Source organism: Rudaea sp. (genome assembly GCF_047601565.1).
Taxonomy (GTDB): Bacteria; Pseudomonadota; Gammaproteobacteria; order Xanthomonadales; family Rhodanobacteraceae; genus Rudaea.
This window is the reverse complement of record NZ_JASGIY010000001.1, coordinates 1,605,017-1,662,687: the sequence shown is the minus strand read 5'-3', so window position 1 is coordinate 1,662,687 and position 57,671 is coordinate 1,605,017. Positions and strand designations below refer to the sequence as shown.

48 protein-coding genes and 1 pseudogene (2 of these 49 running past the window's edge) are annotated in these 57,671 nt (G+C 65.8%); 24 read left to right on the top strand and 25 right to left on the bottom strand.

Annotated elements, in window-relative coordinates:
• On the bottom strand, positions 1–119 hold the start of the coding sequence (locus QM741_RS07185; protein ID WP_415207037.1) for a LuxR C-terminal-related transcriptional regulator. 520 nt of this gene lie to the left of the window's left edge; only the first 119 of its 639 coding nucleotides appear in the window; it begins with the start codon at positions 117–119; the stop codon falls past the left edge of the window.
• Positions 120–315: 196 nt separating this feature from the next.
• Positions 316–1,665 carry a putative porin gene (locus QM741_RS07180; protein ID WP_415207036.1) on the bottom strand — a complete coding sequence of 450 codons (1,350 nt, stop codon included), beginning with the start codon at positions 1,663–1,665 and terminating at the stop codon, positions 316–318.
• A 343-nt stretch (positions 1,666–2,008) separates the two neighbouring features.
• Here QM741_RS07180 and QM741_RS07175 point away from each other — a divergent pair, with 343 nt between their 5' ends.
• The 4 genes from QM741_RS07175 to QM741_RS07160 are packed head-to-tail and all read left to right on the top strand — an operon-like array spanning position 2,009 to position 7,751.
• Complete coding sequence (locus QM741_RS07175; protein WP_415207035.1) at positions 2,009–4,309, top strand: TonB-dependent siderophore receptor; 2,301 nt, start codon at positions 2,009–2,011, stop codon at positions 4,307–4,309.
• On the top strand, positions 4,306–5,517 hold the full coding sequence (locus QM741_RS07170) for a PstS family phosphate ABC transporter substrate-binding protein (RefSeq protein WP_415207034.1): 1,212 nt from the start codon (positions 4,306–4,308) through the stop codon (positions 5,515–5,517). Before QM741_RS07175 ends, QM741_RS07170 begins: the two co-directional genes overlap by 4 nt.
• A 44-nt stretch (positions 5,518–5,561) precedes the next feature.
• Positions 5,562–6,653: a PstS family phosphate ABC transporter substrate-binding protein gene (locus QM741_RS07165; RefSeq protein WP_415207033.1), complete on the top strand. Its 1,092-nt coding sequence runs from the start codon at positions 5,562–5,564 to the stop codon at positions 6,651–6,653.
• Positions 6,654–6,689: 36 nt separating this feature from the next.
• Complete coding sequence (locus QM741_RS07160; RefSeq protein ID WP_415207032.1) at positions 6,690–7,751, top strand: PstS family phosphate ABC transporter substrate-binding protein; 1,062 nt, start codon at positions 6,690–6,692, stop codon at positions 7,749–7,751.
• On the opposite strand, the gene QM741_RS07155 is transcribed toward QM741_RS07160, so the two are convergent.
• From QM741_RS07155 to QM741_RS07135, 5 genes are all read right to left on the bottom strand, one after another.
• On the bottom strand, positions 7,687–8,700 hold the full coding sequence (locus QM741_RS07155) for a hypothetical protein (RefSeq protein WP_415207031.1): 1,014 nt from the start codon (positions 8,698–8,700) through the stop codon (positions 7,687–7,689). The two genes, QM741_RS07160 and QM741_RS07155, sit on opposite strands and share 65 nt — an antisense overlap.
• A 175-nt stretch (positions 8,701–8,875) precedes the next feature.
• A complete protein-coding gene (locus tag QM741_RS07150; RefSeq protein ID WP_415207030.1) occupies positions 8,876–9,694 on the bottom strand; it encodes a class I SAM-dependent methyltransferase in 819 nt (272 codons plus the stop codon).
• A gap of 43 nt (positions 9,695–9,737) precedes the next feature.
• Positions 9,738–11,081 (bottom strand): 2-hydroxycarboxylate transporter family protein, encoded by a 1,344-nt coding sequence (locus tag QM741_RS07145; protein ID WP_415207029.1) that lies wholly within the window; start codon positions 11,079–11,081, stop codon positions 9,738–9,740.
• Positions 11,082–11,147: 66 nt separating this feature from the next.
• Positions 11,148–12,197, bottom strand: a complete 1,050-nt coding sequence (locus tag QM741_RS07140) for a YncE family protein (RefSeq protein WP_415207028.1) — start codon at positions 12,195–12,197, stop codon at positions 11,148–11,150.
• Between the two features lie 69 nt (positions 12,198–12,266).
• On the bottom strand, positions 12,267–13,322 hold the full coding sequence (locus QM741_RS07135) for a YncE family protein (RefSeq protein ID WP_415207027.1): 1,056 nt from the start codon (positions 13,320–13,322) through the stop codon (positions 12,267–12,269).
• A gap of 195 nt (positions 13,323–13,517) precedes the next feature.
• Here QM741_RS07135 and QM741_RS07130 point away from each other — a divergent pair, with 195 nt between their 5' ends.
• The 3 genes from QM741_RS07130 (at position 13,518) to rpoH (ending at position 16,748) form a co-directional block, all read left to right on the top strand.
• A complete protein-coding gene (locus QM741_RS07130; RefSeq protein ID WP_415207026.1) occupies positions 13,518–14,183 on the top strand; it encodes a response regulator transcription factor in 666 nt (221 codons plus the stop codon).
• Positions 14,184–15,542, top strand: coding sequence for an ATP-binding protein (locus tag QM741_RS07125; protein ID WP_415207025.1), 1,359 nt, complete (start codon positions 14,184–14,186; stop codon positions 15,540–15,542).
• Between the two features lie 342 nt (positions 15,543–15,884).
• Positions 15,885–16,748 carry an RNA polymerase sigma factor RpoH gene (rpoH, locus tag QM741_RS07120; protein ID WP_415207024.1) on the top strand — a complete coding sequence of 288 codons (864 nt, stop codon included), beginning with the start codon at positions 15,885–15,887 and terminating at the stop codon, positions 16,746–16,748.
• 136 nt (positions 16,749–16,884) lie between these two features.
• Here rpoH and QM741_RS07115 read toward each other — a convergent pair whose 3' ends face one another.
• The 4 genes from QM741_RS07115 to QM741_RS07100 all read right to left on the bottom strand — a co-directional run bounded on the left by QM741_RS07115 (position 16,885) and on the right by QM741_RS07100 (position 22,047).
• Positions 16,885–18,111, bottom strand: coding sequence for a type II toxin-antitoxin system HipA family toxin (locus QM741_RS07115; protein WP_415207023.1), 1,227 nt, complete (start codon positions 18,109–18,111; stop codon positions 16,885–16,887).
• A gap of 9 nt (positions 18,112–18,120) precedes the next feature.
• Entirely contained in the window at positions 18,121–18,378 is a 258-nt protein-coding gene (locus QM741_RS07110; protein ID WP_415207022.1) for a helix-turn-helix domain-containing protein, read from the bottom strand.
• Between the two features lie 142 nt (positions 18,379–18,520).
• On the bottom strand, positions 18,521–19,807 hold the full coding sequence (locus QM741_RS07105; protein WP_415207021.1) for an NAD(P)/FAD-dependent oxidoreductase: 1,287 nt from the start codon (positions 19,805–19,807) through the stop codon (positions 18,521–18,523).
• Positions 19,808–19,863: 56 nt separating this feature from the next.
• A complete protein-coding gene (locus QM741_RS07100; protein ID WP_415207020.1) occupies positions 19,864–22,047 on the bottom strand; it encodes a primosomal protein N' in 2,184 nt (727 codons plus the stop codon).
• Positions 22,048–22,528: 481 nt separating this feature from the next.
• Here QM741_RS07100 and QM741_RS07095 point away from each other — a divergent pair, with 481 nt between their 5' ends.
• The 4 genes from QM741_RS07095 (at position 22,529) to QM741_RS07080 (ending at position 25,926) form a co-directional block, all read left to right on the top strand.
• The gene (locus tag QM741_RS07095; protein ID WP_415207019.1) at positions 22,529–23,080 is read left to right on the top strand and encodes an RNA polymerase sigma factor; all 552 of its coding nucleotides are present in this window, start codon (positions 22,529–22,531) and stop codon (positions 23,078–23,080) included.
• Positions 23,077–23,454 (top strand): hypothetical protein, encoded by a 378-nt coding sequence (locus tag QM741_RS07090; RefSeq protein WP_415207018.1) that lies wholly within the window; start codon positions 23,077–23,079, stop codon positions 23,452–23,454. Before QM741_RS07095 ends, QM741_RS07090 begins: the two co-directional genes overlap by 4 nt.
• Positions 23,451–24,164, top strand: a complete 714-nt coding sequence (locus tag QM741_RS07085) for a DUF3106 domain-containing protein (protein WP_415207017.1) — start codon at positions 23,451–23,453, stop codon at positions 24,162–24,164. Before QM741_RS07090 ends, QM741_RS07085 begins: the two co-directional genes overlap by 4 nt.
• 70 nt (positions 24,165–24,234) lie before the next feature.
• On the top strand, positions 24,235–25,926 hold the full coding sequence (locus QM741_RS07080; protein ID WP_415207016.1) for a hypothetical protein: 1,692 nt from the start codon (positions 24,235–24,237) through the stop codon (positions 25,924–25,926).
• 68 nt (positions 25,927–25,994) lie between these two features.
• On the opposite strand, the gene QM741_RS07075 is transcribed toward QM741_RS07080, so the two are convergent.
• Positions 25,995–27,245, bottom strand: a complete 1,251-nt coding sequence (locus QM741_RS07075; RefSeq protein WP_415207015.1) for a DUF3667 domain-containing protein — start codon at positions 27,243–27,245, stop codon at positions 25,995–25,997.
• 110 nt (positions 27,246–27,355) lie between these two features.
• On the opposite strand from QM741_RS07075, the gene QM741_RS07070 reads away from it, so the two are divergent.
• On the top strand, positions 27,356–28,723 hold the full coding sequence (locus QM741_RS07070) for an MATE family efflux transporter (protein ID WP_415207014.1): 1,368 nt from the start codon (positions 27,356–27,358) through the stop codon (positions 28,721–28,723).
• A gap of 30 nt (positions 28,724–28,753) precedes the next feature.
• Here QM741_RS07070 and QM741_RS07065 read toward each other — a convergent pair whose 3' ends face one another.
• Positions 28,754–29,449: a hypothetical protein gene (locus tag QM741_RS07065; RefSeq protein WP_415207013.1), complete on the bottom strand. Its 696-nt coding sequence runs from the start codon at positions 29,447–29,449 to the stop codon at positions 28,754–28,756.
• Between the two features lie 187 nt (positions 29,450–29,636).
• Between QM741_RS07065 and QM741_RS07060 the strand changes: the two genes are divergently transcribed.
• The 3 genes and pseudogenes from QM741_RS07060 (at position 29,637) to sppA (ending at position 33,563) form a co-directional block, all read left to right on the top strand.
• Positions 29,637–30,842 carry an IS256 family transposase gene (locus QM741_RS07060; RefSeq protein ID WP_415209089.1) on the top strand — a complete coding sequence of 402 codons (1,206 nt, stop codon included), beginning with the start codon at positions 29,637–29,639 and terminating at the stop codon, positions 30,840–30,842.
• Between the two features lie 38 nt (positions 30,843–30,880).
• Positions 30,881–31,141, top strand: a pseudogene (locus QM741_RS07055) (transposase); the annotation flags it as partial.
• A 574-nt stretch (positions 31,142–31,715) separates the two neighbouring features.
• On the top strand, positions 31,716–33,563 hold the full coding sequence (gene sppA, locus QM741_RS07050) for a signal peptide peptidase SppA (protein ID WP_415207012.1): 1,848 nt from the start codon (positions 31,716–31,718) through the stop codon (positions 33,561–33,563).
• A gap of 138 nt (positions 33,564–33,701) precedes the next feature.
• Here the strand turns inward: sppA and QM741_RS07045 are convergent, their stop codons facing one another.
• Complete coding sequence (locus QM741_RS07045; protein WP_415207011.1) at positions 33,702–33,914, bottom strand: hypothetical protein; 213 nt, start codon at positions 33,912–33,914, stop codon at positions 33,702–33,704.
• 101 nt (positions 33,915–34,015) lie between these two features.
• Between QM741_RS07045 and QM741_RS07040 the strand changes: the two genes are divergently transcribed.
• From QM741_RS07040 to QM741_RS07030, 3 genes are all read left to right on the top strand, one after another.
• Positions 34,016–34,798, top strand: coding sequence for an SDR family oxidoreductase (locus QM741_RS07040; protein ID WP_415207010.1), 783 nt, complete (start codon positions 34,016–34,018; stop codon positions 34,796–34,798).
• Positions 34,799–34,801: 3 nt separating this feature from the next.
• A complete protein-coding gene (locus tag QM741_RS07035) occupies positions 34,802–35,671 on the top strand; it encodes an AlkA N-terminal domain-containing protein (protein WP_415207009.1) in 870 nt (289 codons plus the stop codon).
• Between the two features lie 93 nt (positions 35,672–35,764).
• Positions 35,765–36,265: a DUF962 domain-containing protein gene (locus QM741_RS07030; protein ID WP_415207008.1), complete on the top strand. Its 501-nt coding sequence runs from the start codon at positions 35,765–35,767 to the stop codon at positions 36,263–36,265.
• A gap of 115 nt (positions 36,266–36,380) precedes the next feature.
• Here QM741_RS07030 and QM741_RS07025 read toward each other — a convergent pair whose 3' ends face one another.
• The 3 genes from QM741_RS07025 to QM741_RS07015 all read right to left on the bottom strand — a co-directional run bounded on the left by QM741_RS07025 (position 36,381) and on the right by QM741_RS07015 (position 41,057).
• A complete protein-coding gene (locus tag QM741_RS07025) occupies positions 36,381–37,724 on the bottom strand; it encodes an OmpP1/FadL family transporter (protein WP_415207007.1) in 1,344 nt (447 codons plus the stop codon).
• Positions 37,725–37,751: 27 nt separating this feature from the next.
• Positions 37,752–39,965, bottom strand: a complete 2,214-nt coding sequence (locus tag QM741_RS07020) for a hypothetical protein (protein WP_415207006.1) — start codon at positions 39,963–39,965, stop codon at positions 37,752–37,754.
• A 231-nt stretch (positions 39,966–40,196) separates the two neighbouring features.
• Complete coding sequence (locus QM741_RS07015; RefSeq protein WP_415207005.1) at positions 40,197–41,057, bottom strand: SDR family oxidoreductase; 861 nt, start codon at positions 41,055–41,057, stop codon at positions 40,197–40,199.
• A 106-nt stretch (positions 41,058–41,163) separates the two neighbouring features.
• Between QM741_RS07015 and QM741_RS07010 the strand changes: the two genes are divergently transcribed.
• Together QM741_RS07010 and QM741_RS07005 are read left to right on the top strand one after the other, a co-directional pair.
• Complete coding sequence (locus QM741_RS07010; RefSeq protein WP_415207004.1) at positions 41,164–42,594, top strand: DNA polymerase Y family protein; 1,431 nt, start codon at positions 41,164–41,166, stop codon at positions 42,592–42,594.
• A complete protein-coding gene (locus QM741_RS07005) occupies positions 42,591–42,956 on the top strand; it encodes a hypothetical protein (RefSeq protein ID WP_415207003.1) in 366 nt (121 codons plus the stop codon). Before QM741_RS07010 ends, QM741_RS07005 begins: the two co-directional genes overlap by 4 nt.
• 7 nt (positions 42,957–42,963) lie before the next feature.
• On the opposite strand, the gene QM741_RS07000 is transcribed toward QM741_RS07005, so the two are convergent.
• From QM741_RS07000 to aceF, 3 genes are all read right to left on the bottom strand, one after another.
• Complete coding sequence (locus QM741_RS07000) at positions 42,964–43,569, bottom strand: hypothetical protein (RefSeq protein ID WP_415207002.1); 606 nt, start codon at positions 43,567–43,569, stop codon at positions 42,964–42,966.
• Between the two features lie 2 nt (positions 43,570–43,571).
• The gene (gene lpdA, locus QM741_RS06995) at positions 43,572–45,335 is read right to left on the bottom strand and encodes a dihydrolipoyl dehydrogenase (protein ID WP_415207001.1); all 1,764 of its coding nucleotides are present in this window, start codon (positions 45,333–45,335) and stop codon (positions 43,572–43,574) included.
• Positions 45,336–45,489: 154 nt separating this feature from the next.
• A complete protein-coding gene (aceF, locus tag QM741_RS06990) occupies positions 45,490–47,157 on the bottom strand; it encodes a dihydrolipoyllysine-residue acetyltransferase (protein WP_415207000.1) in 1,668 nt (555 codons plus the stop codon).
• Between the two features lie 253 nt (positions 47,158–47,410).
• Between aceF and QM741_RS06985 the strand changes: the two genes are divergently transcribed.
• Both QM741_RS06985 and QM741_RS06980 read left to right on the top strand, forming a co-directional pair.
• Positions 47,411–48,301 carry an ABC transporter ATP-binding protein gene (locus QM741_RS06985; RefSeq protein ID WP_415206999.1) on the top strand — a complete coding sequence of 297 codons (891 nt, stop codon included), beginning with the start codon at positions 47,411–47,413 and terminating at the stop codon, positions 48,299–48,301.
• 13 nt (positions 48,302–48,314) lie between these two features.
• Positions 48,315–51,917, top strand: coding sequence for an ABC transporter permease/M1 family aminopeptidase (locus tag QM741_RS06980; RefSeq protein WP_415206998.1), 3,603 nt, complete (start codon positions 48,315–48,317; stop codon positions 51,915–51,917).
• 24 nt (positions 51,918–51,941) lie between these two features.
• Here QM741_RS06980 and QM741_RS06975 read toward each other — a convergent pair whose 3' ends face one another.
• Positions 51,942–52,190, bottom strand: coding sequence for a hypothetical protein (locus QM741_RS06975; RefSeq protein ID WP_415206997.1), 249 nt, complete (start codon positions 52,188–52,190; stop codon positions 51,942–51,944).
• Between the two features lie 57 nt (positions 52,191–52,247).
• Here QM741_RS06975 and QM741_RS06970 point away from each other — a divergent pair, with 57 nt between their 5' ends.
• The gene (locus tag QM741_RS06970; protein WP_415206996.1) at positions 52,248–53,771 is read left to right on the top strand and encodes a DUF1800 domain-containing protein; all 1,524 of its coding nucleotides are present in this window, start codon (positions 52,248–52,250) and stop codon (positions 53,769–53,771) included.
• Between the two features lie 163 nt (positions 53,772–53,934).
• Positions 53,935–55,134, top strand: a complete 1,200-nt coding sequence (locus tag QM741_RS06965; protein ID WP_415206995.1) for a DUF1501 domain-containing protein — start codon at positions 53,935–53,937, stop codon at positions 55,132–55,134.
• A gap of 7 nt (positions 55,135–55,141) precedes the next feature.
• On the opposite strand, the gene QM741_RS06960 is transcribed toward QM741_RS06965, so the two are convergent.
• From QM741_RS06960 to QM741_RS06945, 4 genes are all read right to left on the bottom strand, one after another.
• Positions 55,142–56,497, bottom strand: a complete 1,356-nt coding sequence (locus tag QM741_RS06960) for a M48 family metallopeptidase (RefSeq protein ID WP_415206994.1) — start codon at positions 56,495–56,497, stop codon at positions 55,142–55,144.
• 122 nt (positions 56,498–56,619) lie between these two features.
• Entirely contained in the window at positions 56,620–56,799 is a 180-nt protein-coding gene (locus QM741_RS06955) for a hypothetical protein (protein ID WP_415206993.1), read from the bottom strand.
• Entirely contained in the window at positions 56,796–57,038 is a 243-nt protein-coding gene (locus QM741_RS06950) for a hypothetical protein (protein WP_415206992.1), read from the bottom strand. Before QM741_RS06950 ends, QM741_RS06955 begins: the two co-directional genes overlap by 4 nt.
• An 89-nt stretch (positions 57,039–57,127) precedes the next feature.
• Positions 57,128–57,671 carry the 3' portion of a hypothetical protein gene (locus QM741_RS06945; RefSeq protein WP_415206991.1) on the bottom strand. It continues 125 nt past the right edge of the window, so 544 of the gene's 669 nt are visible here — the last part of the coding sequence; its start codon lies off the right edge, out of view; its stop codon occupies positions 57,128–57,130.

Genomic DNA, 57,671 nt, shown 5'->3' with positions numbered 1-57,671 from the left:
GTGGCGGCGCTCGACGCCTCGAGCACCGTCACCTGCCGCAGCGCGTTGCGCAACGCGTGCAGCACCGCGGCGCGAAACAGGGGATGGTCGTCGGCAACGAGGATGATGGGTGCCGTCATTGGACCAGTCTGACACTTTGAAAGCGGTTTTCCTCTAGCTCTTTCGTAGTATTCCGCATTTCCATCGGGCATCCTTTCGCATCGTCTGGAACCGGGTCCGTGACCCGACTTCCGCCAGCCGCGTTCGTCCGGTTTCTCCCGCCCGGAAGCGGGCGGGAGTTCTTGCGGACGGCGGCGAATGTCTGCGCTTCAGGGGTCAGAACGTGACAAGCAGCGCGAGGCGGAAACGGTCGAGCCAGTCGCGCGAGTCGAACGACGGCGTGTCGTAGGCGTTGTTCGGCTTGTAGTGCGCCCACGTCGCGTTGAGCGAGGTTCCCGGGAACAGGACGTAGTCGGCGCTGAGCATGTGCTGGCGGTAGTTCGTCGCGAGGCTCGTATTGTCCTGCGAGAACGCGGAGAACACCGCGTCGGTCTCGGCGACGGCATAGCCGTAGCCGACGCGCCAGTCGCCGACCTTGCTCGCGCGGCCGAGCAGGACATCGATGCCGTAGCCCGTGTCCGCGTCGGTCGCCGCGCCGAAATTGCGCACGTAGTCGCCGACGATGCGCAGCGGCCAGCGCTCGCCGAAGCCGGTGTAGGTCGCGCCGGCGATCACGTCGCCGAGATGGAATTCCGAGAGGTAGGTGCCGTTCGCCTTGCGCAGGTTGGTGCGATAGTCGCCCGCGTCCGCGCCCGCCAGGCTGCCGAGCGAGTAGTGGTAGTACGCGGCGGCGGCATCGAATTTCCACGCACCCAGCGCCGGCGATTCGTAGACGAACTGGGCGCCGGCCATCGTGCTTTCGGACCCGGCCGCCTGTTCGTCGATCACGTAGTAGAGCGCGTTCGCCTTGAACGCGCCGCCGCCGGCCAGCGCCAGCTTGTAGTTCGCGCCGATGCCCTGCGGGGTGACGTCGCCGTCCCACACCAGTTCGGTACGCACGAACGGCTGCGGGATCCTGCCGCCGTAGAACTGTGTGCTGCCGTAGTCGAGCTTCGCGTAGGCGAGGTCGAGGCTGGTCTGGAACTTGTTGCCGAAGTTCGAAAGCTGCACGTCGACGCTGTTCGGATCGTTGTAGTCGCCGGTGACCATGCGCCCGCCGACGCTGACCACGTCGTTGACCGCATAGGTGATGCCCAGTCGGCCGCGCACCTGCCCGCTGTGGCGGTCCGACGCATGGTCGTTGGAACTGTCGCGCTGCGTGCGCAGGCGCAGGTCGCCCGCAACGGCGAGCCGCGGCGCCGAGGCGCTCTGTGGTGCCGGAACCGGCGGCGGCGCGGCGCTCGCCGCATCGCGCGCGATCGGGTTGGTATCCTTCACCGGATCGGGGCCGGGGCCGCTTGCCGGCGGCGGCGCGATGCCGACGGAAGCCTCGAGCGCGCGGATGCTCGCCTCGGTCCGCACCTGCAGCTCGGCGATGCGCGCCTGTTCCGCGCGCAGGGCCTCGATCTGCCGGCGCACCTCGGTGACGTCGACCGGCGGCGCTTCCGCCGCGGCGGCACCGCAGGCGGCCAGCGCCAGGATCGACATGGCCGCGCGCGGCGCCGAGGCGCAATTGGATCGGCGCACGCGGTCCGGCCCGGTTCCTTCAGATGAAGTTGTATACATGTATATTTCTCCCGTTGTACATTCGTTCGACCCCGTGGCGCGGGAACGGATCGGCCGCCTTCGCAAAGGGCCGCTGCCGAAGCCCGCGCGGCGGACACCATGGCGGCGCGGCGCTGACATCCGACTGACGCCGCGCCGGGCGCAGGGATTTGCTCCCTGAATTTCTTTTCAGAAACGCTTAAGACTGGCGTCAGCTTGCGGGCCTAGATTCGCCGCCAACGGACGCTTCGATCCGGCGCAGAAGCGCAATCACCAAAAACACAACGACCAGGCCCGCATACGCAGGCCGCCCCCGGGAGGACACATGTTCGTCAGATCGAGTTTGGCCTCGGCCATCGCCGCCGGCCTTTCATTGCTCCTTTCGCAAGCCGTTCTCGCGCACGACGCGGGCACCGACTCCACCGCCGCGACGGACGTCGCCGCGGCCACCGGCGACGCCAACGCCGCCGACAAGGACGACAAGAAAGAACAGCAGGAACTCGAAGCCGTGCAGGTCACCGGGCGCTTCATTTCCAAGGGCGCGCGCAGCGCGATGAAGCAGGACCTCGACGTGCGCGACACGCCCTATTCCGTCGCCGACTACTCGCAGTCGTTCATGAAGGCGATCGAGACGGCGAACCTGACCGACCTCTACAGCTACATGACCGGCGTCTCGCGCGGCGGCGTCACCGGATACGACATCTCGATCCGCGGCTTCAAGACGACGCAGGCCGACGAGGGCGCGATCCTCGTCGACGGCCTGCCCGGCCTGTCGGGCCGCTTCGGCTCGCCGCCGACGGTGATGGCCGAGCGCGTCGAAGTGGTCAAGGGACCGGCCTCGGTGCTCTACGGCGAGGCGCAGCCCGGCGGCTTCGTCAACATCATCACCAAGAAACCGCAGGACAAGGCCTCCGGCGTGATCGACATCCTTTCCACGACGTACAGCGGCGCCGGCCTCTCGTTCGGCGACACCGCCGGTTTCACCGGCGATCTCGACCTGACCGGCCCGATCGACAAGGACCGCCGCTTCCTCTATCGCGTCGTCGCCGAGAGCAGCGACCGCGACACGTTCCGAGGCGGCTGGGAGCGCGCGTTCTATTTCGCGCCGAGCGTGACCTGGCAGATGAACGACAGCACTTCGCTGCGCCTGTCCGCCGAATACCGCAAGCGCACCAACGCCTACGACAACCTGCTCGTCGCGCCGGCCAAGAACGCGGCGCTGATCGCGCCGATCACGACGCGCTACCAGGAACCGAACGACGTGCAGCAGGAAAAGGGACGCTCGGTCACCGCCGCGCTCGAGCACAGCTTCGACAACGAAGGCGTGTGGAACCTCGCCGTGCGCAGCGTGCGCGGCTCGGACACCGCCACCGGCTACGACAACGTCGCCGTGCTCGCCGACCTGACCACGCTGCAGCGGCGTGCGCGCGGGCAGATCAACCACCGCAGCTACGACTACGTCGACACGAACTACAGCCAGGCTTTCAAGACCGGCTTCATCGAGCACAAGCTGCTCGTCGGCCTCGGCGGCGGCACCAACCGCACCGACTTCAACCGCCTGCAGTTCTACAACGGCGCGACCACGGGCGCGCTCGCGAAGCCCGGTCCGAAATCGCTCAACATCGACATCTACGATCCGATATTCGGCGTATCGCCGCCGCTGTCGTCGTTCCCGATCGGCACGGTCAACGACCGCGTGACGACCGAGAGCAACGCCGGCGCCTACCTTTCCGACGTGATGACGCTGTCGGAGCACTGGAAGGCCAGCTTCGGCCTGCGCTACACGCGCGACGAGCAGAACGGCAAGGAAATCAAGACGCCGCCGCTGACCAGCAGCAGCAAGGCCGACTCCGACGTCATGCCGACCGCCGGCATCCTCTACCAGCCCAGCGAACACTGGACCTACTACTACAGCTACGCGACCTCGTTCGTCGCCGCCTCGCCGACCGCGCAGGACGCCGCCGGCAACAACCCGTTCAAGCCGACCACGGCCAAGCAGAACGAGGTCGGCGTCAAGGCCGACCTGCTCGACAACCGCGTGACCACGACGCTGGCGCTGTTCGACATCCAGAAGACCAACACGCTGGCCGTCGCCACCTGCAACGTGGGCGTGCCCGGCACCTGCTCGCAGCAGGTCGGCGGCGAGCGTTCGAAAGGCTACGAGTGGGAAATCGAGGCGCATCCGCTCGAAAACTGGCAGGTCCTGTTCGGCTTCGCCCACACCAACGCGAAGGTGGCCAAGTCGAACGGGGCGAAAACCTCGCCGCTCGTCGATTCGCGCCTGACCAACGCGCCGCTCAACAGCGCGCACGTGTGGTCGCGCTACGATTTCGCCGAGGGCGCGCTGAAGAACTTCGGCGTCGGCGTCGGCGTCACCTATGTCTCCGAAGTCGCCGGTTCGCAGCCGAGCCTGTCCGATCTGCGCGTGCTGACCTTGCCGGGCCACGTGGTCACCGACCTCGTCTTCTACTACCAGCTGCTCGACAAATACACGGTCACGCTCAAGTTCGGCAATCTGTTCGACAAGACCTACTTCGAGGGCGTCAACTCGACGACGAACGAAATCGGCGTCGTGCCGGGCGCGCCGCGCAACGTGCAATTGGCCGTAAAGGTGCCCTTCCTGTGAAACGTTCCCGACATTCTTTCCCGCGCGGTCTCGCCCGCTGCGCCCTCACCGCTACACTGACCGCCTGCGGCATCGGCGCGGCAACCGCAGCCGACGCCCCGGCCGCCGCCGGCCACGCCGCGCTGGTGCCGCCGACGCCGACGCAGTACGTCGAATGGCTGGACCAGATGCCGGCGACGACGAAACCGCAAACCGAGGCGCAAGTCGAGGCCGGCAAGCAGCAGGGCCGCGCGTTGCCCGAGCCCGAGCTGCTGCAACCGACGCTCGATCCGGCCCTGCCGCCGTACAAGCCGCGCCGCGACATCAAGCTCGCCGGCACGTTCAAGGGCGCCGCCTCGGACGTGCTGCCCGGCCTCGCCAATGCCTGGTTCGCGGCGTTCCGGAAGATCTATCCGAACGTGCACCTCAGCGTCGCGCCGCCCTACGCGGGCAGCCTCGGCGCGAAGGAACTGGTCAAGCAGACTCTCGACTTCGTCTTCGTCTCGCGCGAGCTCAAGCCCGACGACGTGACCGAGTTCAAGGCCAAGTTCGGCTATCTGCCGACGAGCGTGCCGATCAGCGGCGGCAGCTACCGCCACTTCGGTTTTCTCGACGCGGTCGGCTTCTTCGTCAGCCGCGACAACCCGCTCGACAGGATCAGCTACGCGCAGATCGACGCGATCTTCTCGAGCACGCACTACCGCGGCGGCCAGCCGATCACGACCTGGGGCCAGCTCGGCCTGACCGGCGAATGGGCGGACAAGCCGATCCACGCCTACGCGCTCAAACCGTGGAACGGCTTCGAGGAGTTCGTGCGCCAGCGCGTGCTCAGCGTCGACGGCAAGCGCGGCGAGTGGAGCGACGGCAACCACTACGACAAGCTCGTCTTCCCGATGGCCAAGCACGCGGCCGAGGATCGTTACGCGATCGGCTACACCGGCGTCGCCTATCTCGATGCACCGGTGAAGATGCTCGCGATCGGCGAAAACGACGCCGGTCCGTTCTACTCGCCGACCTACGAGAACGTCGCGCGCGCGACCTACCCGCTGTCGCGCCTGATCTTCTTCAACTTCAACAAGGCGCCCGACAAGCCGATCGATCCCGCGCTCGCCGAATTCCTCAAGTTCGTGCTGAGCAAAGAGGGCCAGCAGATCGTGCGCGACCAGGCGCTGTACATGCCGCTGCGCGCCGGCCAGGTCGCCGCGGCGCGTGCGCTGATCGAAAAATGAGTTCCGCCGCCTCAACCACTCGTTCAACCGGAGGTCCCCGTTCCATGAATACGAAATTCGTCGCGCGTCGCGCCAAGGTGCTGGCTCTTGCCGCCGCCTGCACCGCCGCGCTCGCCACCGCCTTCGCTCCGTCCGCCTTCGCGCTGAAGTACGCCGCGGTCGAGCACCACCTGAAGGTCGATCCGTCCATGCCGACCTGGACACCCGGCAAAGTGGACACCGTGCCCGAAGAAGAACTCGCGCTCGTCGGCGCCGACGTGATGGACGAAATGTGCCTCGGCTGGGCGAAGATCTTCCGCAAGGCCTACCCGCACCTGTCGGTCGTGCTCAACCTGCCCGCCTCCGGCGCCGGCGTAAAAGGGCTGCTCGCCGGCGCGAAGGCGCCCGATTCCGTCATCGCGCCGGTCGGCCGCGAGATGCTTCCGGCCGAGGAAAAGGCGTTCGTCGACAAGTTCGGCTACGAGCCGTTCCGCATCAAGGTCGCCACCGGCAGCCTCGGTTCGCTCGGCAAGACCGCGACGTCGATTTTCATGGTCGACAAGGACAACCCGATCAAGGGCCTCTCGCTGCCGCAGCTCGACGCGATGTACTCGACCACGCGCAAGCTCGGCCACGCCGACGTGAACACCTGGGGCGACGTCGGCCTGACCGGCAAGTGGGCTTCGCTGCCGATCCACAAGTACGGCCTGAAGTCGCCGAACGGCATCGAGTGGTTCATTAAGATCAACGTCCTCGACATGGGCGACTACAAGAACGACATCGAGTTCGTCAAAGGCCGCGGCTTCACCCACGCCTTCAACGTCGCCGCCGAGGACATGGCGAAGAACCCGGGCGGCATCACCTACGCGCTGCTCGCGAACGTGCAGCCGAACGTCAAGGTCGTGCCGCTCTCGGTCAAGGACGGCGGCCCGTACATCGCGCCGACGCTGCAGACCGTGTACGACCACAGCTATCCGCTGAGCCGCTACGTCTACATCTACGTCAACCGCAAGCCGGGCACGCCGCTCGAGCCGAAGGTCAAGGAATTCCTCAAGATGGTGCTGAGCAAGCAGGGCCAGCAGGCGGTGGCGGAGGAAGGCGTCTACATCCCGCTGCAGCCCTCGGTCGTGAAGGAAGAGCTGGCCAAGCTCGACTAAGCTGCCTCGGCGGCGCGAGATTCGATTCGATCCGACATGCAAGACGCAACCCGGATCTCGCGCCGCGTTTTTCTTTCCGCCTGCGCGGGTACGCTGCTCCCCGTGCGTGCCCGCGCAGGCGATTTCGGTTCCGCCCTGCCCCGCTACGCGCCGAAGGCGAGATTCGCCGGCACGCTGCGCGTCAGCGGCGCGGATACGATGCGCGACCTCGTCGCCGCCTGGGCGCGCGAGTTCCGCGCATTCCAGCCCGACGTCAAGATCGACAACGCCGCGACGAAACTCTCGGCCGACGGCGTCGACGCGCTGCTCGCCGGACGCGCCGACGTCGTCACCTACGTACGCGAGCCGTTCGCCGCCGAGGTCGATGCGATCGCGCGCCGCTTCGGCCATGCGCCGGGCCTGGTCAACGTCGCCGGCGGCAGCTACGCGACGAAGAGCGGCACGCATGCGCTCGCGATCTTCGTCAACGCGGCCAATCCGATCACGCACATCAGCCTCGACGAACTCGACGCGATCTATTCGAAGGATCGCCGCCGCGGCCGCGCGGCGATCACGACCTGGGGTCAGCTCGGCCTGACCGGCGACTGGGCGGACAAGCCGATCCGCGCCTACGGCATGCTGCACCAGCGCGAAACCGGCAACCCGCCCGGCATCGTCAACTATTTCCGCGAGCGCGTGCTGCGCGGCGGCGAGATCCGCGACGGCATCGACGAGCAGGTCGACCGCCCCGGCGAGACCGCGCTCGATGCGATCGTGCATCGCGTCGCCGAAGATCCGGCCGGCATCGGCTACAGCGGCTTCGCCTACGCCGCGCCCGGAACGAAAACGCTGCGGCTCGCCGAAACGCCGCGCGGCCCGTACTACGCCGGCACGCCCGACGAAGTCGCGCGCCGCGTCTATCCGCTGTCGCGGCAGATCTATCTCGGCTTCCGCGCATCGCCCGACGCGGCGCTGGCGCCCGCGCTGCGCGAGTTCCTCGCGTTCGTGCTGAGCCGGCAAGGACAGAAGATCGTCGCCGAAGATCGCATGCGCTTCATTGCGCTGACGCCGGCGCAGGCCGAGGCATCGCGTCGCGCCTTGCGTCGGGCGATTCCATGATCCGCCCTGCGCTTCGCGCCGCGTAGCAGCCGCTGGCGTGGCTGCCCCGGCCGCCACCGAGGCCGCGAGCGGTTGAAGGCAGCGCGTCGAAAGCGCTCACCGAAAACACAAAGCCCGCCATCCGCTGCGGAACGACGGGCCTTGCGATTCGATGCGGTCGGATTTTCAGCGCAGGATTCTGGAAACCCAGGTAGTACGCGAACTTCTGCTGCTCGTCGTTGCGGTCGCCGAACTGGCGACCGGCCGACACCATCAGGTTCAAACGTTCGTTGATCGCATACGTGAAGCCGAGGTTCACCAGCGTCTGGGTATTGCCGCCGCCCCAGTACTGGTGGATTTCGCCCATGCACTCGAACTTCTCCGATATGCATTCGCGCATGACGTAGACGCCGGCCTCCCACTCGTCCTGTTCGTGCTGGGTGAAGTTGCGGCCGAATTCCGTGCCGACCTCGAAACCGCCGGCCGCGAAGTTCAACAGCACCGGCATCAGGAACGACGTGTGTTGCGGCGCCAGCCCCTTTCGCGTGGAACGGCTGGACCAGGAGGAAGTCACCTGCGGATAGATGGCAAGGGCATAACCGCCGCCCGGCTCGCCTCCTTCGCCTTCTTCGCGGTCGTGGAAACGCCACTTCCAGCCGCCGCCGACTTCGCCGAGACCCGTGCTCGCCGGACCGCCCGTCTCCTTGGCGTAGCTCCACGGAATTTCGAACGTGAGCTGGCCGTGCTCGCCGACGCCGAAGTTGACGTCGGCGGCGAACATGTCGACGTTCCACGCATGCGCGGTTTTTTCGCCGGTCGTTCCGAGGTTGATTTCCCATTTGCCCGGCCCCGGCGTGTCGACGTCGTCGGTGACGAGCGGCGGCGCCTGGGCAATCGCCCATCCGGACAGCATCAACATGGCGAGCGCAGCGAGGAGGCGCAGGACGTTCGTTCGATTGGACTGGATCATTGAATGGTTTTCCCTCTGGCTGTGTTGCGCATTTCCCCTTGGCGGCATGCCGCGACGGGTGCTCGCCACTTTGACCGGCCGCCGCTGATATCCGGCTGACGTTTCGCCTGAATTTTTCTTCAGCCTTCGCTATGAAGAAATCTGCGCGGCTTGCGCCGGCATCGAAGCCGGCGTTTCAGCCGGCGTTCGGCCGGCCGACGAACGCCACCGTGCGATACGACACGCTGACCTGGCCATCACGCGCATGGCGGGCGAACAACCGGGACAGCTTCTGCACGGCACGTTCGCCTTGCGGCGTGTCGCGGTCGGGCATCGCCGAGCGCGACAGCGCCAGGCTGATCAGGCCGTCATGGTCGAGCTGCTGCATGTTGGCGAATTCGAGGCGCTCGAACGATTCCGCGGCGAAGAACGCCGGCACGTAGGACAAGTCCTGGCGGCGGTCGAGCACGGCCTGCTTGTCGCCGCCGAACTCGCCGAGCAGGTCGTCGAGCGCCTTGTGCAGCGGATCGCTGAGCGGGCGCGTGTTCCAGACGAGGACGACGCGTCCGTCCGGCTTGAGCACGCGCAGCCACTCGCGCCGCACGGCCTCGACGTCGAACCAGTGGAAGGCCTGTGCGGCGGTGATCACGTCGACCGCGGCGTCGGCGAGCGTGGTCGCCTCGGCGCTGGCGGCGATGCTGCGGTACTTGCGGTACTTGGCGAGCGTCGCGACGGCGACGGCGAGCATCGCCGCGTTCGGCTCGACCGCGGTGACGTTGTAGCCGCGGTAGAGCAGCTGCCCGGTGAACAGCCCCGTACCCGCGGCGATGTCGGCGACCTGAGCCGCGGGATACAGCGTGCGGTTCGCGCGCAGACGCTCGAACAGCGCGGCCGGGTAGCGCGGCCGCGCGGCGGCATAGTCGGCCGCCTTGGTCGAAAAGGCGCCGCCCACGCCGCCGCGCTCGGAAAACAGCGCCGGGAGCGAAGGCGCGTCGGGCGCCGGCGATGCGCTCATGTCCCGCGCCCCCGAAGCCGTGGCGTGCGTGCGCGCATCGCGCTCAGCCGAGCTGCTTGAGCGCGATCAGCGACAGCGTCACCGTGATCGCGCCGCCGATGCGCGTGGCGATCTGCGCGAACGGCATCAGCACCATGCGGTTCGACGCGGTGAGGATGGCGATGTCGCCGGTGCCGCCCTGGCCGCTGTGGCAGGCGTTCACGATCGCGGTTTCGATCGGATACATCTTGATCCAGCGCCCGACGTAGTAGCCCGTGGCCATCAGCGAGAGCACGGTGGCGACGATGGTGATCAGGTTGGCGATGTGGAAGGCCGCCATGAGCTTGTCCCACGGCGTCATCGCCACGCCGACCGCGAACAGCAGCGGATAGGTCACGCCGACCGAGAAGAACTTGTAGACCGCGTACGCGCCCTGGCGCAACTGCGGCGAAATCATGTGCGCGAGCTTGGCGGCGACCGCGACGAACAGCATCGTGACCGGCGCCGGGAAGCCGAACAGCTTGTAGGCCATGAGGCCGATCATGTAGAGCGTGATCGCGGTCAGCGCGGCGGCGGCGATGTGGGTCACGTCGACGTGCTGGCCGACTTCCTCCTCGCTGGCCTCCATCTCGTCGTGCTCGCCGGGCTGCAGGCGGCCTTCGCCGGTCAGATGCGGGTACTTCCTGCCGAGCGCGTTGAGCGCGCCAGAGGCGAGGATCGCGGTCAGGCTGCCGAGCATGACGATCGGCAGCACCTCGGCGAACAGGTCGCCCTGCTTCTGGCCGAGGATGTCGGCGTAGCCCATCGACAGCGGGATCGCGCCCTCGCCGACGCCGCCGGCCATGATCGGCACGACGATGAAGAAGAACGAGTGCTTGGCGCCGAGGCCGAGCAGCGTGCCGACCAGCGTGCCGACGATCGCCGCGACCACCGATCCGGCCGCGAGCGGCACGAAGATCTTGAGGAAGCCCTTGACGAGCACGCCGCGGTCCATGCTCATGATGCTGCCGACGATGATCGCGGCGATGAACAGGTAGAGGAAGTTCGTCGACTTGGTGAAATCGGTGACGTTCTTGACCACGACGTCCGGCAGGACTTTGTAGAACACCAGCGCCGACGGAATGAAGGTCGCGAAGATCGCCGCCGCGCCGATGTTCCTGATCACCGGGATGCGCTTGCCGACTTCGGCGCAGGCGAAACCGCCGACCGCGAGGATGGCGATGCTGACGTTGATCTCGGCGGGCAGCGCGTTGAGGTAGACGAATCCCGCGATCAGGGCGAGAAGCACGAGGAAGACCGGCACCGGAACCACGCCGATGCGCAGCTCCATGAGCCGCCACCAGGCGTTGGGCCAGAACGGCTCCGCGCCCGCGGCGGCGGATTTGTCGAGGGGGGAAACGTTGGACATGGTCGGGCCTTTCTTCGGAAGACTGGTGATTGCGGTCGCTGCGGCGACCCGGAACCGGAACGGAAATCAGCGCGTGTAGGTGAGCACGGTGAACGTATCGTCGTAGTAGGTGTTCGGATAGAACGTGGTCACCGCCGTATTGATCTTCTTCGACGGATCGGCCACGCCCTCGGCGGTCACCGAGTAGACCTTCTTGGTCTTCGGGTCGAGCGCCATCGTGCGCGCGTACGGCCGCGTCGTCGTCGCCTCGACGAGCTTGTAGCTGTCGGGCGTTTCCTGCGCGTAGATGACGAGGTTCGCGTCGACGCCGTTGCTGGTATAGACCTGCTTCGTCGCCGCGTCGAACACGACGCCGTCGACGCCGTGGCCGATCGGCAGCGTGGCCACGACCTTGCCGCTGGTCCCGTCGAGCACGTCGAGCACGGGCTTCTCGCTGCGGCAGCCGACGAAGATGCGCTTGCTCGCCGCGTCGTAGTCGAGCCCGGTCGGCTGCACGCAACCGTCGGTCGGATATTCGGCCAGCAGCTTGCGCTGGGCGACGTCGACCTTGATGACCTTGTTCTTGTCGCGCAGGGCCACGAACATGTTGCCCGCGCCGTCCGCGGCCGAGCCGTCGAGCTTGCCGCTGTCCACCGGCAGCGTGCCGGTGACGGCGCCGGTCTTCGCATCCATGAACGCGAGCGCGTGGCTGTCGCCCATCGTGAACACGAGCTGCTTGGACTTCGGATCGTAGAACACGGAATCGGAGTCCTTGCCGAACGGCACGCGCTTGATCGTCTTCAGCGTCGACAGCTTGAACATCGTCGAGGTGCCGTCCTCGTTCGCGGTGTAGCCGAGATCGAATTCGGGCACGAGGCGTATGGCGCCGGCGCCTTCGGAGTCCTCGAGCGTCTTCACCACCTGCTTCTTGGCGAGATCGAAGACGGCCGCGCCGTCGCCGCGCCGGCCGATGAAAAGAATCGGCCGCGTCGCGTCGAGCGCCACGTAGTCCCAGTCGGGCGACTTGCCCTCGAGTGTCGTCGCCGACTCGAGATGGTAGAACGACTGCGCCAATGCAGCGGTCGAGGACAAGGCCAGCAATGCGGGGATGACGGCAACGGCAAGAAGCGGTCTCATCTTTTTTACTCCAGGTCGGAAGAAACGATTGGGGTTGCGCAGGCGGGGATGCGAACGGCCATCCATGGCCTACTTGAGAACATTGAAACTCAGCAGCGCCGCGGTGCGGCCGGAACTGCCGGGCGAAGCGGCGACATACAGCCTTTGCAGTTGCGGTATCAGGATGCCGGTCTTCGCTCCCGGCGCCGAAGCGACCAGCGGCAACTCTTCGTAATGATCGCGATCCTTTTCGGCGAACACGCCGATATAGCCCTCGCTTCCGAGCGCATAGACGCGGTGATTGATCCTGTCGAACAGCACCTGATCGCAGCCCACGGGAGCCTTGAAGCTGGTGACGGTCGCGCCGGTGTCGGCATCGAGCACGAGCAGACGGCTCGGCGCGCGCGTGGCGACGAACAGGCGGCGGGTCGCCTCGTCGAATGCGAGCGGTATGTTCCTCTGCGCTTCCGCGATCGGCCAGGTGGCGATGATGCTGCGCGTATTCTTGTCGACCACGGCCATTTCGTTCATGCCGGTCACATTGACGTAGAGCTTGTTGCCGTGTTTCTCGAGCACCAGCGCACCGACGTGATCGGCGGCGAATTTCAGCTCGCCGTAGTTCCTGCCGGTATACGGGTCGATCTCGACCAGCCAGGAATTGGGCTGGTGCATGTTATGGCCGCCGGCGACGGCGTACAGACGCTTGCGTATCGCGTCGTAGCCCATCGACTCGGCGCCACCGGTATGCCGGAACGAACCGACGATCTGGTACGTCGCCCCGTCGATTACCTTGGTCTCGCCGTCCGCGCCGGTCTGGGTGACGATGAGCCTGTCCACGTCCGCCAGATAGAGCAGGTCGTGCGGCGCACCGATCCCAGCGATGCTGCGAAGGTGCTTGCCCGATCGGAGGTCGAATGCTTCGAGCGTATCGTGGCCCTCGGCCGCCAGGAACAGGCGGTTGCCCTTGAGGTCGGCCGCGAAATGCTCGAAGTTGCCCGTATAGCCCGGCAACTCGATCCGGCCCAGAGCCTCGAGCGCAGGCGCTGGCTCCGCCGCTGCTGCGGGCGCCGCTTTGGCAAGCAACTGCCCAGCCACGGCACCGGCCACGATGGCGAGCAAGGATAGCAATGGCAGACGCTTCGACATGATTCCCGTTTCTTATCGTCCTGGAGCCGCCTTCCCTCTTCCCGCGGCGCAGTGTAGGCACACCCTAACCAGACAACCTTTCGCCGCCCTGAAGCAATTCTTAAAGCGAATTCAGACTGGTGTTGCAGTGCAGATAGCGTTTGCCGATTCAGTTTGAGTAATTTGTACACCCTCAGTCTTCCAGCGACGCGCCCCATGAAGATCCTGATCGTCGAAGATCAACAACGCCTCGGAGAATTCCTCAAACAGGGGCTAGCCGAACGCGCCTACACGGTGAACTGGGTGCGCAATTGCAAGGATGCGCACGACGCGCTTTGCGAAACCAACTACGACGTCATCGTGCTCGACCTCGGCCTGCCCGACGGCGACGGCCTCACCCTGCTGCGCGAGTGGCGGCAAAGCGGATTCGCCGAGCCGGTCCTGATCCTGAGCGCGCGCGACACGGTCGACGACCGCATCGCCGGCCTCGATCACGGTGCCGACGACTACCTGCAGAAGCCCTTCAGCTTCGAGGAGCTTCTCGCACGCGTGCGCGCGCTGATTCGGCGCCAGAACGCGGTCAAGCAGACGATGCTCGAACACCGTGGCATCCAGCTCGACCTGCTCAGCCACACGGTGCGCGTCAATGCCAATTCGGTCGACCTCACCAGCCGCGAATTCGCCCTGCTCGAAATCTTCATGCACAACCCGGGGCGCACCCTGACGCGCACGTTGATCTCGGAAAAAATCTGGGCCTCGCACTACGACATCGACACCAACCTGCTCGACGTCTACATGAGCCGCCTGCGCGGCAAGCTCGAACCGGCCTTCGACAAGCCGCTGTTCAAGACCGTGCGCGGAGTCGGCTACCAGATGACCTGAATGCGCTCCTTCCATTCGCTCGGCACGCGCCTCGCGGCGTGGTACGCCTTCGCCGCGACGCTCACGCTGGCCTGCCTGTTCGTCATCGGCTACGAACTGCTGTACACGCGGCTGATGCACGGCCTCGACCTGCTCAACAACTCGGAGGCGCACCAGCTCAGAACGCGCCTCGGCCCCGATTACGCCTCGCTCGACCTCGAAGCGATCGACCAGCGCATCCGCGAAGCGACGGAATCCGCCTCGGTGTTGTTCTACATCAACGTGCACAACACCGCGAACAACATCATGTTCTATTCGCACAACCTCAACGGCGTGATGATTCCCGACGTGAAGGGCGAACATCGCTACGATGCCAAGTTGCCCGGCATAGGGCCGGTACGCGTCGGCGAGTACGTGCACGAAGGACTCGACATCGTCGTCGCCACGCCGTCGGCCCAGGTCGACGCCAACATGCGCGACTACGTCTACGTCTGCGCCGCGCTGCTCGTGGTGATGCTGCTGGTGAGCAGCGCCATCGGCTACGGCCTGAGCAGGTTCGCACTGCGGCCCGTGCGCATGATCGCGGAGACCGCGCGCCGCATCGGCCTGGACAACCTCGGCGAGCGCATGCCCGAATCCGAAGTGCGCGACGAAATTGCCGATCTCGCCCGCCTCCTCAACGAGATGTTCGACCGTCTCGAGACCTCGTTCAACCAGATCCGGCGCTTCACCGCCGAAGCCTCGCACGAACTGAAGACGCCGCTGTCGCTCGTGCGCCTGCACGCCGAGAAGCTACTCGTCGATGGCAAGTTCGTGCCCGCGCAGGAAGAGGCGCTGCTCATCCTGCTCGAAGAGATAGGCCATCTCGACAAGATCATCGACCAGTTGCTCTTCCTCTCCCGCGTCGACGCGAAGGTGACGCGGCTCGAGCTCATCGCCCAGGATCCAGGCTCGTTCCTGCGCGGCTTCGCGCCCGATGCGACCGCGCTGATCGAGCATCGCGGCATGCGCCTGCGCTTCGCGCACGAAGGTGAAAGCGCGGTCCACTTCGACAGGAAATGGATCCGTCTGGTCCTGCTCAACCTAATCAGCAACGCGATCAAGGCCTCGCCCGAGCACGGCGAAATCCGCCTCGATTCGAAAGTCGGCGATGGCGTCTGGCGCGTCGCCGTCACGGACGCAGGCCGCGGCCTGCCCGAAGGCGAACTCAAGCGCATCTTCGAGCGCTTCGTGCGCGTCCAGGGCACCGGCTACGACGACAAGGGCAGCGGCCTCGGCCTGAGCATCTGCCGCAGCATCCTCGACATGCACCAAGGCCATATATATGCGGAGAACGCGGTCGGTGTCGGGCTCCGGGTCGTCTTTGCGATTCCCGCCTGACCACTTCAATCGCAACGCGTTGCCACGTGCAGGTATCTTTGGGATTGCCGGACGAGTTCGAATCCCAGTCTTCCAATCGGGCTTCCAAGACGGTTCCAGAAAGTCGCCACATCAGCCAATCCCGCATTCCAACGGGGGTTTTTCTACCCATGCGAGCGAAGGCGTCGTCCGCTTGCGTGCGCGGATTCCTGGGGGGAAGGTGAACTAATTTTAACGTGCACCCCAGCTCATTCGTGTACTATGCGGTCCAGAAAAAAGGGTTACCGTTCGGTCACGGAACTTTTCGCCCGCTTTAGCACTCTCATGTCGCGAGTGCTAGACTGCACTCCTGAAGGAGACCCCATGTCCGCCGCCACCGCTTTGGTCACGAACAGCCTGCCGATCCCGAACGCACTCGGCAGCCTGGATTCCTACATCACCGCCGTGCATCGTTTCCCGGTGCTCAGCGTCGAGGAGGAACAATCCCTTGCCCGCGATTACCGCGCGAACGACGATCTCGATGCGGCGAAAACGCTGGTCATGTCGCACCTGCGCTTCGTCGTCCACGTCGCCCGCGGCTATTCCGGCTACGGCCTGCAGATCGGCGATTTGATCCAGGAAGGCAACATCGGCCTGATGAAGGCGGTCAAGCGCTTCGATCCGGACATGGGCGTGCGCCTGGTCTCGTTCGCGGTGCACTGGATCCGCGCCGAGATGCACGAGTTCATCCTGCGCAACTGGCGCATCGTCAAGGTCGCCACGACCAAGGCGCAGCGCAAGCTGTTCTTCAACCTGCGCAAGTCGAAGAAGCGCCTCGGCTGGATGAACAACGCCGAAGTGCAGGCCGTGGCCAAGGACCTCGGCGTGTCGACCGCCGACGTACTCGAAATGGAAGCACGCCTGTCCGGCCACGACATGGCCTTCGACGCGCCGACGGACGCCGACGAGGACGCCAAGCCCGCGCCGGTCGCCTACCTCGTCGACGACAACGCCGATCCGTACCATGCGCTCGAGAGCGAGAGCCAGGAAGAGTCCGACCTCGACACGCTCAAGAACGGCATGGCCAAGCTCGACGCGCGCTCACGCGACATCATCCAGCGCCGTTGGCTCAAGGACGGCGACAAGGCGACACTGCAGGAGCTGGCCGACGAATACAAGGTCTCGGCCGAGCGCATTCGCCAGATCGAAGTCAACGCGATGAAGAAGATGCGCGCGTTGTTCGCGTGATTTCTTGCGCTCGCCCCTGATCGCGAGCGTCGAAAAGCGGCCATTCTCTGCCGCACTTTTCAATCGAACGGCCCGGGCAAACCGGGCCGTTCGTTTTTCCGGCGCCATTCGGTAGTTGATGCCCGCTGACGTGCTTTCAGCCGCGGACAAGATCGTTGTCCACCTTGGGTAGACCTCGATCGAAGCGCTCAAGGCTTCGATCAAGGGCTTTGCCGACATCTGGCGCCATGGACAACAAATCTTCGTGCTCGCGCATGACACGCACAGCCACGTCTACGAAGCCGCGCAACCGCTCGCGGGGCTCCTCGACGCCACACCGTTCGGCGAATTCTTGCAAGTGCACGAGCGAGGCATGCAGGCTCTTGCTGCCACCCAAGGTCAACGCCAACGCATCTTCGGGAATGTATGCCGTGGTGTTGACGAGATCGTAGATCGGGGCCAGACGAACGTCGTCGTGGCTTGGATCGCTGTAGAGCACGCCGAAGTTCTTCAGATGCGCATCCCCGTTTCCGAGCAAACATGACAGGGCAATCTGATCGAACAACTGCCGCTTGGCGTCAGCGCGATTCTCTGCCGACACGAACAAGTCGCTTGCGCGAACGAGTTGTTCGTAACTGCCCTCGTACTTTTGGCTCGCGCCCTTTCCCATCAGCACCGCAAAATCCTCGAAACCCAGCGCGGCGCCGGCGACGCGATCGAAGCGGCGAACGACGAACAACTCGCGGTTCGAGGACAAGTAGAAGTCAGGCGTCGGCAGCCCGGCTTCCCGGGCCACGGTCATGCAGACGAATTCGTTGACGGCCAAGCCGGGGTAGTCGTTGCCGCCGCTCTTGACGATCAGGTCGGCCGTCACCACCGAGGCCTTGCCGGATTCGGCGGTTCTCTCGGGCACGAGCAGCTTGGGCTGGACGCCGGAGATCGCCGAACGCAATAGGTATCGGTCGGCCAACAGCGCGAACAGGTCTTCGGCCCCATCCCATGCGAGGATGTCGTCGAGGCGTTCCCCGCCGGCGCCGACGGTGGGCGCTCCAACCGCCGCAGCGAGGCCTGCGGCCGCGCTGAAACGCAACCGCCCGATCGGCTGATCGCCGCCGGTCATCGCCAGCAGTGTCATCGAGTCCAAGCGACTTGCCTTGGCGAATCGGTTCCTGATCTGCTCCAAGACGTACCCCTCGGGGAGATTCATCTGGAAGATGGGCAAGAGATGCGGGCTCGAATACGGCTCAGCCCGCACGGGCATGGTCAAGCTGACCTCCACGGCAGGCTGGGCTTCGCCGTCGTAGGAAAAGAAGTACCGCTCACCCGGCTCTGCGGCGAGGGCGCCACTGACGCCTTGGGGGGTGAGCACACGCAGACGATTCATGGCTGCGCCTCACGGGCCGAAAAGCTGCCGTGCCTCGTCCAACGTCGGCCGACGCGCCGGCTGGACGGCGAATTCGGCATTCAACGCGGCGAGGATACGTGCCAGCGTCCCGACCGCCATGCCTTCCTTGCCCTGCTCGGCGTGCAGCACGCTCAAACGCGGGACACCCGCTCGCTGCGCCAGCACCGATTGCGTCAGGCCGCGCTGTCGGCGCAGTTCGCGAATGGACTTCGCGAGTCGAAGGATGGGGGTAGACGAAGTAGACATGTATGTAATATAGAACATATCCTAGGTAATATCTACTATTTAATACTTTATGCGCCTTGACGAGCAAGGCCTGTCGGCCGAAACCCCAGCATCAAGGGGCATCAAGCTACCGAATGGCGTTTTCCGGGTCCGCGCGTTCGCTTCAGCGCGCTTCGGTTTCGGTTGCGCGATCGATCGGGCCTTTGTGGCCGATGATGATCCGCGCGGAACGCTGATAGCTCCAATACGCAATGGCCCAGTTGATCAGCACCGAAAGGCGGTTGCGAAAGCCGATCAGGAAGAACACGTGCGCCGCGAGCCAGAACCACCAGGCGAGCGCGCCGGACAGTTTCACGCCGTGCACGTCGACGATCGCGGCCATGCGCCCGATCGTGGCGAGGTTGCCGTAGTCTTGATAGCGGAACGACGGCGGCGGCGGGCGCCCGGCCAGACGGTCGCGTATCACCCGCGCCACATAGTTGCCCATCTGCTTCGCGCCGGGCGCAACGCCGGGCACGGGCTTGCCGTCCTGGACGACGGTGGCGAGATCGCCGGCGACGAAAATCTCCGGGTACCCCGGCACGGTCAAGTCGGGCAGCACGCGCACGCGCCCGGCGCGGTCGAGTTCGACCCCGAGCGAACGCGCCAACGGCGAGGCGGCGACGCCCGCAGCCCAGACCACGGTCCGCGCCGGTACGAAGACGCCGCCCGATCGATAGCCTTGCGCATCGATCGCCTCGACCGGCGAACCCGTGATCACTTCGACGCCGAGGCGTTCGAGCTGCTTGCGTGCCTTGGCCGAAAGCGATTCCGGAAAACTCGACAGGATGCGCAGGCCGGCCTCGATCAGGCGCACGCGCGCCGACGCGGGATCGATGTGGCGAAACTCGCGCTTGAGCGTATGCCGCGCGATCTCGGCCAGCGTGCCGGCGAGTTCCACGCCGGTCGGGCCGCCGCCGACGATGGCGAAGCTCAGCCATGCCTCGCGCTTGGCCGGATCGGTTTCCGCCTCGGCATGCTCGAACGCGAGCAGCAGGCGCCGGCGCAGCCGCAGCGCATCGTCGAGCGTCTTCAGGCCCGGGGCGAACGGCGCCCAGTCGTCGTGACCGAAGTAGGCATGGGTCGCACCGCTCGCGAGCAGCAAGGTGTCGTATTCGACCACGCTGCCATCGTCGAGGTTTACGCGCCGTACATCGGGTTCGATGCGTTCGACGGTCGCCAGACGCACCTCGACGTTCTTCTGCCCGCGCAGAATGTGGCGCAACGGTGCGGCGATGTCGGGCGAGGACAGGCCTGCCGTGGCGACCTGGTAAAGCAGCGGCTGGAACAGATGATGGTTGGCGCGATCGATCAGCAGGATCGACACCGGCGCGGCGCGCAGCGCGCGCGTGGCCCAGAGTCCGGCGAAGCCGCCGCCGACGATGACGATGCGCTGAGAGGACGTTGCCATGCATTGATCGTATCGCGTCGATGCACGGCACGAAAGAACGTCGGAGCGTCCGGCTTTCAGTACAAATCGACCGGGTCCACGTCCAGCGACCAGCGCACGCGGCGCGCTTCGCGCGACGCCCGCACGCCCGCGATCCAGTCAGGGAAAAACGCATGCAGATGCGCGCGTTCGTCGGCGCTGAGCAACAGTTGTCCGCGCTGCAATCCGGCGCGGCGCGGCATCGGCGCGGGCATCGGGCCGAGCAGCGATATGCCCTGCGGCTGCCCAGCGAGTGCGGTCGCCGCCAGCAGGAATTCGTCGACCTCGGTCTGCTGCGGCGCGTCGGCGCGCAGCAGGGCGAGATGCGCGTACGGCGGCAGGCGCGCCTCGCGCCGCTCGCGCAGCAGGCGCCGCGCCGCTGGCGCATAGCCGTGCGCGAGCACGTCGCGCAGCAGCGGGTGATCGGGATGATGCGTTTGCAGCCAGACCTGCCCGGGCTTGCGCGCGCGGCCGGCGCGGCCGGCGACCTGCACGACGAGTTGCGCCAGCCGTTCCTCGGCGCGGAAATCGACGCTGAACAGGCCCTCGTCGACGCCGACGATGACGACCAGCGTGAGGTTCGGCAGATCGTGGCCCTTCGCCAGCATCTGCGTGCCGACGATCAGCGCGGCGCGCTCGGGCACGAGCGAATCGAGCAGCTCGTCGAACGCGTTCTTGCGCCGCGTCGTCTCGCGGTCGATGCGCACGAGCGGCACCCCGGGAAACAACTGCGCCAGCGATTCCTCGAGGCGCTCGGTGCCGAGCCCTTGCGGCGCGAGATGCCTGCTGCCGCATTGCGGACAGGCGGACGGCACGCGCTGCTCGGCACCGCAGTGGTGGCAGCGCAGCCGCGCCGCACCGCGGTGCCAGGTCAGCGGCTTGTCGCAGCGCGCGCAGGCCGCGTGCCAGCCGCACTCGCGGCAGGTCAGCACCGGCGCGTAACCGCGGCGGTTGCGGAACACGAGCGCCTGTTCGCCGCGGCCGAGGCAGGCGCGCAGCGCGAAGATCGTCTCGTCGGCGAGGCCGTGCTGCAGCGGCTTGCCGCGCAGATCGACGAGGCGGTACTGCGGCAGGCGCGCGGCGCCCGGGCGCGCGGAAAGATGCAATTTTCGATAGCGGCCGGCCGCGACATTGGCCAGCGTTTCCAGCGACGGCGTCGCCGTGCCGAGCACGACCGGCACCTCGAGCGCGCGTCCGCGCACGAGGGCGAAGTCGCGCGCCGAGTAGCGCCAACCCTCCTGTTGTTTGTACGAGGCGTCGTGCTCTTCATCGACGACGATCAAGCCCGCGCGGGTCAGCGGCGCGAACACGGCCGAACGCGTGCCGATGACGACGTCGACCTCGCCGCGCGCGCACGCCAGCCAGGCGCGCGCGCGCGCGCCCTCGCTCAAACCCGAATGCATCACTTCCACGCGCGCGGCGAGGCGTTCGCGGAAGCGGCGTACGGTCTGCGGCGCGAGCCCGATCTCGGGCACGAGCACGAGCGCTTGCCGCCCCTGCGCGAGCGCCTGCTCGATCAGGGCGAGATAGACCTCGGTCTTGCCGCTGCCGGTGATGCCTTCGAGCAGGGTCGGCGCGAAACGGCCGAACTGCGCGGCGATGTCGGCAACGGCCGCGGCCTGTTCCGCGCTCAGCGGTGGCCCCGCGATGGGGATGCGCGGCAGTGCGCGCAGCGCCAGTTGCGTCGTTTCGACAAGTCCGCGCCGACGCAGGTTTGCCGCCGCGCTGCGCCAGCCGGGCAGACGTTCGTCGAGTTCGGCGAAGGCGAGCGGCCCGGCAGCCAGCAGATCGAACAACGTCGCCGCGCGCGAACCGGCGCGCGGAAGATTTTCTGCCGCGGAACGTTCGACGCGTCGCAGCGCGCGCGTGCCCGGCGCGGCTGAAATCGGCTTGACCGTGCGCAGCCCGGCCGGCAACGCCGTTTCGAACACTTCGCCGAGCGGATGCTGGTAATAGCGCGCGGCCCAAGCCAGCGTCGCCGACAGTTCCGCCGGAACCGGCGGCGTCTCCTCGAGCACGCGCAGCGCGCGCTTGAGCTTGCGCGTATCGACCGCGCTGCCCTCGGCGTGGCCGACGACGATGCCGACGCGCGTCCTGCCGGCGAACGGCACGGCGAGGCGCGCGCCGGGCGCGATCGCGGCGGCATCGATTCCAGCCGGCGGCAGATAGTCGAAGTCCTGCGCCAGCGGCACCGCGATCGCTACCTGCAACACGGCCGGCATGCCGCCCTCCCGCGCGCGTGGGAACACCGTTTTCTGCCAGCTTTCATCGGTTGCGAGAAGGTCGTGACGGAAGCCTGAACTTTTACCGCCAAGTCACCGCCCGGATTGAGCTTTTTCGCTTATCCACAGCGCATGTGGATAAGTCTGTGGAAGAGGGGGTGAACCAAGCCGTGCAAGGCGCATGGTAGCGCGCCCGCGCTCGCCTTGGCCAATCTTTAACCAATTTGAAATATTTCATTGCAATCAAAGAGTTGTTCATGTTTTTCGACTGTCATCGAGCGCCCGGACTATGCCGGCCCGGCCGCTGCCGCCACCGGCTTGTGCTTGTGTACAGACAGGCGCTGCGCAGGCATGAAACCTGCCTCGCGGTCAACCATCCGCGCGCCGGAACGTTGTTTCCTGCGCACCACGACATCCGGCCCGGATCATGACCCAAATCGCTGGCACAATGGCAGGCCCCCATCCGGAATCCGTCCGACGCGTGGACGCGGCCAGTACGAACCAGCGCGCACTCGACACGTTCCTGCGCGGCGTCGAGCGACGTGCGCTGCGCATGGCGGAACTGGCCAGCGGCAATCGCGACGACGCGCTCGACCTCGTGCAGGACGCGATGTGCGCGTTCGTGAGGAACTACGCCGCCAAGCCGCAGGCCGAATGGGCACCGCTGTTCCACCGCGTGCTCGACAGCCGTCTCAACGATTTCCATCGCCGCCGCACGGTGCGCAGCCGCTGGCTCGCGGTGTTCGACCGCAAGTCCGGCGACGACGACGCGCCCGATCCGGTCGAACAGGCGCAGGATCTGCAGGACCCGGGTCCGCTGATGCGCCTCGCCGGCAGCGAAGCCGGCAAGGCGCTGGACGTGGCGCTGAAAGCGCTACCATTGCGCCAGCGCCAGGCATTCCTGCTGCGCATGTGGGAAGGTTTCGACGTGGCGACGACCGCGCAGGTCATGCAGTGCAGCGAAGGCAGCGTGAAAACGCATACCTCGCGCGCACTCGTCGCGTTGCGGCGCATGCTGGAGGATCATCGATGAAAGACAAGCATCGCCAGACCGACCGGCCCATCTGGGTCGAACAGGCCGGCGCGCTGCTCGACGAATCGGCGCGCGACCTAGACGCGGCCACGCTCTCGCGCCTCAACCGTGCGCGGCAGGCGGCGCTCGACGGCCGCCGCCCGCGCGCCGCGCATCCGTGGCTGCTGCCGACCGGCCTCGCCAGCGCCTGCGCGCTGCTGCTCGCCGTCGCGGCGTGGCAACCGCATCGCCATGCGCAAACGGCCGGCCCCGCGATGATTCCCGCCGCGACGACCGTCGCCGACACCGATGCCGACGACGCCTCGCCCGAGTTCTATCAGAACCTCGATTTCTACGCCTGGCTCGACGCGCAGGATGCGGACGACGGCGGATGAACGCGATTCGCCCGCTGATCTTCGCCGCCGCCGCCGCGGCGCTGCTGGCGAGCGCCCGACTCCCGGCCGCGCAGCAAGCGCCGGCCGTGCCGGAGGCCGAGGCGGAAACCCCCCTGCCCTGGATCGGCTTGAGCGAGCCACAGCGCGATGTGCTCGCTCCCGTGCGTGAAATCTGGGACGAACTCGCACCCGACGTACAGCAGCATCTGGCCGGGACCGCGCAGCGCTGGCCGAAGCTGACCCAAGCGCAGCGCGAGCAGTTCGGCCGGCGCGTGCAGAAATGGGCCAGCCTGACGCCCGCGCAGCGCACCAAGCTGCAGGAACGCTATCGGCAATTCCGCCAGTTGCCGCCCGAGCAGCAGGCGCGCATGCTCCACGCGTTCAAGCGCTTCGACGCGTTGCCCGAAGCCGAGCGCGCGCAGTTGCGCGAGCGCTTCGAACGCATGAGCCCAGCCGAGCGCAGCGCCTTCCTCGCCGGCGCCGGCGTGGCCGGGCACGTCGGCATCATGCGCGAGGTAATGCAGAGCGTGCCGGCAACCGAACGCCGCGCGACGCGCGGGATGTTCGACGATTTCACGCCCGAACAGCGCCAGGCGTTCGCCAAGGCATGGCGCGCCCTGCCCGAGGACCGGCGCGACGGCTATCGCCGCCAGATGCTGGCGATGTCGCCGGAGCAGCGCAGCCAGGCGTTGCAAACCGGCCAGCCCTGATCGGCGCGCGTTTCACACGCGCCGCATGATGCGGCTATAGTCGCGCGTCGTCCACGAACCCCCGTTGCGCATGCACGGCGTTGCTTCGGCTCCCACTTCCGCGTTCACCCTGCCGCGGCGCTGGCGCATCGCCGGCCTGCTCACCGCGCTCGCGCTCGGTGCGTGGTGCTACGCGCCCGCGCTGCACGCCTTTTTCGCGCAGGACGATTTCGCCTTCCTCGCCTTCGTGCGCCTGCTGCACGAACCGTGGCTGCTGTTCGTGCACAACCATTTTCCCGACTACGCTTATTTCCGCCCGCTCGGCGTGCTGCTGTGGTGGTTCGTCGCCGCGGCCGCGGCCGATGCGGCGTGGCCGCAGTACGCGCTCAACCTTGCCCTGCACCTGGGTTGCGTCGCGGCCTTGTATACTTTGCTGCAACGCCTGCATCGCGATGCACCGCTGAACGCGGCATGGGCCGCTCTGTACGCCGTGCATCCGCTCGCAGTCGGCACGGCGCTGTGGTTGTCCGACCGCTTCGACCTGCTCGCCATGCTGTTCTCGCTGCTCGCGCTCAACGCCGCCCTGGCGTACGTCGAGCGGCCGCGCACGGCCACGCTGCTCGGCCTGCTCGGCGCCTTGCTGCTGGCGTTCCTCGGCAAGGAACTCGGCATCGTCGGCGCGATTGCGGCATTCGCGGCGATCGCGCTGGCGCCGCGCGCACAGCCCGAGGCGAAGCGGCGCGCGACCGCCCTCGGCGCAATCGTCGCATTGACGCTGGCCTGGCTCGCGTACCGGCACGCGATGCTGAGCGTGCCGGTCGGCGACGGTTCCGTGCGCTTGCCGGCGCTGGCCGCGTTCGCGACCGGATCGCGCAACTGGCTGCGTGCCGGCGCCGTCTATCTGTTTGCCGACCCGCGCGCGCCACGCTGGACCATCGTCTGCGTGGCATCCGCCACGGTGCTGTGGATCGTCGCCGCGCTGCAGGCGCGCCGCGCCGCGCCGGATTCGCGTCCGCGCCTGCACGTGGCGGCGGCGCTGCTCGTGCTGGCCCTGCTGCCGGGCCTGGTGCAGGCGCCGGTCGCCGCCAAACATCTCGCCGCCGGCATCGGCGCGGACGGGTTCTTCTTCAACCTGATCGTGCCCTCGCGGTTTTTCCATCTCACCCTCTCCGGGCTGGTCTGTCTGCTCGCGGCGATCACGGCGGCGCCGCGCGCGCGTTCGGCGAGCGCGCTGGGGCTCTGCGCGCTCGGCATCGCGCTGGCCGTGGCCGCGCTCGCACCGCTGTCGCAGCGCATCGCACGCGATTATGCGGACGGCACGAACCGGCAAGCTGCAGCGTTCGCCAGCGCCGAGGCGGCGTTGGACCGCGCCGCCCTACCCGCGCACGCCTGCCAAGTATACTTTTTACATACTGCGTCGCTGTGGGGCTTCGCCGGCTACAGCGATGCGATCGCCAAAGGCCTCGCCACCGATCCCGAGCGCCTGGCCCACTGCCTCGTCAGCACCGAGCAGCCGGCCTGGACCTACTTCGTGCGCCGCGCGAGCGTACAGACCGACGACGCGCGCCCGCTGCATCCGCTCGCGATCGCCGGCACGCCGTTCCCGACGCTGACGATCGGCAACGTGCAGGCGCTGTACTTCACGATGGGCGAGGACATGCGCACGGCGCTGCCGGGCGACGCGATTTTCCTCGATTACCGCGACGGCGCCTTCGTCGACGTCAGTGCCGCGGTGCGCAGCGGCGAACTCAAACCCGATTTCCAGATCACAAAACAAAATTGAAAGATGTTATTGAGAAGTGCGGCCAAGGATGGCCGCTTCGTGATTCTGGCGATCACGGATGATCGCAGCTATACGGTCGCGAGGCTGACGAGAAACGCGGCCACGGCACAGAACGCGATCAGCACCGTGTAGCAGGTGCCGATCAGCCCGTACTTCAACGTCGTCATGACCCAGCCCTGTTTGTATACTTTTTTCTGCATGAGGAACAGGTAGATCGGCAGCCACCAGCCCATCAGGAACAACGCGAGATTCAACGGCGGCACGAGCCAGGCGGCCGACTTTTGCGCCTGGATTTTCGCCATGCCGGCAAGCACGAGCAGGAACAGCGACTGGAAGATGAAGGCGTGGCTGTGCAGCGCGACGATGAAGTGTTCCATGTACAGCCGCCGCTTGAAGATGTAGAAAATCTTCAGCAGCAGCGCGAACAGCGGCATCAGCACGAACAGCACCTGCGGCAGCACGCTGATCGCGCCGATGAAAAGCGGCTTGGGGTCCTTGCCGAGCTTGCCCATGTTCTCGCGCGCGCGCACAAGCATCTGGTTCAACTTGTCGTCGAGGAACTTCGGGCCGCCCAGATGCACGGGATTCGCCTGCGGATTCCAGCTCTTGCCGGCGATCTGGAGATTGAGGTCGTCGCTGTCCGGATCGGGCGGCACGGGCGCGCCCTTGGCCTTCGCCTCCTCGGCCTTTTTCAGATATTCGATGCGCTTGTCGGCTTTCTTCTGGATCTGTTTCGTCGCCTTGTCGATGCCCTTGTCGGCGGCAGCCGGCGTGGCCGAGGCCGCCTTCTGCAATGCGGCCAGCGCCGCGTCGCGCTGCTTGGCGACATCTTCCACGGTGGTCGCCTTGCCGATCGCATCGACCGCGTCTTCCTGCGCGCCATTGCCGAAATTGGCGTCGTCGATCGCAAACTGCATCAGGAAAAACGCGAGGATGCTGAAGAAGAAATACAGCCGGAACGGCGTGACGTAGCGCACGCGCCGGCCCTCGAAGTATTCGTTCGTGAGATATCCCGGTCGGAAATACAGCGGCACGATCGTGCGGAAGATGCGCGAGTCGATGTTGAGGATGGTGTCGGCGACGTCGGCGAGGATGCTCGACAGGTGCCGCACCATGCCCTTGACCGGCTGACCGCAGACGTAGCAGTGCGGACCGAGCAACGACGTGCCGCAGTTCGCGCAGAGCGCCTGCGCGGGTGCGGCGTCGATGCCTTCGGACTCTGCCGCGAATTCCGCGTCACAAGGCGCGCCGGCGGGCGGCATCAGCGGCACGGGCGGCAGCGGAACGGGCGGTGTTTCGTCAGCGGCGGGCGTGTTCATCGTGCGCAATGCTAGCGCGGAATGCCGGTGCGCGTTGAGGGAACGCATCGCACAGCGCCATCGTCGTCGCTTCGGCTACACTGCATCGCCGTTTTTCGCAAACTCCCCGCATGCCCCCCTCTTCCGCCGCCGACGCCGCACCGGCATCGTTCGGGCGCGAGCTGCGCGACACGCTCGTGCTCGCCCTGCCACTGATCGCCGGCCAGCTTTCGGCGATCGGCATGAACGTGGTCGACACGATGCTCGCCGGCCACTACGACGCGCACACGCTGGCCGCGGTCGCGGTCGGCGCGGGCGTGTGGACGCTCGCCATCGTCAGCGGCATTGGCGTGATGATGTCGGTGCCGCCGAGCGTGGCCCAGCTCGCCGGCGCCGGGCGCCGCGCCGAGATCGGGCCGCTGTTCCGCCAGGCACTGTGGCTGGCGCTGCTGCTCGGCCTCGGCCTGCTGCTGTTCGTGCGGTTCGTCGGGCCGCAGCTGCTCGGCGGCTTCGGCGTCGATCCGGGCATCGTCGAAGACACGACGAAGTTCCTGCATGCGGTCGCCTGGGGTGCGCCGGCGCTGACCGTGTATTTCGCGATGCGCGGTTTGTCCGAAGGTCTGTCACTGACGCGGCCGACGATGTACTTCGGCCTGCTCGGCCTTTTCGTACTCGCGCCGATCGGCTACACGCTGATGTACGGCAAGCTCGGCTTCGCTCCGCACGGAGCGCAAGGTTCGGGCGCGGCGACGGCGCTCGTGCTCTGGATCGAAGTCGGCGCGTTCGCGCTGTATCTGCACCGCCGCCGCAACTATCGCGACATCGCGCCGTTCGCGCGTTTCGAGGCGCCGCGCTGGCGCGAGATCGGCGCGCTGCTGCGCCTGGGCGTGCCGATGGGCGTGGCCCTGCTGATGGAAGCGGGCCTGTTCGTCTGCACGGCGCTGCTGATCGCCTCGCTCGGCGCGGTCACGGTGGCCAGCCATCAGGTCGCGATCAACGTCGCTTCGGTCACGTTCATGGTGCCTCTGGGCCTCGCGATGGCGACGACCGTGCGCGTCGGCAACGCGGTCGGCCGCGGCGACGCGCGCGGCGTGCGCGCGGCGGGACTGGCCGGAATGGCGCTGTCGCTGGGCACGCAGTTCGTCGCCTCGACCGCGATGGCGGTATTCCCGCGGGCGATCGCGCATCTCTACACGGACGACGCCGCTGTGGCCGCACTCGCCGCACGGTTGCTGGTGCTCGCCGCGGTGTTCCAGTTCTCCGACGGCATCCAAGTCACTGCGGGCGGTGCGCTGCGCGGGCTCAAGGACACGACGATGCCGATGATCATCACCGGCCTCGCCTACTGGGCGATCGGCATGCCGGTCGGTTACTGGCTTGCCTTCCGCTGCGGCTACGGCGCGCGAGGCATGTGGATGGGGCTCGTCGCCGGCCTGACTGCGGCCGCGGTGTTGCTGACCCTGCGCTTTCTGCGCGCGAGCCGGGCGCGCCTAGCTTGACTTGACCTTATTAAAGCATTTTTGATTTCATCATTCTTGCCTGCGGGCCACTCCTTCTGAAGACTTAGACAGCGGTGGCACGTTATATTTCGCCCTATCTGCGTCGGTGGTGCCGGGATCCACCGGCCTCAAAACCTTCCGACCGTTCTGTAAAGTAAACTGAGTTCCATATTTTTGTGGTTGCCCTAGACCCAACAGATATCGATCCAGGCTCGCCGCATATAGCCACTTTGCCGGCTCACTGCCAAGGCGGACAGCCAATTCAGCGAGTCGATTTGCATCTTTGATTAATTCATTACACTGTGCGTGCTGCAATATGTAGGCAGCGAAATATAGTTCTTCTGGGCTGCGAATCCTTTCCTTCGCCAGCAATCCCAAGATAACATATTCCCTGTCTTGATCATTCTTCTGGACCTTTTGAATTATATCTTCCTGCCCATTCGCGCCGAGGAAGTCATAATTCTGCTTCTCTCCTAAGTCAAAACCATCGCCTCCTTTGTTGCTTTTGAAGTTCGTCTCTAACGATATGAAATTTTCAAGGGCTTTTCGATCCATTTGATCGGCTTCATACAGGCTCCGGATTTCACCCAAAGCCCCGATGGATACGGAAGAAGTGGGGAGAATAAAATTATTGATACGTGCATCGCACTTCAAATCGGCACCATCCACTTTAGCAAAAAGAATTAATGTAAAAAATATATATGAAACGAAAATTTTTGTCGTCATATTTATCACACAATTTTTTCATTTGTATATCTGTGGTCAATAAGATGGCATCAGAATGTTTAACTGTAAAAAACGGAGGATTTCTCCTCCGTAAACTCAAACTGTTGAGTCTGTAATCTGAACTGTGTAACTGCTTCTTGAGCGAGAATGCGGCGAAGCCGCGAGGAGCAGAGAGATGACGATGAAGCTGGATGAAGCGATGCTGGACGGACTGACGGCGGATTGCAAGACGCCGCAGGACGTGGCGGCGCTGTACGCGCAGATGCTGCAACGGGTGATCAATCGGAGCTTGTCGGCGGAGTTGGACGCGCACGTGGGCTACGCGCGGCACGACAAGGCGCCGAGCGGCAGGCGGACGAACAGCCGCAACGGCAGCACGAGCAAGACGGTCAAAGGGACGTTCGGCGAAGTGCGCATACAGACGCCGCGCGACCGTGAGGCGAGGTTCGAGCCGCAGCTGGTGAAGAAGCGGCAGACGCGGCTGGGGGATTTCGAGGACAAGATACTGGCGCTGTACGCGCGCGGCATGAGCACGCGCGACATCGAGGGCGCGGTCAAGGATTTGTACGATGTGGAGATCTCGCACGACATGATCGCGCAGGTCACCGACGGTGTGCTGGAGGAAGTACGCGCCTGGCAGGCGCGTCCGCTGGAAGCGATCTATCCGGTGCTGTGGCTGGATGGCTTGGTGCTGAAGGTGCGAGCGGGCAAGCAGGTCGTGAACAAGTCCGCGCACATCGTGCTGGGGCTGAACCTGCGTGGCGAGAAAGAAGTGCTGGGCGTGTGGCTGGCCGAGAACGAGGGCGCGAAGTTCTGGTCGGGCGTGTTGAGCGAGATGAAGACGCGCGGCGTCAAGGACATCTATGTGGCGTGCATGGACGGGTTGAGCGGCTTGCCCGAAGCGGTCACGGCGCATTTTCCGCAGACCCTGACGCAGCAGTGCATCGTGCATCTGGTGCGCGCCTCGATGCGCTACGTGGCGGCCAAGGACATGAAGCCGGTGGCGAATGCGCTCAAGCGCATCTACACCTCGGCGAGCATCGAGGACGCAGCGCACGAGTTGGATGCGTTCGAAGCCGACTGGGGCGGCAAGTACCGCGCCGCCGTGCGCGTGTGGCGCAACGCGTGGGCGAACGTGGTGCCATTCTTCCAATTTCCGCCGGAGATTCGCAAGATTACCTATACCACCAACGCGATCGAATCGATGAACATGACGATGCGCAAGTACACGCGCAACCGCCGCATTTTCCCGAACGACGAGTCGGCGCTGAAGTCGCTGTACCTGGCGATCCGCGAAGCGAGTAAACGCTGGCGTGCGGTGCATCACTGCAAGCCGGCCTTGCAGGTGTTCCAGATCCTGTTCGGCGAAGAGCGCGTGCCCGTCAACGTATGATCCATAACCGCAGTCACACAGTTAAATTGACAGACCCTCATGCGCACACGGTGCTGGTGACCGGGGGCAGGCGCGAGGCGACCGAAGTGGCCGGTGCGCGTTGGGCCAACATGGTGCTCGGAAACGTCAAGCGCGCGATCAGCGGACGCTACCATGCGATCCAGCAGAACAAATACGCGCGCCGATACCTGGCCGAGATGTTGCCACGGCTGCTGCACGTGATGACCCTGTGCAAGCCTTGTCCAGCACCGCGATTGCGCGCGGTCAGCAATTTTTTGATGGCTGAGGGTCATGGATAATCAGGAAGATCAATGCTTACGCGACCGCCTAAGCGTAGCGCGGTATAAATCTCCGGCATGAAGGAAAAAATGTATCGTCATGTAGGAAATTTCCTACACATTTCAATTCATGCGTTCACCTTATGAGAAACAACAACGTTTCTTTAACGAACGCCTGCCCTACGTGCGGGGTTGAGAAGCTGATTAGCGCCATTGCTCAGCCCGTCGCAATGGATGAGACCCACCGGGCACAGACTGCTCCCATCGCCATGGGAGATGGAGACAGCCATGTCCATGAATCGCATCCAGTTTCAGAAGGGAATTCCCCAACCAACGGATGCAGTGCAAGCTGCTGCGACACTTGAGTTGGGTTGCCGGGCTGCGCGACGAACTCGATTATCGACATGCCTGACTGGAATTGGATCGGACTCATGACCGTTGAACGAACAAATGCAGTTGCGCTGCTGCTGACCCTGCGCTTTCTGCGCGCGAGCCGCGCGCGCGAGGCGTGACTTAAGGCGGTATGCCGGCGCACGCCGGTTCGGTTAATCTGCGCAACGGATCACTTTCGACATTTTCGAGGAAGACTCAAGTCATGGCGGAGAAAAGCCGCGGCGTATTCGTCACCTTGTTCGTCTGGGCCTGGGGCCTGTTCAATTTCGTGCGTCGGCTCGTGTTCGGCGTGATCGCGCTCGTCCTGCTGCTCGGCGTTCTCCTCGCGTGGCGTGCCGGCGGCGGCACGATCACGCTGCAGGAGCGCACCGCGCTGGTGCTCGACCCGAAAGGCAGCATCGTCGAACAGTACAGCTCCGATCCCGCGCAACGTGCGTTCGCCGCCGTGGCGGGGGAAAAGAACAAGGAAGTGCAGCTGCGCGACATCATCCGCGCGATCGATGCTGCCGCGAGCGACAAGCGCATCGAGCGCCTCGTCATCGAGCCCGACGAAATCGCTTCCGCCGGCATGTCCACGCTGCACGAGATCGGTTCCGCGATCGAGCGCTTCAAGGCCGCAGGAAAGGAAGTCGTCGCCGTGTCGAATTCGATGAGCCAGGGCCAGTATTTGCTCGCCGCGCATGCGAACCAGGTGCTGCTGCACCCCGACGGCGACCTGATGCTCGAAGGCCTCGGCCGCTACCGCACCTACTACAAGGACGCGCTCGACTGGCTCGGCGTCGACGTGCACCTGTTCCGCGTCGGCGAGTACAAGTCCTACGCCGAGCCGTACATCCGCAACGATGCCTCGCCCGAGTCCAAGGAGGCCGACCTGTACTGGATGAACGGCGTGTGGAACGACTACCTCAAGGAAATCGGCGCGGCGCGCAGGCTCGACCCGAAAGCCCTCACCGCGCAGATCGAGAACTATCCGACCTCGATCAAGGCCGCCAACGGCGATCTCGCCCGGCTCGCGCTCGACGGCCACCTCGTCGACAAGCTCGCCACCCGCGACGAGGCCGAGGCGCTGCTGATCGAGAAAGGCATCAAGGAGGAAAACAGCTACCGCAAGATCGACTTCGAGGACTACGTCGCGCTGCTGCAGCACGAAACCCCGATCGACACGCGCCCGCAGGTCGGCGTCGTCGTCGCGCAGGGCGAAATCCTCGACGGCGACCAGGCCGCCGGCACCGTCGGCGGCGAATCGACCGCCAAGCTCGTGCGCCAGGCGCGCGAGAGCAAGAACGTCAAGGCCGTCGTGCTGCGCGTCGATTCGCCCGGCGGCAGCGCGTTCGCCTCCGAGCTGATCCGCCGCGAGATCGAACTGACCCGCGCCGCCGGTAAGCCGGTCATCGTCTCGATGGGCGACGTCGCCGCCTCGGGCGGCTACTGGATCTCGATGAACGGCGACCAGATCTTCGCTGAACCGACCACGATCACCGGCTCGATCGGCATCTTCGGCCTGTTCATGGACTTCCCGAAGACGCTGGCAAAGATCAACGTGCATACCGACGGCATCGGCACGACCTGGCTCGCGGGCGCGCTCGACCCGCGCCGCGCGCTCGATCCGAAGGTCGGCGAGATCATCCAGAGCATCATCGACAAGGGCTACCAGAATTTCATCACCAAGGTGGCCGCGGCGCGCAAGAAGAAGCCCGAGGAAATCGATGCGATCGCACGCGGGCGCGTGTGGAGCGGCGCGCAGGCGAAGGAACGCGGCCTCGTCGACCAGCTCGGCGGTCTGCGCGAGGCGACCCTCGCCGCCGCGCAGGCGGCCAAGCTCGGCGAGAACTACCAGGTGCGCTACGTGGAGAAGCCGCTGTCGACGTGGGAACGATTCGTCGTCGGCCTGTCGAACGACGCCTCGACGAGTTTCGCGCAGAGCCTCGTCCCCGAATCGCTGCGTACGCTGCTCGCCCGGCCCGATGTGCAGGGCCCGCTCAAACTGCTGCGCTCGCTCGACGCGAACAGGGTCGGCGTGTTCGCCTACTGTTTCTGCGAGATCAAATGATCGTGGGGCGCGACTTCGTGCCCCCGTTTTTGATTCCGCCGACCGCGTCCCTTCGTCTTTCCGCGCGCGAGTTTCTTTCTCTTCAGCGGCGAAGAAAACGTAACCCGCCGAGGCGGATCAAAGACGCCACAGGCAATATCAACCGCCCGCGTCTTCCAGCTTCTTGTCCATGTCCTTCTTCTGCTGGTCGACCGTGTCCTGAACGGCCTTCGCCTTGTCGAGCGCCTTGAGCTGGGCGTCGATCACCGTCTTCTGCCTTTCGGCCGGCTGTGTCTGCGCCGTGGATGCGGGCGGCGGCGTGTCGCGCGAGCAAGAAACGCAGAGCACAGCGAGGGTGAGAATCGATAACATGGCGAAGCGCATGGCGAACTCCGGGAGCTGTCGCTAAAGTTTGCGCCGTAGCGCCCTGCGTGTACAGGCAAGGCAATCACGCTCTGCCGGAGGAGACAGCCATGACGACGAATGCGGCGCGCTGGCGCCTGGACGGACAGATCGCGCTGATCACAGGTGCGAGTCGCGGCATCGGCCTTGCCACCGCGCGCGAACTCGCCCTGCTCGGCGCCGACGTGCTCATGGTCGCGCGCGACGAGACGCATCTCGAATCGGTGCGCGCGGAACTGGCCGAGGAATTCCCGAACAACGACTTCGTCTGCTTCGCCGCCGACGTCGCCGATGCGGAGCAGCGGCTCGAAGTGTTCGACTGGCTTGCCGACCTCGAACTGCCGCTGTCGATCCTCGTCAACAACGCCGGCGGCAACGCGAGCAAGCCGACGCTCGACTACACGGAAGACGAGGTGCGCGGCCTGATCGAGACGAACGTGATGAGCGCGTTCGAGATGAGCCGCCTCGCGCACGCGCAGCTTGCCGAGCACGGCAACGCAGCGATCGTCAATGTCAGTTCGGTGTCCGGACTGACCCACGTGCGCACCGGCTCGCCCTACGGCATGACCAAGGCCGCGCTCGCGCAGTTGACGAAAAACCTCGCCTGCGAATGGGCCGAGGACGGCATCCGCGTCAATGCCGTGGCGCCATGGTACATCCGCACCCAGCGCACCGCAGTCAAGCTCGCCGACGAGGACTATCTCGACGAAGTGCTCGAACGCACGCCGATGGGCCGCGTCGGCGAACCCGAGGAAGTCGCCGCCGCGATCGCGTTCCTGTGCCTGCCCGCGGCTTCGTACATCACCGGCGAGTGCATCGCGGTCGACGGCGGTTTCCTGCGTTACGGGTTCTGAGGCGTGAGCGAAACGATCCGCCTCGAATACCGGCCGCCCCACGACTTCGCCGACCTGCTCGGCTTCTTCGCCAAGCGCGCGATCGCGGGCGTCGAGCGCGTCGACGCCGACAGCTATCGGCGCGTCTTCACGCTGGACGGCAAGGTCGGCGAATTCGTCGTCACGCACGCAACGCGCGGACATGCGCTCGAGCTGCGCATCGATTTCGCCGACACGGCGCGCTTCCCCGACATCGCCGCGCGCGTGCGGCGCATGTTCGACCTCGACGTCGACATCGCCGCGGTCAATGCGCATCTCGGCCGGCGCCGGCATCTGCAAGCCTGCGTCGCGCGCCATCCGGGCCAGCGCCTGCCCGGCGGCTGGGACGGTTTCGAGATCGCGATCCGCGCCGTGCTCGGCCAGCAGGTCACGGTCGCCGCGGCACGCACGCTGACCGAGCGCGTCGTGCGCAGGTTCGGCCGTGAAGTCGAGACGATGCAAAGTGGAAAGGTATATTTGTTCCCAACACCCGAAACGCTCGCCGGAGCGGACCTCGGCGGCCTCGGCATCACCGGCGCGCGCATCGCCACGCTGCACGCGATCGCCGCGGCGGTGCGTGACGGCCGCGCCGATTTCCGCGCCGATCGCCCGCTAGCCGAGTTCGTGCGCCTGTGGACCGCGCTGCCCGGCATCGGCGAATGGACGGCGCATTATCTCGCCATGCGCGCCGCCGCGTATGCCGACGCGTTTCCGGCCGGCGACGTCGTCCTGCGCAAGGCCGTCGCGCGCGGCGACGAGCCGGTGCCGGCGCGCACGCTCGAAGCCATGTCGCAGGCGTGGCGCCCGTACCGCGCCTACGCGGTGCTGCACCTGTGGCGTTCGACGATGGCATGACCGCGCGGGCCGTCCCGGCGTGCTGCGTCGGCCCTTGCGCCTCGAGCCGCGCGCGCTATGCTGGTGCGGCGAAACGTGCCTGCGAGGACCGTCATGAACGAAGCCGCTTTCCACGCCGCCGGCGATGCGCGCCGCGAGGTCGACCGCTGGCTCGGCAATTACAGCGAAGACCATCGCCACCCGACCAACATCACGATCCACTGGATCTGCGTGCCGGCGATCCTGTGGACCGTGATCGCGTTGCTCTGGGTCGTGCCGGTGCCAGTAATGGTGGGCCGCGCCGGGCTATGGGCCGCCGCGGCGATGGTGCTCGCGTTCGCGTTCTACCTGCGCCTGTCGCGGCCGCTCGCGTTCGCGATGCTCGCGGTGTTCGTCGCGTTCGGGCTCGTCAGCGAAGCGCTGTACCGCACGCTCGGGCCGTCGCGGCTGATGTGGCTGGCGATCGCCGTGTTCGTCATCGCCTGGATCGGCCAATTCGTCGGCCACAAGATCGAGGGGCGAAAACCGTCGTTCCTCACCGATCTGGCGTATCTCTTGATCGGGCCGGCGTGGATCGCCGCGAAGCTGATGCGACGTCTCGGCATAGGTTACTGATGCGATCATCCCTGATCGCGAGAATCAAAAAGCAGGCATCTTGCCTGCACTTCCCGATTCGAAGCCGGCGAATCGCCGGCTTTCCCGTTTTCACGCGTCCACGCGCCCGTGGTGCTCAGAACGTGTACTGGCCGCCGACCGAGAGGACGTTGCCAGTCACTTTGAACGCGCCGGTCAACGTGCTCTCGAACAGCGAGGTGTCGTTGACCTTGGCATCGTTGACGAACAGGTGGACGAACGCGGCGTCGATGCGCAGATTGTCGCTGAACTGGTAGCCGGCGCCGATCGAAACCCACAGGCGCGAGTTGTCGGGCACTTTCGGATCGCGCGTGGCGTCGCTCGTCGGCGTCTGGTCGTAGGCGAGGCCGCCGCGCAGGGTCCAACGATCGTCGAGCTTGTAGTCGGCGCCGATCGAAGTGAACCACGTGTCCTTGTAGCTGAAATCCTGGTACGTGGTCGGCTGCACGGGGTTGTCGTAGACGATGGTCAGGCCCTTGAAACTCGACCAGTTCGTGTAGGCGACGTTGATGCCGGCGCTGAAACGGTCGTTGAAGGTGTGCCACCAGCCGAGGCTGGCGTACCACGGCGTGTTGATGTCGGCGTGGCCGCCCGTAGCGACGAACGCGCCGCCGAGATACGGCAGCAGGTTCGAGGGGATGAGGAACGTGCCCTGGCCCTTGATGTCGTGATCGACGTTCGAGCGGTAGTTGAAGCCGATGCGGTCGTCCGGCGTCGGCTTCCACAGCACGCCGAAGCCGGCGCCGTAGCTCAGGTTGTGTCCCTTCAGGCCGCCCTGGCCGTCGCACTGCTGAGCGGGGAAATTCGTTTCGCCGCAGAGCACGCCGTACTGCGCGAGCACGGTGCCGAGGTCGATGTCCTGGACGAGCGTGGCCGAAGTGCGCTGCGCGAAGACGCTCATGCCGACGGAGAGTTCGTCGGACAGCTTCAGCGAGGCGGCGAAGGTCAGCGCGGGCGACTGCAGCTTGGTCTTCACGCCCTGGTAGCGGCCGACCCAGCGATCGTCGTATTCGGTCTGGAAACCGAACGGTGCGGACAGGCCGATGCCGAGCACGAGACGTTCGGTGACCGGATGGATGAAGTACGCCGACGGCACCGGAATCGTGTCGCCGCCATCGCCGCCGTTGCCGCCGGTCAACGGCTGGCCGAACGCGTCCTCGCCGCCGCCGTAGAACTTGGCGCTGAAGTTGATCGCGGAGACGATGCCAGCAAGGCAATCGGTCTTGAAGTCGCTCATCGCAGCCGGGTTGTTGACCACGGCCGAGCAGTCGCCCGGCGCGGCGGGTCCGCCGGCCTGTGCGCGGCCGAGGCCTTGCGCGGAGTTCTCGGTGAGCTGGAACGCACTGGCGTAGGCGCCCTGGCTGACCACCGCCGCGGCGATCGCGAAGATCAGCGCAGTCAGGGCCGGAACGATTCGCGGGTGCTGTTTGATTTTGATCATGGCGAGATGTCCTGAAGGGTTCCGGGTTTATTGCTTGACGACCGCGCTGTTGGTGATCTGCACCGCCGCGCCGTTGGTGGCGAAGAAGCTCACCGCCTCGGTCTGCATTTCGACCGTGGCCTGCGGCGACGGCGTCGGGTCGAGCACCGAGCCGTGCGTGCCGCTGACGAACTGCACCGAATTGTGGATGCCCGTGGCCGACTGCGTGGTCGAACTGATCTGCGCGAGGCCGAGCAGCGAGACGATCGGCAGGCCGCCCGACAGCGGCGAGCCGGTGACCGTGTTCGGGATGACCTGATCGGGCAGCCAGTTGCCGCTCGCATCGTAGTAACTCGCGGCAGTCGCATCGCCCGCCAGCGGCGCGCTGCCGCCGACCACGACCTGCGCGAGCAGGTTTTTCGCCGCGAGCACGGCGCCGGTGCCGGCGTCGCCGGCATAGTTGATCGGATCGCCCGAGTCGATCACGCTTTGCGTGGCGACCGTGAAGGTGTTGAAGGCCGCCGTGCCGGGCTCGATGCCCGCGGCGGCAAGGCCGCCGAGGATGACCGGGCCGAACGTCGGCGAGCCGACGAGCAGATTGGTGATGCCGCCGCCCGGCACGTTGAGCACGGCGTTCTGCACGGCCGTGTTCGGCGTCGCGGCCAGCGACATGAACGTCGTGCCCTCGATGCTGCCGAGCGACTGCCCCATGAAGCCGACGCGCGCGGGATCGAACAGCGCCGTGCCGTCGAGGCCGGCGACGTAGGGAATCGCGCTGCGCAGTTCGAGCAGGTCGGAGACGCCCTGGCGCAGGTTGTCGCGCGAGGTGCGCAGGCTGCTCAGGTTGATGAAATACGAACCGGACGAGGCGACCGTGCCCGTGTAGACGGTGCCGGTGCTCGTGTCGATCTGCGGCAGGTCGAACGTGCGCTCGCCGGTGACGAGGCCGGCCGCGGGCGTGCCTGCGAGTAATTGGTTGCCGTGGAACGGGCTGCTCGGATCGAGGCCGTGCAGCGGCAAATCCATCGCAATCACGGCAAAGCCCTGACTGGCCAATGCACCGACAACCGCAAGCATATCCGTGCGATTGCGCGTGATCCCGTGCTGGAAAATCACGACCGGCCAGCCTGCGGCGGGCTTGGTCTTGCCCGAGTTCGCGTTCGGCACGCTCATGATGACCGGCACGGTCTGGTTCGAGGTCGCCACCGGCAAGGGGTTGGCCGCGGTGACGTTGGTCGAGGCGGAATCCAGGCCCAGTGCCGCGCAGGAAGCCACCTCGCCGCACGCCGGCGCGGTCCAGTAGTTGGTCAACGGCGCGACCGGATTGCTCGCGCTCGGCGCGGAGAGGTAATACGGCACGGTCAACGCGCCGACGTAGATGTCGGCGATCGGGGGCTGGCCCGGAATCAGGTCGGCCAGCGTCTTGCCGGTTGGCACGACGGCGATGTTCTGGTCCGGCGCCGCGTCGACGAGGCCGGCGATGTTCTGCATCGTCACCGTCGTCGCTTGTGTCGTCGCGGTCCACGACAGCACGATGCTCGACGCATCGACGCCGGCGGTCTTCGCCGCCGCTTCCTGCAGGTTGGTCAACTGGCGCAGCGGCTCGAGCGCGCAGGCGTTCGCGTCGCTGAGCGCACGCAGCGTGGATTTGCCGCTGGCGCACAACGGACTCGTGCTCTTGGCGAAGGCGTAGATCAGCGAGGTGCGCACCGGCGCGCCGCTCGCGTCGGTGATGCCGCTGGTCAGCACGGCCATGTACGAGGTCAGTTGCTTGAGCGGCTTGGTCGGCACGATCGCGAGCGTCGCGCCGGTGGTCGCGTTCGATGCGAGCGCGGCGACGTATTCCGCCGGCGAGGCCAACTCGCGCACGACGCCGAGCACGGCGCCCGTGGACGAATCGGTCTGCACTTCGAACAGGTGGACGCTGCTGCCGCCGACGACACTGCTCGCGGTCAGCGCGCCGCCGAAACCCGTGCTCCACGGCGCAGTCGTGCTGAAGCCGTCGAGCGAGTTGAGCGCGTCGTACACCGCGGCCTGCGCGGCGGATGTGCCGGACGCGACCGGGATGTTGAGGGTGAGGTCCGTGGAACCCTGGCGCAACAGGTCGGTCGGAAACGGCACCGTGCCCGCGGTCGGGTCGAAACTCGCGACCGTGCGCAACGGCACCGGCGCGGTGTAGTCGTAGGCGTGCGCGCCGCGGCCGACGAGCGCCGTCAACAACAGGGCCGGCAGGATCAGGGAGCTGAGCTTCAGTCTGCGCATGGTGTTCTCCTCCGCGCGAAGCGGCATGCTGGTAGGTAAAGGGAATTCAAACGCTTGTTTCGAGAATTATGCCGGCAACTCGCCGACCGGGCTCGCTGCATCGCAACACCACAAGTGTCGGCGCACAGGCGCAAGCGCGGCTGCGGTTCCGCTTGCGGAACGGGCTCGGGTCGGATCGGTGCGACATCTCCCCTTCGTTTGCCGCGATCTTGTGCCGCGCCGGTTCCGCAGTCAACCGGGAATCGACGAATTCGCGGAACCGAGCACATCCGCGGCGCAGAATGCGCGCGGCGCGTAACCGAAATCGCGCACCGCGGCGGCATTGTCGGCGACCAGCGGCGAGTCGAGCCGCGCGAGCGCACCGGCACCGACGCGGAAAAGCCCAGCGCCGGCGCGCACGAGCGCCAGCGGCACCGGCAACGCCAGCGCGATGCGCGGGGGGCCGGCGGCGATGCGCGCGAGCATCGCATCGAAGCGCAAGCGCTCGCCGCCGCCGAGTTCGTATACTTTTCCAAATGTGGATTCGTTGCCGATCGCGGCAAGGCAGGCCGCGGCGAGATCGGCCGCATGCACGGGCTGGCGCAATCCGCTCGCGCCGCGCGGCACCGGCAACACGCGCCAGCGCCGGGCGAAGCGCGCAATCGGGGCGAGGCTGCGGTCGCGGCCACTGCCGTAGATCAGGGTCGGACGGAAAATCGTGCAATCGGCGCCGCGCTCATGCGCGGACCGCATCAGCAACGCCTCGGCGCCGCGCAGGCGTTCACTCAGCTCGCGCTCGGCCGCGTCGACCGAATCGCGCTTGCTCTGCGCGCTCATCGAACCGAGCGCGATCACGCGCCGCGCGGGCGCCGTGCGCGCATGCCACGCCGCGAACGCGTCGAGCGGACCCAGACTCAACACGACGTCGACCGGCGGCAACGGCGGAACTTCGCCGAACAGATCGCCGCGTAACCATTCGACGCTCGTCGCTCCACGCCCCCGCGCCGATGCCGCCCTGCTTACCGCCAGAATGTGGCCGCCACGTGCGGCGAGCCGCGGCAACAGGAACTCGCCGACCGCGCCGCTCGCGCCGAAAACCAGATAGGACGACAAGCCTGTCTCCGCGATTGAGATGGGCGTAGTCTAGCGTCGTCGCGGTCGTCGGCAGTCGCCGAAGCCGCACGCGGTCGTCCTCGACCGCATTTCCCGATGAAGCGTCATGACCCTGCGCAGCCTGTTCGTCGATTTCAATTCCTATTTCGCCTCGGTCGAGCAGCAGGCGGACGCGGCGCTGCGCGGCCGCCCGGTCGGCGTCGTGCCGGTCATGGCGGAAACCACCTGTTGCATCGCCGCGAGCGCCGAGGCCAAGAAACACGGCGTGAAGACCGGCACGCTCGTGCGCGAGGCGCGCAAACTGTGCCCGCAGATCGCGCTCGTGCCGGCGCAGCCCTCGCTCTACATCGGCTATCACAACAAACTCATCGCCGCGATCGGGGATTGCATCCCGATCAGCGGCAAACCGCCGTCCATCGACGAAGTCGCCTGCGAGCTGATCGGCCGCGAGCGCGAACGCGGCAATGCGGTGAAGATCGCGCGGCAGATCAAGGCCGCGGTGTGCGACGTCGGCGACTGGCTGCGCTGCTCGATCGGCATCGCGCCGAACCATTTTCTCGCCAAGACCGCCTCCGACATGGACAAGGAGGACGGCCTCGTCGTGCTCGGTCCGTCCGACCTGCCGCACGCCCTGTACCGCTTCGATCTGAACGATCTCTGCGGCATCGGCGCGAACATGGGCGAACGCCTGCGAGCATGCGGCATCGACAGCGTCGAGCGGCTGTGCGCGGCGGACAAGCCGACGCTGCGCGAGATCTGGGGCGGCATCGAAGGCGAACGTTTCCACGATGCGCTGCGCGGCGTCTGGCAGCCGCACCGCGACCCGCAGCGCGCGAGCATCGGCCACTCGCACGTGCTCGGCCCCGAACTGCGCAGTGCCGCCGGTGCGCGCGCCGTGCTCGTCAAGCTGCTCGCGAAGGCGGCAATGCGTCTGCGCCACGAAGGCTACGTCGCCGCGGCGCTGAGCGTGCGCATCAAGCACGTCGGCGCCGACGCGTGGGCGGCGGATGTCCGTTTCGAGGCGACCGACGACAGCCGCGGCTTCCTGCGCCAGCTCGAGTCCGCCCTCGCCCGGCGCGACCGCCATACGCACCGCCTGCCGCTGCGCGGCGACAAGCCGGCGCCGCTCGCCGTCGGCGTCACCCTGCATCGCCTGCAGCGGCGCGCGGAAAGCAACGGCTCGCTGTTCACCGACGAGAAACGCACGCGCGCGCTCAACGGCGTGATCGACCGGATCAACTACAAGTTCGGCAACAACACGCTCTACTTCGGCGCGATGCAGGCCGCGCTCGGCGCGGCGCCGATGCGCATCCCGTTCCAGCATGTTCCGGACGTCGCGCTCGAACGCGATGCCGAACACGACGAACTGTGGCTGCAGCGCAAGCGCCAGTTCAACCGTCTCGCCGAGGCGGAACACAAGAAGCAGGAGGCGCGGTACCCGCGCTCACGGGATTCGCGCAACGCAAATTTCGCAAGCCGCGATATCGCCTGCGCTATGCTGCACGCCATCGAAGGCAACGGCGCGGAGTCGACATGATCGCTCGCATCTGGCGCGGAATCACGCTCAAGGAAAAAGCCGACGACTACCTCGCCTATCTCGACCGCACCGGCCTCGCCGACTACGCGAAGACGCCCGGCAACCGCGGCGTCACCGTGCTGCGCCGCATCCAGGGCGAGCACTGCGAGTTCATGCTGGTCTCGCTATGGGATTCGATCGGCGCCGTGCACGAATTCGCCGGCGAGAATCCCGAGAAGGCCGTCTACTATCCCGAAGACGAACAGTATCTGCTGCAGATGGAGCCGCTGGTGCGGCACTACGAAGTGGCGCGGGAGATTCTGCCGGGCGAGACGTCGCGTTCTACTGACGAAGAAGAAGCGGCAAATAAAAAGTTCAAATAGCTCAGCGCTACTTTTTGTTACCCGAGCCACCAAGGCACCCTTTGTCGCCAGCTTTGCTTCCTTTCAGCGCCTCCTTCACAACGTCAGGAACAAACCAAAGAGTGGAAGAATCTTCCATTCGCAGATCCGCCGACGGCGGGCGCGAGATTTTTGCTTTCGTCTTGTAGTGATCGCGGACCGACTGCGTAAACGCCGTCAATGCTTGGCGTTGTTCGCTTTGCCATGACGTATTGTTCCAACCGTAGTGCGGACCGAAAAAACCAGAGCAATAGTTTATGTATCCGTGAGGATCAACTAGAACCATGTAATCGAAACCGACAATCAATGGCACACCGCAATCACCACCGCCATACCCCGCAGCCAGCTCAGAGACGAGCTTGGGATCGCCTTTCAGCGCCTCAATTACGGTGAATTTCGCTCGTTGTGCCGCGTAGTCTTCAAATTTGGATGAGTTCTCCGGCGGTTCGCGATATCGAATGCTCGTGATATGCGCAATGAAAACAATCGGCGCACTGTCGAATGCTTCTTCGATCGAGTCCGTAGGGCATGAGCACGCCTGCACTCGCATGATCGGCGCAATAACAAGCAAGGCAATAGCAAATGCCTTGCGCACGACTATTTCTTCTTCGGAATGTACAAGTCGGTGATCGTGCCTTCGTACACCTCCGCCGCCATGCCGATCGATTCGCCGAGCGTCGGGTGCGGATGCACGGTGAGGCCGATGTCGGCGGCTTCGCAGCCCATCTCGATCGCAAGGCCGAGCTCGCAGATCAGGTCGCCCGCGTTCACGCCGACGATGCCGGCACCGATGATCTTGTGCGTGGCTTCGTCGAAGATCAGCTTGGTGAAGCCTTCGGTGCGCGCGATGCCGATCGCGCGGCCCGAGGCCGCCCACGGGAACTTGCCGACGCCGACCTTGATGCCCCTGGCCTTCGCCTCGGTCTCGGTGACGCCGACCCAGGCCACTTCGGGATCGGTGTAGGCCACGCTCGGGATTACGCGCGCGACGAACTCGCTCTTCTGCCCCGCGCAGACTTCGGCGGCGACCTTGCCTTCGTGCGTCGCCTTGTGCGCGAGCATCGGCTGGCCGACGAGGTCGCCGATTGCGAAGATGTGCGGCACATTGGTGCGCATCTGCTTGTCAACTGGAATGAAGCCGCGGTCAGTCACGGCGACGCCGGCCTTGTCGGCATCGATCTTCTTGCCGTTCGGCGAACGGCCGATCGCGACGAGCACGCGGTCGTAGATCTGCGGTTCGGGCGCCTTCTCACCCTCGAACGTCGCCTTCAAGCCTTCCTTGGTCGCCTCGATCTTCGCAACCTTCACCTTGAGATGGATGCCGGCGTAGCGCTTCGACAGGCGCGCCGCGAGCGGCTTGACCAAGTCGGGGTCGGCGCCGGGCATCAGTTGGTCCATCAGCTCGACCACGGTCACCTGCGCGCCGAGCGCGTCGTAGACACAGGCCATTTCGAGGCCGATGATGCCGCCGCCGACGACGAGCAGTTTCTTCGGCACGTCCTGCAGTAGCAGCGCGTCGGTCGAATCCATCATGCGCGGATCGTCCCACGGGAAGCCCGGCAGCTTCACCGCCTGCGAACCGGCGGCGATGATGCATTTCTCGAAATGCACGAGCTTCTTGCCGTCCTTGCCTTCGACCTCGATCTCGTTCGGCGACACGAACTTGCCCGTGCCCTGCACGACCGTGACCTTGCGCTGCTTGGCCATGCCGGCGAGGCCGCCGGTCAATTGCGCGACGACCTTGTTCTTGAAGCCGCGCAGCTTGTCGATGTCGATCTTAGGCGCACCGAAGTCGATGCCGATCTCGCCCGCATGGCTCGCTTCGTCGATCACCTTGGCCGCGTGCAGCAGCGCCTTCGACGGAATGCAGCCGACGTTGAGGCAGACGCCACCGAGCGTCGCGTAGCGCTCGATCAGCACCGTGTTCATGCCGAGATCGGCGCTGCGGAACGCCGCGGTATAGCCGCCCGGACCCGAACCGAGCACGACAACCTGGCATTCGACGTCGGCCTTGCGGCCTGAGGCGCCGGCGGCTTTCGGTGCTGGTGCAGCGGCAGGAGCGGCGGCCGCAGGTGCCGGGGCGGGCGCGGCTTTCGGCGCTTCCGCCTTCGCCGGCGCGGCGCCCGCGCCGTCGATAATCGCGACGACACTGCCCTCGGAGATTTCGTCGCCGAGCTTGACCTTGATTTCCTTGACCACGCCGGCGACCGACGAGGGCACCTCCATCGTCGCCTTGTCCGATTCGAGCGTAACGAGGCCCTGGTCCTTCGTCACCGTGTCGCCGACCTTGACGAGGATTTCGATGACGGGAACGTTGCTGTAGTCGCCGATATCGGGGACTTTGACTTCGGTGGTGGCCATGGTGCGATTCCTGGAAACGGGTACGGCGAAGAATTCTTTCTGCTCGTCATTCCCGCGAAAGCGGGAATCCAGTGCCTTTCGCTCTTTTTACCGACTGCAAAAAGCAAAGTCGCCGGATTCCCGCCAAGAGCACGCGGGAATGACGAGCGAAGGGCTAGAGCATCGCGCGGCGCATGTCGCCCAGCAGCGCGGCCAGATGCGCGGTGAAGCGCGCGGCGAGCGCGCCGTCGATCACGCGGTGGTCGTAGCTCAAGCTCAGCGGCAGGATCAGGCGCGGCTGGAACGCCTTGCCGTCCCAGACCGGCTTCATCGCCGACTTGGTCACGCCGAGGATCGCGACTTCGGGCGCGTTGACGATCGGCGTGAACGAAGTGCCGCCGATGCCGCCGAGCGAAGAAATCGAGATGCAGCCGCCCGCCATGTCGCCGGGGCCGAGCTTGCCGTCGCGCGCCTTCGCGGCGAGCGCGGACATTTCCTTGGCGATGTCGACGACGCCCTTCTTGTCGGCGTCTTTCAACACCGGAACGACCAGGCCATTCGGCGTGTCGGCGGCGAAGCCGACGTTGTAGTACTTCTTCAGTACGAGGTTCTCGCCGGTCGCATCGAGCGAGGCGTTGAACGTCGGGAATTTCTTCAGCGCGGCGACCATCGCCTTGATCAGGAAGGCGAGCATCGTGAACTTGACGCCGGCCTTCTCGTATTCCTTGTTGAGCGAGACGCGCAGCGCTTCCAGTTCGGTGATGTCGGCGTCGTCGTTGTGGGTGACGTGCGGGATCATCACCCAGTTGCGCGCGAGGTTGGCGCCGGAAATCTTCTGGATGCGCGAGAGCGGCTTGGTTTCCACTTCGCCGAATTTGGAGAAATCCACTTTCGGCCACGGCAGCAGGTCGAGGCCCGTGCCGCCACCGCCGGCCGCGGCTTTCGGCGCGGCGGCCGCGCCGGAGAGCACGCCCTTGACGTACTTCTGCACGTCCTCCTTCGAAATGCGGCCCTTGCGCTCGCTGCCCTTCACCTGGGCGAGATCGACGCCGAGCTCGCGCGCGATAGCGCGCACGGCGGGACTTGCGTACGGCACCTTGTCCGGCATGACCGTGTCGGCACCGAACTTGATCGGCGGCGAAGCGGGGCCGCCCGATGCCGCGATCGGCGCTGCCGCGGGAGCAGGGGCCGGCGCCGGTGCGGGTGCGGATTGCGCCGGTGCCGCGACCTTCGCCGCCGCCGGTGCGGGAGCGGCGCCAGCCGCTTCGATCAGGGCAACGACATGGCCTTCGGACACTTCGTCGCCGACCTTGACCTTGAGTTCCTTGACCGTGCCGGCGACCGAGGAGGGCACTTCCATCGTCGCCTTGTCCGATTCGAGCGTGACGAGGCCCTGGTCCTTGCTCACCGTATCGCCGACCTTGACCAGCACTTCGATGACCGGCACGCCGCTGTAGTCGCCGATGTCCGGCACCTTGGCTTCCTGTACACCGCCGCCCGCGGCGGCCGCAGCGGGAGCGGGCGAGGGAGCTTCGGCTTTCGCCGCGGGAGCGGGAGCCGGCGCGGCGGCCTTTGCCGCGGCCGGCGCGACTGCGGCCGCATCGCCGCTTTCGATCAGGGCGACGACGTGTCCTTCGGAGATCTCGTCGCCGAGCTTGACCTTGATTTCCTTGACGACGCCGGCGACCGACGAAGGTACCTCCATCGTCGCCTTGTCCGATTCGAGCGTGACGAGACCCTGGTCCTTCGTCACCGTGTCGCCCGGTTTGACCAGGATTTCGATCACCGGCACGTTGCTGTAATCGCCGATATCCGGCACCTTGGCTTCTACGACGTCGGCCATGCTCCCTCCCTACTTATTGGGCGCGCCTGCCGCCGTTGGCGCCGCGCCGGTCACGACTGGTGATGAACTGTACGCGGCCTTCGCCGCCCCGCCATGATAATCCGAACCGGCCCCCGTTCGGCTATAGCCCGCGCGGCAATCGTTCGCGCCGTGGTGCGGTGCGGGGCCGGCGGCACGATGACTTTCGGCCTTGGGAGCGGCACCGTGGGCCCGCTATCCTCGCTCCTCGCCCCAAGCCGCGCCAGGAGATTCCATGCTCGCGATCCGCAACCTGTCCAAGACCTACGCCAACCGCGTGCAGGCGCTCAAGGACGTCACGCTCGACATTCCCAACGGCATGTTCGGCCTGCTCGGCCCCAACGGCGCGGGCAAGTCCACGCTGATGCGCACGATCGCGTCGCTACAGGATCCCGATGCGGGCTCGATCCATCTCGACGAGATCGACGTGCTCGCCGACAAGCAGGCCGCGCGGCAGACGCTGGGCTACCTGCCGCAGGAGTTCGGCGTCTATCCGAAGGTGACCGCCGAGGTCATGCTCGACCATTTCGCCGTGCTCAAGGGCGTGACCGACAAGAAGGAGCGCAAGGCGCTGGTCGAGGCGCTGCTGCGCCAGGTCAACCTGTGGGAGAAGCGCTACTACAAGCTCGGCACGTTCTCCGGCGGCATGCGCCAGCGCTTCGGCATCGCCCAGGCGCTGATCGGCCAGCCGCGCCTGATTATCGTCGACGAGCCGACCGCGGGTCTCGATCCCGAGGAACGCAACCGCTTTCTCAACCTGCTCGCCGAGGTCGGCGAAAACGTCGTCGTGATCCTGTCCACGCACATCGTCGACGACGTGACCGACCTGTGCCCGCGCATGGCGATCATCGCGCAGGGGCAGCTGCGCCTGGTCGGCGAGCCGCGCGAAACGATCCGCTCGCTCGACGGCCGCGTCTGGCGCAAGGCGCTGGCGAAGGACGAGCTCGCCGCGGTGCGCGCGCAGCACAACGTGTTGTCGACGCGCCTCGTCGCCGGCCAGCCGGTCGTGCATGTGCTCGCCGACGCGAGTCCGGGCGAGGGCTACGTCGCCGTGGCGCCGAATCTCGAGGACGTCTACTTCGGCGAACTGCGCCGCGCCGCCGTGCCCGTCGCCCAGGCGGCCTGAGGAGAATCCAACCATGCTGGGGAAAATCCTCGCGTTCGAGCGCAGGCTGATCCTGCGCAGCCCGCTGTTCTGGATCGTCGCCCTCGTCTTCGGCGCGACCGCGTTCGGCATGATGGCCTCCGACAACGTCAGCTTCGGCGGCGGCATCGGCAACGTCCACCGCAATGCCCCGCTGGTCGTGATCAACCTGCTCGGCGCGCTGAGCTTCCTCTCGATCCTGCTCGTGACGATCTTCATCGCCGGTGCCGCGCTGCGCGATTTCGAGCAGAACACGGCCGAGCTGTTCTTCACCACGCCGATGCGCAAACGCGACTATCTGCTCGGCCGTTTCGGCAGCGGTTTTCTCGCTGCACTCGGCGTGATGCTGGTCACCGCGCTTGGTCTCTGGCTCGGCAGCAAGATGCCGTGGCTCGATCCCGCACGGCTCGGGCCGACTTCGTTCGGCGCCTATCTATGGTCGTTCGGCGTGCTCGTCGTCCCGAACCTGCTGTTCGTCGCCGCGCTGATGTTCGCGTTCGCGACGCTGACGCGTTCGATGCTCTACACCTACCTCGGCGCGATCGCCTTCGTCGTGCTGGTGCAGATCGCGCAGAGCATGACGGCGAACCTCGACGCGCGCTGGATCGGCGCGCTGGTCGATCCGTTCGGCGGTAGCGCGCTCAATGAAGCAACCCGCTACTGGTCGGCGCAGGACAACAACACGCGCCTGCCGCCGCTGTCGGGCTGGCTGCTGATCAATCGCGCCTTGTGGCTCGGCGCGTCGGCGCTGCTGATGGCGGGCGCGTTCCGCCTGTTCCGCACCGACCGCGAAGGCCTGCGCCTGTTCCGGCGCAGGGCGAAGGCGGCGCCCGCCTCCGCGCCGGCGACGCCGAGCGCGGCGATCGCGGTGCCGGCGGTGCGCCTGCACTCCTCGGTCGGCGCGCAGTGGCGCCAATTCCTGCACCAGACCTGGTTCGACCTGCGCAGCGTGCTGACCGGCGCGCCGTTCCTCGTGATGCTCGTGCTCGGCCTGCTGGTGATGTTCGTCGTTCTTGAGTTCAGCGGCGAAATCTGGGGCACCCAAGTACTGCCGGTGACTTCGCGCATGGATCAGGTCCTGCGCGGCGGCACGGGCCTGTTTCTCACGCTCGTGCTCGCGGTGTATGCCGGCGAGCTGGTCTGGCGCGAGCGCACGCTGCGCGTCGCCGAAGTGACCGACGCCTGCGCGGCGCCGAACTGGGTGCCGCTCGCGGCCAAGCTCGTCGCGCTCGTCGGCGTGATCGCCGCGTTCATGCTCGCGGGCGTGCTGTTCTGCATCGGCTGGCAGCTCGTGCACGGCTACACGAACCTGCAACCCGGCCTGTACGCGAAGATCGCCTTGCTCGCGATATTGCCGTTCATGCTGACCGCTGCGCTGTTCGTGTTTCTGCAGACGGTCAGCGACAACAAGTTCTTCGGCTATCTGCTCGTCGTCGTCGTGCTCGTCGCGCAATTCGCGCTGCCGCTGCTCGGCTACGACCATCCGCTCTACAACTACGGCAAGGCGACGCCGATGCCGTTGTCGGACATGAACGGCTACGGCCATTTCGTCGGGCCGAGCCTGACCTTCCGCGCGTATTGGGCCGCGTTGACCGCGATGCTGCTGATCGTCGCCGCCGCCTTCTGGCCGCGCGGCACGGGAGCGAATTTCGGCGAGCGCCGGCGCCGTGCGATGACGCAATTGCGGCGCGGCGCAACGCCGCTCGCGCTGGCCTGCCTGTTCCTCGCCTTCACCGGTCTCGGCGCGTGGATCTTCTACAACACGAATATCCGCAACGAATATCTTTCCGAAGACGCGGGCAAGCAGCGCCAGGCCGACTACGAAAAAACCTATCGCCCGCTCAAGGATACGCCGCAGCCGCGCATCGTCGCGGTCAAGGCCGATGTCGACATCCATCCCGAGGACCTGCGCGTCGTCATCCGCGGCCACTATCGGCTCGAGAACAAGACGAGCCAGCCGATCGATCGCTTCATCGTCGCGCTCGACAAACGCATCGTCGTGCGCAAGCTCGACTTCGCCGCGCACGGCATCGCCAAGGCCGACCCGCGCAACGATCTGACCATCTATGCGCTCAACGAACCGATGGCGCCGGGCGCGGCGATGGATTTCGATTTCGACCTCGAATTCGGCGAGCGCGGATTCTCGGCGAGCGGGCCGGAATCGATGATCGCCGGCAACGGCAGCTTCTTCAACAGTTTCGCCCTGCCGCACTTCGGCTATCAGGAACATCATCAGCTCGGCGACCGCAACGACCGGCGCAAGTACGGCCTGCCCGAGCTGCCGCGCATGGCGCCGATCGACGACATGGCCGCGCGCGGCAACACCTATCTCTCCAGCGATTCGGACTGGGTCGACTTCGAGACGACCGTCTCGACCTCGCCCGACCAGATCGCGCTCGCGCCGGGCTATCTGCAGCGCGAGTGGACGGCGAAGGATGCCTCGGGCAACGAGCGGCGCTATTTCCATTACAAGTCGGACACGAAGATCCTCGATTTCTTCTCCTGGCTGTCGGCGCGCTGGGCGGTGAAGAAGGACCGCTGGAACGACGTCGCGATCGAGGTCTATTACGATCCGCAGCATGCGTACAACGTCGATCGCATGATCGAGTCGGTGAAGAAGTCGCTCGACTACTACACCAAGCATTTCTCGCCATACCAGTTCCGCCAGCTGCGCATCCTCGAATTCCCGAATTTCCACGGCAGCTTCGCGCAGAGCTTCGCCAACACGGTCCCGTATTCCGAGTCGATCGGCTTCATCGCCGACCTGTCGGACAAGGACGCGGTCGACTATGTGTTCTACGTCACCGCGCACGAGGTCGCGCACCAGTGGTGGGCGCACCAGGTCATCGGCGCCAACGTGCAGGGCGCGACGATGCTCAGCGAATCGCTCGCGCAGTATTCCGCGCTGATGGTGATGGAACACGAGTACGGCGCGGGCCAGATGCGCAAGTTCCTCAAGTACGAGCTCGACCGCTATCTGGCGACGCGCGCGACGGAACGGGTCAAGGAGATGCCGCTCGCGCTCAACGAGAACCAGCAGTACATCCACTACAACAAGGCCTCGGTCGTGTTCTACGCGCTCAAGGACTACATCGGCGAGGACGCGCTCAACGCGGTGCTCGCCGCCTTCGTCAAGGCCAAGGCGTTCCAGCAACCACCATATACCACCTCGCATGAACTGCTCGATCAGCTGCGCGCGGGCACCGATCCGAAATGGAATTCGCTGATCGACGACCTGTTCACCAAGATCACGTTCTTCGACAACCGCGTGACCGAGGCGACCGCGACCCGGCGCGCCGACGGCAAGTACGACGTGACGCTGACCCTGCACGCCGGGAAAAAGTACACCGACGGCGTCGGCAAGGAGACCGACGGCAGGATCGATCAGCCGATCGATATCGGCGTGTTCGCGAAGGCGGCCGACGGCAAGGAGGCGAACGAGAAGGTGCTCTACCTCGACAAGCGCGAGGTCAAGAACGGCGACAGTACGATCACGGTCACCGTCAACGGCGAACCCTACGAGGCGGGCATCGATCCGTACAACAAGCTCGTCGACCGCTCGTCGAACGACAACCGCAAGAAGGTGACGCTGCGCTAGCGTCGCCTTCCGCGGGCGGAACGGTCACGGCTGTTGCGGCGGCGTGCCGCGCAGTTTCGCGTACGCCGGTCGCTCGACCGGCACGCCGTCGGCGTTGCAGCTGCCGAGCGCGCAAAGTTGTCTGCGGATCGGCTCGTTCGCCTGCGCCATCAGGTGGAACAGCGCATTCTGTTCGAGCGAGCCGTGCACCGCGGCCGCGCCCGGGCCGCGCGCGAACACGGCGGCGAACGCTGAAGCGATGCCGGACGGCGCGACACGCGAACAAGTTGTCATCCGATCGATGCTTCGCACGTTAGTAGGCGATACCACACGACACCGACTTGCATGGACATGACGCGATCACGAATTTTTCACGCCGCGGTCCTGTTCGCAGCGAGCGCCGGCGCGGCGCAGGCCGCGAACGCGCCCGCCACGCTGAGCCGCGACGACGCGCTCTGGCTGGACCGCGTCACCTGGGGGCTCGACAGCGCCACCGTGGCTCGCTTCCGCGAACTCGGCCGCCGCCGCTTCCTCGACGAACAGCTCGCCGGCAGGAACGACGCGCTGCCCGCGCCGGTGCAGGCTCAGATCGACAATCTCGACATCGCCCACGATTCCGCCGCCAAGCTCGTCGTCGAGGAAGTCGCCGAACAGAAGCGCATCAATGCGCTCGGCGACGAGGAAATGAAGAAGTCCGCGCGCAAGGACCGCAACGACCTCGGCAACAAGATGGCCTACGAGGCGACGCGACGCGAGCTGTTGCGCGCGATCTACTCGCCCGACCAGCTCAAGGAGCAGCTCGTCTGGTTCTGGCTCAACCACTTCAACGTGTTCGCGCAGAAGGGCTACGTGAAGTTTCTCGCCGGCGACTACGCCGACCAGGCGATCCGGCCGTACGCGCTAGGCCGTTTCCGCGACCTCGTGCTGGCGACGCTGAAATCGCCGGCGATGCTGCAATATCTCGACAACGCGCAGAACGCGAAGAACCGCATCAACGAGAACTACGCGCGCGAGCTGATGGAACTGCACACGCTCGGCATCGATGCGGGCTACACGCAGGGCGACGTGCAGGAACTCGCGAAGATCCTCACCGGCGTCGGCATCGACACGAACCACGACGATCCGAAGGTACGTCCCGCGCTGCGCCGCTATCTCGTGCGCGAGGGCCTGTTCACGTTCAATCCCGAACGCCACGATTTCGACGACCGCGTCCTGCTCGGACAGAAGATCAAGGGCGGCGGCTTCGACGAGGTCGAGCGCGCGGTCGACCTACTCGTCAGGCAGCCGGCCTGCGCGCAATTCGTCTCGCGCAAGCTCGCGATCTACTTCGTCGCCGACGATCCGCCGCCGAAGCTCGTCGACCGGATGGCGCGCTCGTTCCAGCACAGCGACGGCGACATCGCCGAAGTGTTGCGTACCATGTTCGAGTCCGGCGAGTTCGCCGCCTCGCTCGGCAGGAAGTTCAAGGACCCGATGCACTACGTCGTCTCGAGCGTGCGCCTCGCCTACGACGGCAAGACGATCACCAACATGCACCCGGTCGTCACCTGGCTCAACAACCAGGGCGAGGCGCTGTTCGGCCATTCGACTCCGGACGGTTACGCGCTGACCGAGAATGCGTGGGCATCTTCCGGACAGATGAGCCGGCGCTTCGAGATCGCGCGCATCATCGGCAACGGCAACGCAGGCCTGTTCGACGCGGCCGACGGCACGAAGAGCGTCGACACCGGCTTTCCGCAGCTGTCGTCGAAGCTGTACTACGACGGCATCCAGCCGTATCTGTCGAAGACCACGCTCGCCGCGCTCGACAAGTCGGCGTCGCAGCAGGAGTGGAACGCATTCCTGCTCGCTTCGCCCGAGTTCAATTCACGCTGATGCTTCCCTTCTCCCACCGGGAGAAGGTGGCGCGAAGCGCCGGATGAGGGAAGAGCCTTGCGCCAACCAATAGCACCACATTTCTGGCAGTCCGTTCCCTCACCCGCCCCTTCGGGGCACCCTCTCCCGGTGGGAGAGGGAAAAAAACCAAGAGGTACCCACGATGAACCGCCGCCACTTTCTTCAATTCGCTGCTGCTGCATCCGCACTGCCCGCGTTCACCACCGCCGGCCGCGCGTTCGCCGCTCCGCCCTCCTCGCCGCGCTTCCTGCTCGTGTTCCTGCGCGGCGGCTACGACTGCGCGAACCTGCTCGTGCCGTATGCCAGCGACTTCTACTATCAGTCGCGGCCGAACATCGCGGTACCGAGGCCCGATCCGAAATCCGACGGCGGCACGCTCGCGCTCGACGGCGACTGGGCCCTGACTTCCGCACTGCGCGATTCGATCGGCGAAATGTACCGCAACAAGCAGGTCGCCTTCGTGCCGTTCGCCGGCACCGACGATCTCTCGCGCAGCCACTTCGAGACCCAGGACAACATCGAGCGCGGCGAGCCGTCGCAGACGCACGGCGATTTCAACTCGGGCTTCATGGCGCGCCTGTCGGGAACGTTGAGCGGCAAGGCGCCGCCGATCGCGTTCACCGACGCGTTGCCGCTGACGTTCCGCGGCGCGGGCGACATTCCGAACATCTCGCTCAAGTCGGTCGGCAAGCCGGCTTACGACGACCGGCAATCGGCGATCCTCACCTCGATGTACCAGGGCCATCGCCTGCAGGGCGCGGTCAACGACGGCCTCGAACTGCGCGCGCACGTCGCCAAGGAATTCGAAACCGAGATGAACCAAGCCAACCGCGGCGCGGTCAGCGCGAAGGGCTTCGCGCTCGAGGCGCAGCGCATCGCCAAGCTGATGCGCGACCAATATCGGCTCGGCTTCGTCGACGTCGGCGGCTGGGACACGCACGTCAACGAAGGCAACGACAAGGGCCAGCTCGCGAACAATCTCGCCAACCTCGGCGACGGCTTCAAGGCGTTCGCGCAGGAACTCGGGCCCGAGTGGAAGAACACGGTCGTCGTCGTCGTTTCCGAATTCGGCCGCACGTTCCGCGAGAACGGCAACCGCGGCACCGACCACGGCCACGGCTCGGTCTACTGGGTGCTCGGCGGCGGCATCGACGGAGGCCGCATCGCGGGCGAGCAGGTCAAGGTCGAACAGGCCACGCTCCACCAGAACCGCGACTACCCGGTGCTCAACGATTATCGCAGCCTGCTGGCGGGGCTGTACGTGCGGCTTTGGGGTTTGTCGCCCGCGCAAGCCGACAAGGTATTCCCGCAGGCGAATCGCGTCGATCTGCGCCTGGTCTGATCCCGGATCACTTCGCCGGCGCGGCGAGCAACGCGTCGCCGCGCGCGTAGTCCTGGTTTTCCTTGAGCCAGGTCATCGCACCGTGCACGCGCGTGTAGCCGGAAGGATGATTGTAGAAGATCGTTTCCTCCAGCGCACCGGGGTGGATCTTGCGGTAGGTCGACAGGCGCATCGCCGTCATCGCGAAGCCGTGCGGTTCGCGTGCGGCGTTAAGCCCGAATGCGTCGGCCTCGGCTTCCATCTGGCGCGAGATCGAGTTGACCAGCGGCGTCGCGAGAAAGAAGAAGACCGTCAGGATCGCGACCGCAAGCGGTAGCGCCGCCGGATCGCCGCGATCGCACAGACCGAGCCGCGCGCCGAAGCGCGCCAGCGACCAGTCGAGCAGGCGATGCACGAACCAGAATCCGAACACGAGCACGAGGGTGAAGTAGATCGTGCCGCGCAAACCGTGATTGAGCACGTAGTGGCCCATCTCGTGGCCGAGCACGGCCTTGATCTCGGGCAGCGAGGTCTTGTTGATGAGGTTGTCGTTGAGCGCAACGCGCGTGGTGCCGGCGAAACCGGCCACGTTGGCGCTGATGCGCGTGGTCTGGCGCGAGGCGTCGAATTCGACGACATGGTCGGTCGGAATCTGGTTGGCGCGCGCGAGCGACAACACGGCTTCGCGGATCGCGCCTTCGCGCAGCGGCTTGTAGTCGTTGAACAGCGGCTCGACGTAGACCGGTGCGAACATCATCGCAAACACGATGAACACGAAAGCGATGCCGCTCGCCCACACCCACCAGTGCGCGCCGGCGCGGCGCACGGCCGCGTAAAGCGCAACCAGGACGAGGGGAAGCACGACGATCGTGACCAGCAGCGACTTGAGCGCATCGCCGAACCAGCCGCCGAAATCCTGCGTGGCCAGTCCGTACTGGTGCTCGCGCACGAAATCGGCGTAGATCGACCAGGGCAGGTTGAGCAGGAAGCTTGCGAGCACGATCAGCAGGCCGTAAATCCACGTGTACAGCCAGGGTCGCCGGCTCACGCGCTGCGCAAGATCGCGCATCCGCGTCGAGAGACCGCCCCACAGCAGCACGGCGGCGACCGCGATGCCATAGAACAGGCCCCACAGCAGCAGCCAATAGCCGCCCTCGAAATACGCGTCGGACTGCTTGCGCTGTTCGGGCGAGAGCAGGTCGAGATAGGCCTGCGTGGCGCGCTCGATGTCGAAGTTCGGACCCGGTTTCGCCGCGTCGGGAATTTGCAGGCCCGGCGGCAGGTCGCGCGCGAGCGACGCGCCTTGCGCCGGCTCGGCCAGAGCCCAATCCGAAACGAGCAGCGCACACAGCGCGATGCAGACGATGATCAGCAGTGTTTTCATCTTCGGTAACCTCTTGCCGGTCGCCGAGGGATTACGGCGGATCGGCGCGCGCGGCAGAAGGCTTCACCGTTGCGGCTGGCGAGCGGCTTCTCGACGTGATCGGACGGCGTGAAAGCCGCTCGTCAGCGGTGATTCCCGGATGCCCTGAGCGCGGCTTCGGGATCGAATTGTCGATGTTGCGCGGGCGAGATCAAGAGCGCGACGGCGAGAATGATGATCGATTTCGGGAAGGTCCAGAGCATATCCCGAGTGAAACGCATGGCATCGAAGAAACCTTCCGCGACGGGGGCGAGGATGTTCACGACTCTCTCCTGAATAGCTCGGACAGGAAACCAATCACGCCAGCGAGCAGAACCATACTACTCAAAAACGCATCGGCGTACATGAACCAAGTCTCAAAGGCATGCATGAACGCCATCACATCATCGGGCATGGGTCGGATGGAGTTCAACCAACCGACAATCGCGAAAATGGACCATTCGATGAGGAAGAACGCGAGAAAAAGCAACGCCGCCCAAAGGAAGTGACCGATGAGCGTCAAGATGGATTGCCAGAACGACTTGCGAGCGCCGTAGGCCCTCGCAACGAAGCCAATTCGGATCAGTCTCCCCCATATGAACGGCATAGTGGTTACTGCAAAACGCGGTATCCGCGCCCGGCAAGGCAATTGCGCATAATGTTTTGCTGCGCCATGACCCCTGCGCCTGCGCCACCGACCGCGCCGCCGAGTGCGCCGCCCTGAGCGCCCGCCCGAGCCGCCCAGCCGTGATCGCCTACAGCAAGGCCGAACAGTGCGCCAAAGATTGCACCAGCCACGGCGTTGTTTACCGCGCTTTGCGCGGGGCTGACCTGCGCCGCGTAGGCTTGGCAGTCGGCCATGTCACATTCGAGCCTGGCCTGATCGACGTCTTGGGTATCGATGATCGGCCGATAGCCATTGCCCGCATAACAAGAACGCGTTTCCGACGGCGGCGACTGATCTTGCGCGCTCGGCATTGGTGCCGAAGTTGCTGCATATGCGTGCGTGTCAGGAATCAGTCGAACATCTGGCGGGTCAAGGTCGCCAAGATCGAGCCTGCGGCCATTGAATCCATTCACGGAATCCAGCATCTTCCCGCTGTCATCCACCGTGATGAAGAATCCTCTTACGGCTTCGTCCGGGAGCTTGACGACG

Coding starts and splice junctions, on each gene's coding strand:
- QM741_RS07175 (WP_415207035.1), top strand. CDS start 2,009: ATGTTCGTCAGATCGAGTTTGGCCTCGGCCATCGCCGCCGGCCTTTCA.
- QM741_RS07165 (WP_415207033.1), top strand. CDS start 5,562: ATGAATACGAAATTCGTCGCGCGTCGCGCCAAGGTGCTGGCTCTTGCC.
- QM741_RS07160 (WP_415207032.1), top strand. CDS start 6,690: ATGCAAGACGCAACCCGGATCTCGCGCCGCGTTTTTCTTTCCGCCTGC.
- QM741_RS07155 (WP_415207031.1), bottom strand. CDS start 8,700: ATGATCCAGTCCAATCGAACGAACGTCCTGCGCCTCCTCGCTGCGCTC.
- QM741_RS07150 (WP_415207030.1), bottom strand. CDS start 9,694: ATGAGCGCATCGCCGGCGCCCGACGCGCCTTCGCTCCCGGCGCTGTTT.
- QM741_RS07145 (WP_415207029.1), bottom strand. CDS start 11,081: ATGTCCAACGTTTCCCCCCTCGACAAATCCGCCGCCGCGGGCGCGGAG.
- QM741_RS07140 (WP_415207028.1), bottom strand. CDS start 12,197: ATGAGACCGCTTCTTGCCGTTGCCGTCATCCCCGCATTGCTGGCCTTG.
- QM741_RS07135 (WP_415207027.1), bottom strand. CDS start 13,322: ATGTCGAAGCGTCTGCCATTGCTATCCTTGCTCGCCATCGTGGCCGGT.
- QM741_RS07130 (WP_415207026.1), top strand. CDS start 13,518: ATGAAGATCCTGATCGTCGAAGATCAACAACGCCTCGGAGAATTCCTC.
- QM741_RS07125 (WP_415207025.1), top strand. CDS start 14,184: ATGCGCTCCTTCCATTCGCTCGGCACGCGCCTCGCGGCGTGGTACGCC.
- rpoH (WP_415207024.1), top strand. CDS start 15,885: ATGTCCGCCGCCACCGCTTTGGTCACGAACAGCCTGCCGATCCCGAAC.
- QM741_RS07115 (WP_415207023.1), bottom strand. CDS start 18,111: ATGAATCGTCTGCGTGTGCTCACCCCCCAAGGCGTCAGTGGCGCCCTC.
- QM741_RS07110 (WP_415207022.1), bottom strand. CDS start 18,378: ATGTCTACTTCGTCTACCCCCATCCTTCGACTCGCGAAGTCCATTCGC.
- QM741_RS07105 (WP_415207021.1), bottom strand. CDS start 19,807: ATGGCAACGTCCTCTCAGCGCATCGTCATCGTCGGCGGCGGCTTCGCC.
- QM741_RS07100 (WP_415207020.1), bottom strand. CDS start 22,047: ATGCCGGCCGTGTTGCAGGTAGCGATCGCGGTGCCGCTGGCGCAGGAC.
- QM741_RS07090 (WP_415207018.1), top strand. CDS start 23,077: ATGAAAGACAAGCATCGCCAGACCGACCGGCCCATCTGGGTCGAACAG.
- QM741_RS07085 (WP_415207017.1), top strand. CDS start 23,451: ATGAACGCGATTCGCCCGCTGATCTTCGCCGCCGCCGCCGCGGCGCTG.
- QM741_RS07080 (WP_415207016.1), top strand. CDS start 24,235: ATGCACGGCGTTGCTTCGGCTCCCACTTCCGCGTTCACCCTGCCGCGG.
- QM741_RS07075 (WP_415207015.1), bottom strand. CDS start 27,245: ATGAACACGCCCGCCGCTGACGAAACACCGCCCGTTCCGCTGCCGCCC.
- QM741_RS07070 (WP_415207014.1), top strand. CDS start 27,356: ATGCCCCCCTCTTCCGCCGCCGACGCCGCACCGGCATCGTTCGGGCGC.
- QM741_RS07065 (WP_415207013.1), bottom strand. CDS start 29,449: ATGACGACAAAAATTTTCGTTTCATATATATTTTTTACATTAATTCTT.
- sppA (WP_415207012.1), top strand. CDS start 31,716: ATGGCGGAGAAAAGCCGCGGCGTATTCGTCACCTTGTTCGTCTGGGCC.
- QM741_RS07045 (WP_415207011.1), bottom strand. CDS start 33,914: ATGTTATCGATTCTCACCCTCGCTGTGCTCTGCGTTTCTTGCTCGCGC.
- QM741_RS07040 (WP_415207010.1), top strand. CDS start 34,016: ATGACGACGAATGCGGCGCGCTGGCGCCTGGACGGACAGATCGCGCTG.
- QM741_RS07030 (WP_415207008.1), top strand. CDS start 35,765: ATGAACGAAGCCGCTTTCCACGCCGCCGGCGATGCGCGCCGCGAGGTC.
- QM741_RS07025 (WP_415207007.1), bottom strand. CDS start 37,724: ATGATCAAAATCAAACAGCACCCGCGAATCGTTCCGGCCCTGACTGCG.
- QM741_RS07020 (WP_415207006.1), bottom strand. CDS start 39,965: ATGCGCAGACTGAAGCTCAGCTCCCTGATCCTGCCGGCCCTGTTGTTG.
- QM741_RS07010 (WP_415207004.1), top strand. CDS start 41,164: ATGACCCTGCGCAGCCTGTTCGTCGATTTCAATTCCTATTTCGCCTCG.
- QM741_RS07005 (WP_415207003.1), top strand. CDS start 42,591: ATGATCGCTCGCATCTGGCGCGGAATCACGCTCAAGGAAAAAGCCGAC.
- lpdA (WP_415207001.1), bottom strand. CDS start 45,335: ATGGCCACCACCGAAGTCAAAGTCCCCGATATCGGCGACTACAGCAAC.
- aceF (WP_415207000.1), bottom strand. CDS start 47,157: ATGGCCGACGTCGTAGAAGCCAAGGTGCCGGATATCGGCGATTACAGC.
- QM741_RS06985 (WP_415206999.1), top strand. CDS start 47,411: ATGCTCGCGATCCGCAACCTGTCCAAGACCTACGCCAACCGCGTGCAG.
- QM741_RS06980 (WP_415206998.1), top strand. CDS start 48,315: ATGCTGGGGAAAATCCTCGCGTTCGAGCGCAGGCTGATCCTGCGCAGC.
- QM741_RS06975 (WP_415206997.1), bottom strand. CDS start 52,190: ATGACAACTTGTTCGCGTGTCGCGCCGTCCGGCATCGCTTCAGCGTTC.
- QM741_RS06970 (WP_415206996.1), top strand. CDS start 52,248: ATGACGCGATCACGAATTTTTCACGCCGCGGTCCTGTTCGCAGCGAGC.
- QM741_RS06965 (WP_415206995.1), top strand. CDS start 53,935: ATGAACCGCCGCCACTTTCTTCAATTCGCTGCTGCTGCATCCGCACTG.
- QM741_RS06960 (WP_415206994.1), bottom strand. CDS start 56,497: ATGAAAACACTGCTGATCATCGTCTGCATCGCGCTGTGTGCGCTGCTC.